This is a genomic window from Streptomyces sp. NPDC048516 (assembly GCF_043199875.1).
In the GTDB taxonomy this organism is placed as follows: Bacteria; Actinomycetota; Actinomycetes; order Streptomycetales; family Streptomycetaceae; genus Streptomyces.
This window is the reverse complement of record NZ_JBICWS010000022.1, coordinates 45,118-101,593: the sequence shown is the minus strand read 5'-3', so window position 1 is coordinate 101,593 and position 56,476 is coordinate 45,118. Positions and strand designations below refer to the sequence as shown.

The following is a 56,476-nucleotide window of genomic DNA, read 5'->3' as shown; positions in this document are numbered from 1 at the left end:
CTGCAGGGGGGACCCTGTGGGAGAGTAGGACGCCGCCGAACAATCATTGTGGGAAAGCCCCGCACCTTATGGTGCGGGGCTTTTCTGCGTTCCGGTGCCGTTTGCTCTCTGGATGACCTTGCAGCTTGCAGCTTGCACCGGAGGTTCGGCCTGCGCGCGGCCTTGAGATGCCCGACCTCCTTGCTTGTCAGCGCCAACCCGACGGAAAGGACGGCGTGCCATGGCAGCCGTACGAGAGGGCCGGGTCCCGCCGGTGGCGAAGGTGTACGTCGACACCATCAAGGCCGGCATGACCGACACCCACGCGGTCGCGATCATGGATGCTGTGGGCGATCCCTGGTGTGCTGATCCAGCTGCTGGGCGGCTCCAAGCGAAATGGGCGTACTGGTGGCGACCGGTCTGCTGTTGCGGCCCCGAAGACGGGCTGGCTGGTGTTGGCCGCGTCGGCAATGCGCTTCGACTACACCGCGTGGCGTCAAGAGGGCATCTCTCTACCGCTTCGGGGAGAGGCGTGCCGCCAGGTTCAGCCGGTCGGTGTGGTTACGCATGTACCTGTAGTGGCCGTCAAAGGGGTGTGTCCGAGGGTGAGACCGGCCTGAGCCACGATGCCGGAGGGTTCGTCCCGTTGGCCGTCATGCCGGGCGTGATCTCCGACCGGACACCCAGAAGCGGAGGAGCGCCTCGTAGCCGTCACGCAGGTACGGGCCGGGCTGCTCTCCTCGGGCCGGAGAGCGGATGCGACGGGATCGGTGGTGGCGAACTCCTGGTGGCGTGTCACCGAATGCGCAGTCCGGTACGCCGAGCAGCGCGCCGACCGCTGACCGGCGAGACGGCAGTCAGTGCGCACTACCAGGATTGCCGTGATCACTCCGCTAGGCCCGCATATCGGGCAGGCTCTCGGTGACGGCCCGCGCGTAGTCAGCGAGGAGCTGCGTCAAACGGTCGTGCTGAGCGGAGAGTTGGTCGTACTCGTCGATCTCCGCCGGTGTCCAGCGTGCCCCGGTGTCTTCCAACTCCGACAGGCGCAGTCTGGCCATGGCTGCACTGACGACTGCCCGGGACGTGTTCAGCAGGCGGTCCGCGACTTCGCCCGGGGCGCGGACGAGAAGGGCGTCGAGTTCGCTGCCGGGGCTGGGAAGCGCCGGAATGCCGAGCTCAAGCCAGCAGTCTCCCCAGAGACGACGGCGCCGCGCCTCCGGATCGACGTCGTCCACCACCTCGATAGCGCCTGTGTCATTCCGCCGAATGGACAGGCCGGAACGGGCTGCCAGGTTAGTGGTCATGGCGGCGAGGTCGTCGCCGTTGTCGGGGACCGCGCCCGACTGGGGTGCGCCCAGGAAGGAGCCGAGCTCCAGCAGCGTCCGCGTCTGCTCATCCACGTCAGGCAGGACCGCCAGGTCGTCATCGGGCATCAGAGTGTCCGGGGCGGCGGCGCCCAGGCGTGCGTATGGCATGGGTGTTCCGTGGACCGCAGATTTCCATGCCGTCACGGCTGCGTCCACCCACCAGCAGACGAATTCATGCGCGGCGTCGCGGTGTGCCTTCGCGCACCGGATGGCCAGCCCCAGACGGACAGAGCGGAGGGCGTAGTCCGCGTCGTACCGCGATCCCTGGCCTTCGGCGTTGCTGCTGGATGCCGGCTTCGTTGAGCTCGTTCAACTCCTCCATGCGTTGCTGCTCGGTTTGCGACTCCTGGAGGAGGACGGCCGAGCAACGTGCCAGCGCGGCCAAGGCTTCGTCGATCTCAGGCGCGGTCATGGCCTCTACTGGGGCCGACCTGGGGGTGGGGAACGAGGGGCGGCCACTCACGTCGGACTCCTGGAGGGTGAGGAAGTGAAGGATGAGGGGGCTCGTAGGGGCCCTCTCAATTTGCAGATATCAGCGGACGGTAGTCGTAGGTGCGACAGGGCGTGACCGAAACGGCGCAAGAGGACGTACGCCCTCATGTCTGGCGCGTGTCCGTGCCCTCTCGCCCGCTACGGCGGCGGCATGACAGGAGACACCGGAAGCGGCGGTCCTGAGGCCCTGTGGCCACCGACGTGGCTGTCTGTGCTGCCAGGTACCCTCGGAGACATCGTCAACGCGGCCCGACGGGCTTCCGCTCCACCCGGTGGAGTCTTGAAGGACACGCCCCCACCCGCACGAGTCACTTCGTGCTGCCTGGGGGAAGTACTTGCTGTTCCGCGCGTCCGCGAAAACGGTCGCCGTCAAGGCGCTCGACGGTTCGCTGTTCCCGCACCCCACCGACCAGTTCGTCCACATGCACGGCTACCGGCCCACGACCTCGGAGGTGCGTTCCTGGGAGCGCAGCATCCCCATTCTGGCCGCCGCGCTCAACGACGCGGGCCTGGGGGACGTGGAGGTCATGCTGGAGTACGCACTCCCGCTGAACAGTAAACGCGCCGACGTCGTGCTTGCCGGAGTGCATCCGGTGACGGGGGAGCCGTCGTACGTCGTAGTGGAGCTGAAGCAGTGGAGCCAGGCCGTACCTGACGAGGACGACCCGGTTCTGTGCCGTATCGACGCGTACGCACATCCGGTCCTCAACCCCATAGAGCAGGTTCGGCGCTACTGCGAGTACCTCGTGAACTTCAATGGGGCGGTGGCCGGGCATCCCGGCCGGGTCAGCGGAGTGGCGTTCCTCCACAATGCCACTCATGCCGGCGTCAGCGGTCTGCGCACGATAGAGCTCGACGACCGTGGCCAGCTGTTCACCGGCGATCGGCGCGGAGATTTCCTCGATCACCTCCGCGCCAGGCTCAGCGACAAACACCCGGGCGCCCTCGCCGCCGACGAACTGCAGGCGGCCAAGACCGTCCCCTCGAGACAATTGATGGCAGTAGCGGCCCAAGAAGTGCGTGACCGCCAGCAGTTCGTCCTTCTCGACGAACAACAGGTCGCGTACCGATGCGTGCTCAACGCTGTGCGCAAGGCAAAGGAGTCCGACCACAAGGAGATCGTGGTGGTCACCGGGGGGCCCGGCACCGGCAAGAGCGTCATCGCGCTTTCCTTGCTCGGCGAGCTGTACCGGCAGGGTGTCCCGGCCCTGCACGCCACCGGCTCCCAGTCGTTCACCAAGACGATGCGGAAGGTCGCGGGTACCCGCAAGCGAGAGGTGCAGGAGCTGTTCAAGTACTTCAACAGCTTCATGACCACAGAGGAGAACAGCCTCGATGTCCTGATCTGCGACGAGGCCCACCGCATCCGTGAGACCTCCGCCAACCGCTACACGCCTGCGGCACACCGCACCGGCAGGCGGCAGATCGACGAACTCATCGACGTTGCCCTTGTCCCTGTCTTTCTTCTGGACGAGCACCAGGTGGTGCGACCGGGCGAGATGGGTACCTTGGACGAAATCAAGACGGCTGCGGCAGACAAGGGCTTGGGCTGCCGTGTCGTTCCGCTGGAGAGCCAGTTCCGTTGCGGCGGCAGCGATGCCTATCTGCGCTGGGTAGTACGGCTACTCGACCTGCAGCCCGGCGGCCCGGCGCCGTGGAAGCCAGACGATCGCATGCGGCTGCTGGTCGCCGACAGTCCGCAGGAGATGGAAGCGTTCCTTGACGCCCGGCGGGCCGAGAACAACAGCGCCCGTATGTCAGCCGGCTACTGCTGGCGTTGGTCCCCGGAGCCCAGGCCCGGCGCACCACTTCCGGCTGACGTCGTCATCGGAAACTGGGCCCGTCCCTGGAATCTGCGAGGCGACCGCTCCGTATCCGGCGCGCCCCCGTCCGCCCTGTGGGCCACCGATCCGGCGGGCTTCGGGCAGATCGGCTGCGTTTACACCGCCCAGGGCTTCGAGTACGACTGGTCCGGCGTCATCATCGGCCCCGATCTGGTCTGGCGCGGTGACCGATGGGTCACGGACCGCACGGCGTCCAGGGACCCGGTCTTCAAGAAGTCCACCCCGGAGGCCGATGTGGACCGACTCATCCGCAATACCTACAAGGTGCTGCTGACCCGAGGCATGATCGGCACGATCGTTTATTCAACGGATCCGGAGACCCGGGAGAAGCTGCGGGAACTGGTGGGTGGCTGACTGGGACCGGAATACGCCACGGGCTGAACGCACGGCGGGAAGCCCGGCAGGAGGAGGGCCGGAACGGGCCCTCTCGTTCGGCATCGCAGCATGTCGACCCTCCACTCGGGGCCGTCGGGATCCGCATTCCCTCTGCGGGTGTTCCATGGGTTTCGCTTGCCATCAGGCGTCGCCGCCTTCACGCAACGGTAGAAGGACCCTTAGGGCCACCGTCCGGACAAGCCTCATGCCACTGACGGCGTGATCCGGCCACGATGCCCGCGGTCATGGCCGACAACGCCGCTGAGTTTCCCGGTAAGCGGTCGTATCCCTAAGATCTTCGGTACCGGTTGCGGCCCGACGGGCTTCCCACGAGGACATGCCCCCACCCGCACGAGTCACTCGTGCCCAGGGGGAACCACCTCGTGTCCATGCTGCTGCTGAAGTTGGCGGCTGAAGATCTGCTTACGTTGAATGCAAGGCGTCGTATGGTGCCGCACCTCGCCGCCCGATGGCGCCACTTCCGAGGTGCTGACGCCTCGCTGACGGAGCGTTCCGCGTGGGCGGAAAGCCTGGTGAGCCTCGCCAGTGACCTGGTCGCCGCTGGTCGAGGCAACGTGGAAATGATCGTCGAGTGCGCTGCCACACTCGACGAGGCCGAACGGGCGGGTGACCCCCGACTCATCGATGTCGTTCTCGTGGGCCATCATCCCCAGGAGCGTCGGCTGTCCGTGCAACTGGTCGAGTTGAAGCGTTGGTCGATGGTGACCAGGGTGGAACAGGCCACCGCGGAGCTGGTCCACGTACCGGGGATGGGCAGGAAGAAACACCCTGCCGTTCAACTGCGGGAATATTACGAGGCTTTCACGAGTGACAGCGGGCCGCTGAACGGGCTCGATTTCGAATGCGGCGGATTCGCTTACCTCCACAACGCCACCGATGAGTCCGTGCGGGCCCTGCTCGACGTGGATGCGCCGACCGGCGCCTATGCGCACGTGTATACGAACGACCGGCGCGAAGCGCTGCTGTCCGATCTCCGGAGGAACTTCGCTGATGAAGGGGGCGCCTCCGCGGCCGAGATACTCCTACGGAGCATGGGTCTGCGCAACACGCCCTTGCTCGATGCCATGATTCGGTCCCGTGGAGATGACACCGTCTTCACGCTGCGCGGTCGGCAGAAGAAGGTCGCTGACCAGATCCTGGACACCGCTTGTCAGGCCCTCCCGGACCCCCAGCGTCCCGCCCTTGTCCCGGACGACCGGCGCGTGGTCTTCTTGGTGACCGGTGGCGCCGGCACCGGCAAAAGCGCCATCGGCCTGCAGATCAAAGCGGAGTTGGAGGCCCAGGGCCGGACGGTCAAATATGCCAGCGGTAGCAGGGCGTTCAACGGCGCGATCCAGGAACACGTCGGTTACGGCGACCGGCAGTTCAGGGAGAGCTTCACCTACTTCAGCAGCTTCGTCACCCCGCCTGACCCACCGCTGGACGTGCTGATCTGCGATGAAGCGCACCGTCTGCGGGACCGCTCGACCAACCGTTTCTGGAAGCCCGAACAGCAAGGCAGACAACCACAGGTGGACGAGCTTCTCGACGCGTCCCGTCTGACGGTGTTCTTTCTGGACGAGTGCCAGTCCGTGCGGCCGAACGAGGTGGGCACCGTCGGCCTGATCGAGGACGCGGCGGAGCGACACGACGCCCGGCTCGTGCGATACGGCCTCCAGGAACAGTTCCGGTGCGGCGGCAGCGACGCTTACATCCGCTGGGTGCGCGCCGTCCTCGGGGTGTCGGACGGCGAGCCGGAGCAATGGACACCGGACGGCCTGATGCACGTCGAGGTGGCGGACACCCCGGAGGAACTCGAACGCATCATCCGCGCCGAAGCCCTGGCCGGCGCTTCCGCACGCATGGTTGCGGGCTACTGCTGGCCCTGGACGAAGCCGCTCGGCAAGGAGAGGCGGTTGGAGGCCGACGTCCGCATCGGTGACTGGCACAGGGCGTGGAACGCGGACAGCGACACGTTCTGCCAGAACGACGCACCACCGTCGAAAATCTGGTCCGTGCACGAGAACGGCCTCGACCAGATCGGCTGCGTCTACACGGCACAGGGACTTGAGTGGGACTGGTGCGGTGTGATCATGGGTGAGGACATGGTGCGCCGTGACGACCGATGGGTGTTCCGCCGGGGCAAGGAGTGCAAGGGTATGGAACCGGGCGTCAAGCGCGTTGCCGTACCCGGCTCGTTCGACCCGAAGGTGAGAGCCGGCAGTGTCGATGACGAGGAGTTCGCCCGGCTCGTCCGCCACGCCTATCACGTGCTCATGACGCGGGCCAGCCGTGCGACCGTGCTCTGCTCCACGGATGAGGAGACGCGGGCCTACCTGAAGGAACTCGTCGGTGAGCTTCAGGTCCACGGGCTGCGCCCCACCTGGAAGAACCTGCCGCCCGAGGCACGCCTACCGCACCTGCCGCGGCCCCGGAGAGGAAAGCGACCCCGCAGGGATCGGAGCAAGCCGGCTACACAGGAGCCGGATCTGCGGCTGTTCTGACGGACCCCGCCAAAAATGCGGAGTGGCGGGCTCTCCGGGCCCGCCACATGCCTGTGTCAGAAGACCAGGCTCGCTGCCGCGGTCAGGGCCGCCACCACGAAATTGGCGATGACACTGACAGCGACGTCGACCAGGATCTCGCGAACCCGGTGACGACGTGCAGGCTTGTACTCAACGGGGTTCATGTGTAACCACTCCTTGGCATGAGCTGGAAGTGGTAGGGATCGCCCTACCGGGCATCCGCACTCACACCACGTGCAGCACGCGGTGGAAACCACTCGTCAGTCACAGCCGAGGATCGGACCGAACACCGCCGACATACCCTCCGGGAAGGTGCGCAGCATGAACAACATTAGTGCAGATGTGTGTTGAGCGTGACGGATTCCTGGCTGTCGTCCGGCAGTGGTCACGTCGCCTGAGGGAGCCACCGAGTCGCCTGCTCGCGCATTGCCCTGGCAGGGTCGGGATATCGTGTCGGCGTTCCGGGGCGAAGCGTGCGTCAGGAGGCCGGTCCGATGTCTACCGGCAGGTACAGGGGCCCGAGCCATAGGAACGTGCCGCGCAGGATCAGCGCCTCACCAGGTGCTCAAGCGCGTATTCGTATGACCGCGGTTCGTTGATCAGGCCTGAGAAGTGTGTGACTGCAGCATGCTGTCGTCTCCTCTTCCGGGCCTTGCGTCGTCATGGTCACCGCACACCGCCCGCCACGTGCTTGGCGCGCCCGCACGTCGCAGAGCTTGTTCTCCGGCGCCAGGCTCGCTGAGACCGGCCGTTCGGGCGTCGCTCACCGTGTGCGCTTCATGGAAGTTGAGCCGACAGCAGGTCCGCGGTCCGGCGTTCGCGGGTCAGTCTTCGGGTGCCGACGAGGCACAGGCAGATGGCGGCCGTGGGGACGAGGGCCAGCAGCATGGGGGTGACTGGGCCCAGGCCTCCCCTCCCGTCCAGGGTTTCGCCGAGGATCAGGAAGAGGACCATGTTGTTTCCGGCGTGGGCCAGACTCGCGGCCCAGACGCTGCCGCTGCGCTGGTACAGCCACATGAGAATGATCTCCTGGAGCTGGAAGGACAGGATCCACACCGCCAGGCCGTACGCCAGGTTCGTGAACTTGACGTAGCCGATGAAGGCCAGCGGGAAGTGCCAGATTGCCCATATGAGCCCCGTGGCGATGGTGGACGGCACCGTACGGCCGCCGAAAAGGCGCGGTCTGAGGTAGCTGGTCCAGCCGAATTCCTCACCCGAGTAGAGGGGGGTGAGGAACACGGACGCCATCATGAGGCCCAGGACAGCCGCCAGTTCTTTCGTTCCGGGTAAGCCGCCCGGGCCGGACAGATCCGGGTCCCACAGGCCGAGCGCCGCGGCGAGAGCAAGGGTGGCCGCAGCGATCAGCGGCGGGCCCAGCCAGGCCAGGACGTAGTAGCGCCAGGCCGTCTTGAGGCGGAGTTTCAGTCCGGCGTCGGCGAAGCCTTCTTTTGTGATCCAGCGGCGGACCACCACTGCGGCGATTCCGGGCATACAGAAGCCGGGTATTTGCAGGAGGGGATGGAGCGGGGACAGGCCCAGGCCCGCTCGTGCGAACAGCAGCCAGAGCCAGGTTCCGGCGAAGGAGATGAGGAGGAAGAGCGTCACGCCTTTAGGGGCGATGGGTTTCGCATGGCTGGCGAGCACGAATGCCTGCCTTTCTCTTCGGGGGTTTCCGGTACCCGCGTTCGGGGCACGGTCCCCGTGGTCGAGTTGGTTGAGTTCTTCTCTCCGCCGCTGTTTCTTCTGTGGCTTCCCCACTCTCACATCGGGCGGCAGGGATTCGCATCGCTGTCGAGAGTGAATGCTTATTCCCTCTTTTACGGCTGAGTTCTGGCCCTTTCGGGGGAGGCGACCGGGGGTGGCGCCGGGGTACGGTCCGGCCGTGCAGAAAATAATTCGCCCGCTTTCATGCGGGACCGGGTTCCGGGACTGGGTGTATGCGGCCCTCGGCGCAGCGTTGAGTCTGCCGCCGCTGACGGCGGCGCTGCTGTTTGCGCCGCCAAGGTGGCCGGCGGGGCTCCGTGTGCTGGGCTTCGTGTGTGCGTTCGCCGTGGTGACCGTGGCCATGGGCGCTCCTCTGTCGGCCAGGCGCGCGAGTGTGTGGCTGGCCAACGGGCTGCTGGGGGCCGGTCTGCCCGCGCCGGTGGACACGACGGGGCCGCGCTGGGTCAACCGGCTGCGCACCGCGGTGTGGTTGGTGCCGCACATGCTGCTCGGTGGGGTGGTGACGGCGGTCTCGTGCCTGGCCGTCTTCGGAGCCGTTGCGTTTCCCTCGGTCTGGCTCGGCGGTGGGGAGCGCATGACCGTCTTCGGGCTGTCCCTGTGGATCGGGGAGGGCTGGCGGGGGATGTGGGCGTTGCTGCCGGCCGTGGGATGCCTGGCGCTTGCGGCCGGGGTCACACTCGGCGGTGCGGTGCTGCTTCGACGGCTCGCGTCGGTGCTCCTCGGCCACCGGCCCGGCGAGCGGCTGGCCGCCGCCGAGGAGCGGATGAACCTGTTGGCGCAACGGAACCGACTGGCACAGGAGTTGCACGATTCGATCGGGCACACCCTGACGGCGTCCACGATCCAGGCGGCGGTGGCGGTGGAACTGATGGACAGTGACCCGGCGGGTGCCAGGCGCGCCCTGAACAGCATTGAGGAGACATCGCGGGCCGCCATGGACGATCTCGATCACGTACTCGGGATGCTGCGGGAGGAACGGTCGTCCACAGTGCCCCGGCCGACCCTCGCGGATCTCGATCCGCTGGTGGAGCGAGTACGTGGAGCCGGCGCGGAATTGGCAGTGGAGGTTCAAGGCGACCTGGCCAGGGTGCCGGCCACGGTGTCGCGGGAGGCGTACCGGGTCGTCCAGGAGGGGCTGACCAATGCCCTGCGGCACGGGGGGAAAGCCGGGATCCGGCTGCGGACGACGGTGCGGGGCAGGTGGCTGGAGCTGGAGCTGACCAATCCGGTCGGTACCAGGACACCTGCCCGGCAGCGGACCGGGGGCCAGGGGGTGCAGGGCATCGAGGACCGGGTGCGGCTGCTGCGGGGGACGACGCACGCCGGGGTCGTGGAGAGCGATTGCAGCGGCGGCGGGGACTGCAGCGGCGGCGGGGGCGGTCGGGACATGGGGGAGACAAGGTGGCGGCTCTTGGTTCGGATACCGCTACGGTCGGCGTCATGAACGCCTCCACAGCACCGGGCCCGGACGCCGACCCGCCCGTGACCGTGCTCGTCGTGGACGACGACGAGCTGACCCGCACCGGTCTGCGGACGCTGCTGTCGGCCAAGCCCGACCTGGACGTTGTGGGCGAGGCTGACGACGGCGCCGAGGTGGTTGCCGCGGTGAGCCGGCTGCGACCGGACGTGGTGCTGATGGATGTGCGCATGCCGCGGGTGGACGGGATCGAAGCCACCCGACGGCTGCGGGCGCTGCCCGACCCACCGAAGGTCGTGGTGATCACCACGTTCGAGAATGACGAGTACGTCTGGGACGCCCTGCGGGCCGGAGCCAGCGGGTTCATCCGCAAGCGGGCCCCGTCACAGCAGATTGCGCACGCCATCCGGTTGGTGGCGGCCGGCGACTCGGTGCTGTTCCCGGACGCGGTCCGCCGGATGGCCGCGGCCCGGCCCGTTCGGCGAGACACCTCCGTGACAACTGTGCTCACGAGCCGTGAGACAGAGACGCTGCGTCTCATGGCACGAGGGCTGTCCAACCAGGACATCGCCGCCCGGATGGTGGTGAGCCTGGAGACCGTAAAGACCCATGTGGGCAATGTGCTGGCCAAGTTGGGCGTCGGCAATCGCACGCAGGCGGTCGTCCTGGCCTTTGAAACGGGAATGGCTGATCCGGGGGGTGCGGACTGACCTGATCAGCCCGTCAGGCCGGTCACGCCCCGATGGCCCGCAACAGCAGCTCGTCCCCAGCTCGTCCCCGCTCCCCCCTTGACTGTTCCTCTCCCAGTTTCTCCTTGGCTGCTTCCCTGTCAGCGGCGTTTTCTCGGCAAGGGGGCATCCCGGTCGTGTCCTCGAGGTCCTTGTCGTACGGGGCAAGGGCTCGTCAGGGCGACTCGTACCGCGAAGGCCGCGCGTCGTCCGGGATTTTGGATTATCTGGGCCGTTGTCGCGCGGTGGCGGAGGGCCGACGACCGGCCGGCCGGCGCGCCGGCGCGGGGGTCGTGGTCGTGGTCGCCACGGGGTCTGTTGCAGGAGCGGCTGATCCGCTGACGCCCGAGGAGCCGAGCGGCCAGGTGCTGGGTCCGCGCACCTCCGGTGATGCTCACCGTGCAGGGCCTGGAGCGGCGAAGGCCGGCTCGGTGGCCGAGCTGATGTCACCGGGCACCGGCAGGATGGTGACCACAGCGACCACCTCGCCGTGACCGCTTCGCCGGCTGCGACCCCGCTGCCGGGGCCCGGGTGGTGAGGCGGCGTAGGCGTCGGTGCCGGACCTACCGGGAAGCACGCTCTTCTCTGCCGCAGGCAGCGGAGCCGAGCGGTGACCATGGGCGTCAGGGCAGCGTGCCGTCTCGGCCGAACGGGGAGACGGGAGGCGGAAGATGACGCAGCGACCATTGCGGAAAGCTTCTGCGGGGGAAGTTGATCTCGTCCGGCACGTCTCTGGGGTCGGCACCTAAGCTTTTGCGTATGTCTCTCTCCTCTGGCCGGCCCTCCACGCGGTGGCTGCGCATCTACCGGCCGGTGGCCGCACCCCGGCTGCGGCTCGTCTGCTTCCCGCACGCCGGTGGCTCGGCCAGTTTCTACCGCTCCTGGCCGCAGCAGTTCCCGGCTGACTGGGAAGTGAGTGCGGTGTGCTATCCGGGCCGTGAGGAGCGCATCGCCGAACCCGGCATGCCGAGCATTGCGGAGCTCGCCGGTCGGGTGGCCGATGAGCTGGCACCTCATATGACGCCCCGCACGGTATTTTTCGGTCACAGCATGGGCGCCTCCGTGGCGCACGAGGTCGCTGCACTGCTTGCCGGGCGCGGAGCGGGCCCGGCGGCGCTCCTCGTCTCCAGCCGGGCCGCTCCCCATCTCCTGCGACGCATCAGTGACGGGGACCTCACCGATGAGGAGTTGCTTGCCACGGTCGGTCGGCACGGCGGACCGGGGGCGGAGCTCTTGCGGGACGCTGAGATGCGTGAGCTGTTCATGCCGCCGATCCGGGCGGATTACCGGCTGGTCGAAGGATATGTGGCGGAGCCCAAGGCTCCTGCCGTGGACATTCCCGTGGTCGCCTACTTCGGGACGGAAGACCTCGGGCCGAGACCCGACGAAGTCCGGGCGTGGGCAGAGCTGACCTCGGCCCGTTGCGATGCGCGCGCGTTTCCCGGGGGGCACTTCTACCTCGTCCCCCACGAAGCCGAGCTGGTCCGCGACATTCGTGAGCGGATCGACGCCCTCGGGTGAGGCACGGTGTGACGTCGGTGCAGTCTGCTTACGCCGGCGGAGGGCCGCAGCACGACGTTAGGTGACGCGACGCGGCGCGATGTGACGTGGTGTGACGTGACGCGATGTGATGTGACGTGGCGATCTGACAGATGCCTGCAACGGGTGTTCATGACGGGCCGTTGAGGTGATGTCGGGGAACGGGGGAGCCGTTGCGCGCGGCCTCGGAGGGATCGTCGCCCTCGACTGGGGCCGGTGGGCGCCCTCGTCTCGCGTCCGCCCATCGGCGGGGCGTCGCGAGCGGCAGCTTCCGGGCGGGCATCGGGAACTTTGAACGGGACGAAGGGGCGGCGAAGGGGTGCGACCAAGGGCGGTGCACTTCCGACCCCGCGCGGGGGCCATCCATTTACCGAGAGACGGCCGGTTCGCGCCCTTCCTCTGCCGGTCAATGACGCCGGACGGGTGGCGGGCCGTTTCCCCCGCTGTTTTGGATGCGGGTCTCGGGGCAGCCGAGCACTGTCGGGATGACCGACATGCTGAAAGGAGCCCGTCACCGTTCCCCTTGTCAGGGGAAGAAACGGAGACGGAGTAAAGCCTGCTATCGCGTCGCTTCGCGTCGAAGGGATTTCGCATGAGTTCCACTGTCTGGGGATACCTTCCCGACTCCGGGTACCGAGCGGGCACGACTCTGGTGGGATACAGCGTCGAAGCCATTGACGGGAGTATCGGCAAGGTCGACAAGCATTCCGATGAGGTGGATTCCGCGCACCTCGTCGTCGACACCGGTCCCTGGATCCTCGGGAAGCGCATCGTGCTGCCGGCCGGCACGGTGACCGGCATCGACCAGGAAGAGGAGAAGGTCTACGTCGGCCGCACCAGGCAAGAGATCAAAGACGCGCCCGCCTTTGAAGGGGATGAGCACGCGAGCAGCCCTGACTACCTTCATCAGGTGGGGGTTTATTTCGGTGGATTTCCTCTTGTATGAGGCGTACTCGGAGCCGAATGGGCCGGCCACCGGCGGGTTGGCCGGTCCGCCACCGGCTCCCCTCCGGAGCGTTCCCCCACGCCGCGTCGCGAGGGGGGCATAAATCCTCGGATACGGGGCAGCCGTCGGAGAACCCTCTCGTCGAAGTAGCCTTCTACGCGGCCCTCGGGTGGGGCGGCAGTGGAACTCCACGGCGTGGAGATGGATCAGGCGGGAGGTGAGAGGTGTGACAGGTGCGCAGCAGGCCCCGGTGAACAAAGCGGCGGAGGCCCGCGACCATGTTCAGGAGCTACTGAGCGCTCACCGTCCGGCCATCGACGAAATTTCCATGATTGACGCCCTGCTGGTCACCTCGGAATTGGTCACCAATGCCCAGCGTCATGGAGACGGACTGTCCGGTTTCTCCGCCCGGATCGTGGGCGATCGCCTGGAAGTGACCGTCGCAGATCGCAGTCGTCGGCAACCTGTCACGGCCATCGGGCGCGAAAAATTTGCGGTCGGTGGATATGGATGGCCGATGATTCAGCAACTGACCGCCTGCGTCGTCATCATTCCCACCTCGGACGGTAAGGCCATTACGGTGACCATTCCCCTCACCTTCGCCCCGCCTGGACCGCTGACGTCCTCGCCGGTGTGACACCGCCGCGCATCTCACCCTCGTCGGCTGTGTGTGCTGTGTGCCGTGTCCTGTGACGCGTGCCGCCCCTTGCGTCCTACCCGCCGCGGCGTCGGCAACGGGGCCTGAGAGTATTACCGTCCTGCCGCGCGGGAGAACGCCCCGGTCGGCAGTCCCCGCCTGGCGGGCGGGGCAAGGGATACGGCGTCGCCGGCACGGTGCGGTGCATTGAGGTGGAAGACGTGATGCGGGGAGTACCTGCCAGAGCGGCCGAGGCACGCAACTTTGTGCACGACCTGCTGCACAGGGCAGGCGTCCCGGTCGATGACCTGGCCCTTGTCGATGCCCTCCTGGTGACCACGGAGCTGGTCACCAATGCCCAGCGGCACGGTGGCGGGCTCATCGGGTTCACCGCGCGGATCATCGACGGATATCTGGAGCTGGCGGTCGAAGACCGAAGCGAGCATTGTCCCGCCACTGCCGTCCCTCGTGACCCCGGCACCACGGGCGGGTACGGCTGGCCCCTGGTGCAACGGCTGGCCCGCACCATCGACATCGACGTGACCGCGACCGGCAAGACCATCCGAGTGACTTTGCCCCTCTGACGCCTTCGGCCCGGCCTGGGCGCCGTCCGGCCGTGGTTGCGGTCCGGCCGGGCTCGGTCCCGCGGCGGCCGGTGCCTCCTGTTTGCCGTCCTCTTCGCCAGCTGTGGCAGGGAATGGCGTGGCATGGCATGGCGGTGGGCCGTACGGCGGTCATCCACCCCGGGCCAGGTCATTCATCTGCTCCCGGCAGGTGCTCCCGGCAGGGCCTTCATCCGCACCGGGCAGGATGGGCCCCCGCAGCCGGCAGGGCGATCCCGGTAACCCGCAACCGCCGCGACTCATGAATGAGTTCGGCCGGGGCATACGCGAGTTCAGCAGTACTTGCCTACCGGAGGGAGACGACGATCATGGGTATCGGCGGATGCATCGGGCTGATCGCGGTGGGTGCCATCTTGACGTTCGCAGTGGACTGGCACCTGTCCGGCGTCAATCTCGACCTGGTCGGGCTCATCATGATGGCCGTTGGAGTGATCGGTCTGGCGGCCTATGTGAGCATCCTCAAGCGGCGGCGGGTCCAGCCGCCGGCTCCCGGAGCTCCGGTGGTCGATGTCGAGGAGACACGTACGTACCGGTGAACGACCCATCGGCCCATTGGCGTAAGCGGCGTATACCGGAGTAGGCAGGCCCGGCGGACCGACCGGTGAACGACGGGCGGCGTGTGGAACCGGACCCGGCGTCCCAGAAGCGCCAGGAGTGTCCCAGGACTCCCGGAACTCCCGGAACTCCCAGGACTCCCAGGGTTCCCAGAAAAGGTCTCCAGCCGTGCTCCCGGGTTGCCGCACCTCCGTTCTTTCATGGGTGCCTGCAGTGGCGGTGCGGAGCAGCAGCGGGCGGAGCGCCGTATGGCCGAGAAAGGCAGTTGATGGAAGACCATGGCACGGCCCGCACGGCCCGCACGGCCCGCACGGAAGGCCCAGGCGCAGGCACAGCGTCCGTCCCGCAGAAGGCGAGCCCCCTCCGCGCGGAGTGGCATTCCGGCGGAGCGGTGTTGACGGCACCGTGTTCCCCCACGGCCCGCTCCGGGGGAATCCGTAGGCGGACAGTGGCGGCGGGGGGTGACGCGTGAGTTGCCGTCAAACACCGGAGGACGGGGCCGGGAGCGAGCACTATCTCCCCATCGCCGAGCACGGGATGATCGGCGATCTACGGACAGCCGCGTTGGTCGGGACCGACGGCGGGATCAACTGGTTCTGTGCCCCGCGTTTCGATTCGCCCAGTATTTTCGGCTCGCTGCTCGACGCACGGAACGGTGGCCACTGGCGCATCAGCCCCGTCGGGGAGGTGGCCAAACGGCAGCAGTACTACTTTCCCGACACCAACATACTGATGACGCGGATGCTGACCGAGAACGGCATCGTCGAAATCCAGGACTTCATGCCGATAAGGGCAGAGGGCGACCGGAATCACCGGCAGCGGCTGGTGCGGCGGGTGGTCAGCGTGCGGGGCAGCACGCGTATCCGAGCGGTCATCGCACCCCGGATGAACTACGGCCGGGATCCGCACAAAGTGGAATCCCAGCCGCACGGTGTGCGTTTTACGAGTGAGGCACAGGAGCTCTCGCTCCAGGCCAGTGTCAGCCTCCAAGTCGAGGGTCAGGACGCGGTCAGTGAATTCGGTCTGACAGCAGGCCAGTCGGTGCTCTTTGTCCTGGAGCCCACCGAGCCCACCTGTGCCGAGCCCACCGGTGCTGATTCCAGCTGTATCGAAGCCACTTGCGCCGACCCCACCTACGCCGACCCCGCCTACGCCGACCCCACCTACGCCGACCCCGCCTACGCCGACCCCACCTGTGCCGGGCCCGCCCGCGCTGAACCGACCGTCGACCTGGTCGATGCGCCGGCGGCCGAGGAGCTGTTCCAGTCCACCGTACGGTTCTGGCGCCAGTGGCTGAGTCAGTCCACCTACACCGGCCGCTGGCGCGAAATGGTGCACCGCTCCGCGCTGACGCTCAAGCTCCTGACCCACGAGCCCACCGGCGCCATCGTCGCCGCGCCGACCCTCGGCCTCCCCGAACAGGTCGGTGGTGAACGGAATTGGGACTATCGCTACGTCTGGATACGCGACGCGGCCTTTTCCCTCCACGCCCTGTTGCGGCTGGGCTTCACCCGTGAGGCACAGGCTTTCATCGGCTGGCTCACCGAGTGTTTGCGTAAGCCCCGCGACGGTGATCGCGGCCCGCTGCGGGTGCTCTATTCCATCGATGGAGGTGCCGCGCTGCCCGAGCAGGTCCTCGACCACTGGGAGGGCTACCGCGGTTCTGCTCCCGTCCGTGTGGGGAACGGCGCGGCGGACCAGCTCCAGCTGGACATCTACGGTGAACTGTTCGACTCCATCTATCTGTTCAACAAGCACGGCGACGGCATTTCCCACGAGAGCTGGATGGATCTGTGCAGCATCCTCGACTGGCTCCTGGAGCACTGGGACAGTCCCGATGCGGGAATCTGGGAGACCCGTGCCGGACAGCAGCGTCACACCTATTCACGGGTGATGTGCTGGGTAGCGGTGGAGCGCATGATCAGAATGGCCCGGCAGCGCGGTTTGCCGGGTGATCTGGGGCGCTGGATGTCGGAACGCGACAAGATCTACCACCAGATCATGAACCAAGGCTGGAGCGACCGGGATCAGACCTTTGTCCAACGCCTCAGCGGCGACCCGGAACAGTCGCCCGAGAGCATTCTGGACGCCTCACTCCTGGTGCTGCCGATGGTCAAATTCCTGTCGCCCAAGGATCCGCGATTCCGCTCCACCGTGCACGCGATCGGTAAGAGTCTCGTCACGGACAGCCTGGTATTCCGCTATGACCCGAAAGAGTCTCCCGACGGCCTGCACGGCACCGAGGGGACCTTCTCGATCTGCTCGTTCTGGTGGGTCGAGGCACTCGCTCGCTCCGGTCGGATCGACGAGGCGAGGGTGGCACTGGAGAAGATGTTCACCTACGCCAATCACCTCGGTCTGTACGCGGAGCAGATCGGGATGACGGGCGACCACCTGGGGAATTTCCCCCAGGCATTCACCCACCTCGCGCTGATCAGTGCGGCCACAAGCCTGGACGATTTCATGGGGTGAGCCGCCCGACTCCGCGTGGCCGGTCCTGTACCGGCGGATACTGCCTGGCGACCGAGGCACGGGGCCGGCACGATGAGCGCCCATGAATGATCAAGAGACCGTCGAGGATCACGCTTTACGTTTGGTCACCGAGCGCTTCCCGCACGCTGCGGGCGCCATGCTCGGAGGCTCCGCTGCTCAGGGCCGGGCGACCCCGGCCAGCGATCTGGACGTCGCCATCCTCCTCCCGGACCCGGACACCAGCCGCCGGGAAGTGATCCGCCACGACGGGCGCCTGGCCGAGTTGTTCCTGCACACCGTCGGGGACATTGCGGAGTTCTTCGCATGGGACAGAGCCCGCCGCCGGGGCACGGTCCTGTTCCTCTATGACGAAGGCCTGATTCTGACCGACCCCCATGGCCAGGTGGCCCGTACGCGTGAACGGGCCCGAGCGGTCATCGCGACCGGCCCTTCCCCGCTCACTCCGGCGGAGCGGGAACACGGTCGCTACGTCCTCACCTGCTACCTGGACGACCTTGTCGACGCCGCACCGGCCAACAGGTACGAACAGCTTTCCCTGGCCGACCACGCCCTGCGCGAGGCGGCACACCTTCTCACGGCTCACCACGGTGCATGGACGGGAATCGGCAAGTGGCTTCCCCGCAGACTGCTGAGCGCGGACCCGGCACGAGGCACGGCTCTGTTGGACGGCCATCAGGCCGTCGCCGAACGTGCCGACCCGATGCCCATGGCGACTGCGGTCACGCAGGTCCTCGATCTGATCGGTGGACCGTTGCGGGAGGGGTACACACAGCGCTGGGATATCTGATCCGGCGATGGGGCAGCACAACGGCCTGCCGGCGTGTCATACCGGGAGAGGGGAATTCGCGGATGGCTCTTCCGGTACACCGGCTGCGCCACTCCGCGGGGTGATTATTCGGCCGGCATGCATAAGGACCGCAGCCTCGGGCAATGGGCGTGCTCACACGACCTGAATTCCGGAGGTGAATCATGAACGCGGTTTTCGAGGACGTATCGGACGGGAAACTGAAACTGCAGAGGGTCCATGACGGGCCGTCGCCGCGCGCCGGAGAAACTTCCACCACGCTTCCTCCTGTCGAGGATGCCAGGAGCGTTGCTCCCCATGACGCCAAGGCTTTGTCGCCGCTGTTCTTCGATCGGCTCGGGGAGCTCGATGAAGGCACTGCCGAGTATCAGTACACCCGCAACACGCTCATCGAGATGAACCTGTCTTTGGTGCGCTATGTGGCCTCGCGGTACAGAAGTCACGGTGACCAGATCGAGGACATCGTCCAAGTCGGCACGATTGGTCTGATCAAGGCCATCGACCGGTTCGACCGCTCACGCCGCACGGAGTTCGCGGCCTTCGCCATCCCCCACATCCTCGGGGAGATCAAGCGGTTCTTCCGCGATACCAGCTGGGCCGTCCACGTCCCCCGGCGCCTGCAGGAACTCCGCGCGGATCTGTCCCGGGCAACGGAGCAACTGTCCACGCTCCTGGGCCGGGAACCCACCGTCAAAGAGCTGGCCGAACATCTGCAGCTCACCGAAGAGGAGGTCATCGAGGGCATCACGGCCGCCAACGGCTACTCGGCCATCTCCTTGAACGTGTCCTGCGACAGTGACGCGGGGCCGGACGGCGGCGGTCTCTCCTTCGCCGACGTCCTTGCCGTGACCGACCCCGCCACGGAGAACGTCGAGGACCGGTGCACCCTGGCCGCACTCCTGAAGCTGCTCAGCGACCGCGATCGCCTCATCATCCAGCTGCGCTTCGGCCAGGAGATGACGCAGGCCCAGATCGGAGCCGTACTCGGCGTGTCCCAGATGCACGTCTCGCGTCTGCTCGCCCGCATCATCAAGCAGCTCCGCAGAGGGATGCTCAGCCAGATGTGATGCCGGCCCGGTCCGGTTCGGTCCGGGCCGGCAGCGAAATCGGCGAAAAGGGGGATGACATCCGGAGGTGCCGGAGGTGGCCGGAGGTGCCGGGATGTCCGGATGTGCGGGAGGGGCCACGGCGTGAAAGCCGTGGCCCCTCCCGCGTGGTGTGTACCCGGTCAGTGCTTGAAGGCGTCCTTGGCCTTCTCCTTCGCTCCGCGGAGATCTCCCCGGGATTCCTTTGCGGAGCCCTCAGCAGTGGCGCTCTCGTTACCGACCGCGCGTCCCGCTTCCTTCTTGACCTTTCCGATGGTCTGCTCGGCGATGGCCTTGACCTTTTCGCTGGCACTCATTGTGAGGTCCTTCCGTTGGCGGCACTTGTCGCGTGCCCCCGCAGTGCCCCGTCAAACGACGGGCCCGCGTTGCCCCGTCAAACGACGGGCCCGCACTGTCCCGTCAAACGACGGAGCGGGATGCCAGGGATGCCAGGGATGCCAGGGGTGCCCGGGATGCGGGGGTACTCACGGCTCCTGCGGGTGCGTACGGCACCACGAGCCTCCCGGGCCTGAATGTTGAGCACATCTGCTTCCGGTTAGGAGGCATGGCGGCATGGGATCGGGGTAGGCGGCCGCTGCAGCGTCCGCGGGTGCCGGGCGCGCGGGAAGGCGAGATGACCACCATCGTGAGCGGGACCACGACCGGGCAGCGGGATGCCGACACGGACTCCGTACTGCCGGAGGTGACGCAACCGCAGAAGGTGGCCCCGCGCGACGCAAAGGAGTTGTCGAAGCAGTTCTTCGAGCGGCTCCAGGTCCTCGAGGAGGGGACGCACGAGTACCAGTACGCGCGCAACACCCTCATCGAGATGAACATGTCGATGGTGCGCTATGTCGCCCGCCGCTACCGCAACCGCGGTGACGACATGGAAGACGTCATCCAGGTGGGCACGATCGGTCTGATCAAGGCCATCGACCGGTTCGAGCTCTCGCGTGAGGTGGAGTTCTCCACCTTCGCCGTTCCCTACATCCTGGGGGAGATCAAGCGGTTCTTCCGCGACACCGGCTGGGCGGTCCATGTGCCCCGCCGCCTCCAGGAGCTGCGCAGCGACCTGGCCAAGGCCAAGGAACACCTTGCCGCCACCCTCGACCGCGACCCCACGGTCCGTGAACTGGCCGCCCACCTCGACCTGTCGGAGGAAGAGGTCATCGAGGGCATCGTCGCCGCCAACGGCTACACCGCCGGCTCGCTCGACACCCCCGCCGACCCGGACCCCTCCGAGCAGCGCCGGACCCTCGTCGATGTGCTGGGGGACAACGACCCGGCTCTGGAGGCCGTTGAAGACCTGCATGTGCTGGCTCCGCTGCTCGAAACGCTCGACGCACGCGAACGGCGCCTGATCGAGCTGCGCTTCGGCCAGGAGATGACCCAGTCGCAGATCGGTGCCGAGCTCGGGGTCTCCCAGATGCATGTCTCCCGGCTGCTCACCCGTACGCTGTCCAAGCTCCGCGCCGGGATGTTCACCGAGCGGTGATTCCCGCGCCTGTGCCTGTGCAGCTCCCTGTGCCCGAGCCCTTCCCTGTGCCCTTGCCCGTACCCGCACCCGTGACCGCGGCATGTGGGGCAGGGGCGCGGCAGCCGTAGGGGAGGGGGCGCGCTCGGGGCTCGGCTGCGGCCGTGGTCGCCGGGCGCCGTAGGGGGCGTCCTGGCTGCGGCGAGAGGTGAGGCAACCCGGAGTTGCGTGGTCGGCGTACGGAGGCGCGGTGGTGCGCAGGCGGCTGCCCGAAAGCGGAGTGTGCGGCCGCGCCGGCGCCCTCTCTGGTGGCTCCTCATACCTGAGAGCTACGCGCCAATGGTTCTCGAGCGTGATGCTGTTACCGGCTGCGAAAAGCTATGGTGGTTCTCGATCGGGGCAAGAGCGGGGGAACGGCGGCTATGCGTGCTGCGAGGTGGGGGAGGGAGCCCCTGCGGGAGAACCCTCCATGCCGACCCGGCGAGACCGTGCTCCATGACGATGATCTCGGCTCGATGCCCCTCGGTACCACGTCCTGGCCGATCGGCTTTGCCCCGTGCGGCAGGCCCGGCTTCGGCGTCGTACCGGCTTCGGCGTCGCCCCGGTCTCTCGCCGCAGGCCCCGGGCGGCCCCTGTGTGTCTCATGGCGCGAGAGCGCTGCTCACGGTCTTGCGGCGTGCGGAGCACGTGCCCCCATCGGTCGGCCACAAGGCAGTATGACGCTCCTGCCCCTTGTCTTTGGCACTCCTTGCGTCCTTCCCTCCCCCGGTGCGTCTTCCTGCATCCCCCGCGCCCCTTGCATGCCCCGTATCAGTGTCCGTTCTCATCAGTACGCAATATCCCGGTGGAGGAACAGTGGAAGCCATAACTGTCGAGCACGTCAGCGGTCTGTACGCGAAGTACCAGGACGACCTGCGGGTGGTGCGTGACGCTCAGCGGAAATTCCTCCGGGACCGGGGAAAGTCGATGAAGGCGCAGCTCGACGACTACGAGGCGGAGATGACGTATCTGCTCCTCCGCGACCTGCGCCCCGAGGTCGTGGTGGAGGTCGGAACCTTCTACGGCTGGTCCACGATGTGGATCCTCAGCGCCCTCCGTGACAACGGGATCGGCCATCTGTACTCGTTCGACATCGTCGACAACGTGGTACGCAATGTGCCGGACGAACTCTCCGCGGACCGCTGGACGTTCACGAAGGGCGACATCCAGCAGCATCCGGAGAAGGTCCCCGCCAAGACGGACTACCTCTTCATCGACGCGGACCACGGGTCCCGTTTTGCCCACTGGTACATCGAGAACCTGTTCCCCGCCGTCCCCCCGCGGACGCCCACCAGCGTCCACGACGTGTTCCACGGCCGGCGCCCCAAGCCGTTCAGCGAAGGGTCGGTCATCGTGAAGTGGCTGGCCGAGCAGAACATCGAGTTCTTCACGCCGTCCACGGCGAAGGCGCCGCAGGTAACCGAACAACTTGCCGCCGTCAAGAAGGAATTGGGGCTCGACGAGCCGGTGCGGGACAGCGATCACAATCCGATGATCTTCTTCACGCTGCCGTAGGGGCCTTCGGCGGCATCCCCTGGGTCCGTACGGCACCCCGCGTACGCACCTGTGGTGGCGGCTCCGGTCGCCACCACACCCTGTCCCAGCACTGGTGAACCACAGTGCCTGAGCTTCTTCGGCTGTTCCCCTTCGCCCCTTGCCCTGCGCCCCTCGCTCTTCGTCCTGTTTGTGCCTTGCCGACCGCCCCGGCACCCCGCACTGTCATGGGGCCAGCATTGGATCAAGCCAAGGTCTGACGATGAATGAACCCGGCACCGCGATACGCACCGAACTGGAACGATTCATTCAGACGCGGGAGTTCAGCTGTCTGGGCGCACGCGCCGCCGTGAAGCGCCGAGCACTCACGCACCGGCACTATCGAAGAATGGGCGACGAGGCCTCGGCGGAGGAAAACCACCGCGACCTCGTGGAGTACGTCGACGCAGTCCGTCCGCTGCTGTCCGGTCAGAGCTTCCGTACGTTCGTCGCGACGTTCGACGAGCCCGGATTGGTGGACGAACGCGCCTACGAGGAGGTCATCTGGCGACATCTGCAACTCATGCACGATGTCGACAGCCGGATCTTCGGCCTGGACACGGGTGCCTCCTCCGACCCCGACCGGCCCAACTTCGGATTTCACACGGGCGGGCACGCCTTTTTCGTCGTGGGGATGCACCCCGGCTCGTCCCGGGCGAGCCGGCGCTTCACGACCTCGGCAATCGCCTTCAATTCCCTCACACAGTTCGTGCTCCTCGGCGAGAATTTCTACTCGATGCAGGGCGCGATCCGAAGGCGTGAGGCCAAGAACAACGGCTCCGTCAATCCGAGTTTCACCGAGTACGAATACGAGCAGCCCGCGCGGCACTTCTCGGGCCGGTTCACCGAGGAGGACTGGAAGTGCCCTTACACCTCGCGGCACGAACCGGCTACCGAGGACTTCACCGAGGGGCTGCTCCAGCACGGACGGTGAGTACGCCCGCGTTGGGTTTCTGTCCATAGGCTCCGTCACCTGTCACCTGTCACCCGTCACCCGTCACCTGTCACCTGTCACCCGTCACCCGTCACAAGGCACCCGCCGCCCGTCACCCGGCAGACGACAGTCAGGCGACGGCCGGCTGAACGGTCAGGGTTCCAGGGTGGTGTCGAGCGTGGCCTGGGTGCCGAGTGGGAGGGTCGGCGGGTGCGGACCGTGCCACGGCGATGGCGATGGCGACAGCGACGGAGATAGCGGGCAGCGGGCATGGCGACGGCGATGACGGGCGCGACGGCGGTGACGGCGAGCCGTAGCCCTTGACGAGCAACAGCGCGCGAGGCCCTGGTGGCTCGGCCGCATCGTCCCGGGCGTCCGCCGGGCGGCTCAGTCCGTCTGGTGGGCCGTGCGCGCCGCCGCCTCGAAGTCCTCCAGAGCCGCCCAGAAGGGGCGGTAGGCGGCATCGAAGGCGTCACAACGACCGGTGGCGCCGGACGGCTCGTCCGTGAGGGCCGTGTAGAAGGGGCCCGTCGCCTTCTGGAGGGCGAGCGCCGCCGTGCCGCCGGTCACCGCCGCGATCGCCAGAGTCCACCACGTACTGTCGCCCACCCGGCGCACCCTACCGAGCCCCTGGGGCGCTCCTCTTCCCGGCCGCCCCCTTCCCGTTGTCCCTTTCTTGAGCACCCCCTGGGGCACCCCTCGCTCACGGCCCATCGAGCACCGCTACGACGGGAACTCGCCCGGCGGCACCGCACTCGTGCCGGCGTTTCCGCCGATCACTTTGTTCAGGCTGAACGTCAGCACCGTGTACTGCGTTCCGCCCGCCACCCGCACCGTCCGGAAGGCCGCCCTGTCGTCGAACTTCTCGAAGCGGCACTCGCGGGTGAAGGAGCTCTTCGCCCCGCTCCAGTCCTCACCTGTGGTGAAGTACACCGTGTAAGAACCGTTGTTGACGCCGCGTACGGTCGCCTCGGAACCGCTGCGCACATAGACGGAGAACGCCGCCCGGGCGCCGTGGGTCAGTGTCACCACCGCGTCGGTGCCGGTGCCGTTCTTGACGGTCAGCCGCCCCAGACCGCCCCGGCTGCCGTCGTGGACGAAGGCACCGTTCGCGAGCCGTCGGTGCCGGGCCCGCTCCGTACGCGGCAGACGCAGCGCTGCGTCGTAGCCCAGCGCGGTCAGCGCGCGCCCGGCCAGCTTGACGCTCTGCGGGCTCCGGGCCGTGCCGAGTGCGACGCGCGGTGAGGCAGCACAGCGGCCGCCGCTGCCACGGGCGCTCCGCAAGTCCTGCGCCAAAGCATTCAGGGCGGAAGCGAGTTGACTGTTCCCGGCAAGGGCGTCGTCCGGCGTGGCGGTTGATCGCAGGGCACCGGCGGTGGTGTCCGCCTTGGCTGCTGCCGCGTCCAGGGCCCCGTTCAGCGGCCCGCCGTCGTGCGCACTGTCGACCGCGTGCAGGGCGCTGTCGAGTGGCCCGAGAGCTGCGGCCAGCGCGCGGCGGTAGGCGGCCGGAGCGACGGTCGGTGTCGGGCCGGGGGAGTACGCCGAACCGGCCGCGGAGCTGCTGGGGCCGTCCCCCGATCCCTTGCCTTCCCCGTCCGAAGGCGACGCACAGGCCGCAAGCGGCAGCGAGAGAGCGAGTGCTGCCGCGCTCAGGACGGCGGCCCGGCAGCTGAGGCGCGGCCTCCGTGCGGGCTGCGTCGGGCGGGTGGTGGTGGCGGTCCGGCTCCTGTCGTGCGCCGGTCGAGCGTCCGTGTCCGCCGCCGTCTCGTGCGTCGCGTGCGCAGAGGTGTACCTCACCATGAGTCCCCCGATTCCCCCGGTATCCCCCGACATCCGGCAACTGCCGAAAGAACAGGCTTCTCCGCCCGCAAGTGACTGTCAAGGCCGCTTGCCGGGGCGGCAGTTCCGGGGAAATCCCTCGGAATTCCTGCTTCCGCACCCGTGCGCGGTCACCTGGGCGTATGTAGAGTCCCCTGCCATGGCAGCGCTGAATGATCTTCTCCCGCAGGCGGCCGTACGCCTCGATGTCCGGGTGGCGGACTGGCGGGAAGCGATACGTACGGCGGGTGGGCTGCTGGTGGAGACGGGTGCGACCACCGATGCCTACACCGCGGAGATGATCCGCAATGTCGAGGAGAACGGGCCGTATCTCGTCATCGCGCCGGGCTTCGCGTTCGCCCATGCCCGTCCCTCGCCCGCCGTGCTCCGGACCGGGATGTCCTGGGTCCGCCTGGCGCAACCGGTGGAGTTCGGTCATGAGTCGAATGACCCGGTGCATCTGGTCGTGGGACTCGCCGCCGAGGACTCCGGGGCGCATACGGCGGCGATGGCGGCACTCGCGCAGTTGCTGGCCGACCCGGCGACGGCGCAGGCTCTGCAGGACGCGGCCGGTCCTGACGCGCTGCATGCGGTGCTGGCCGGGCCGGAGGGAGGGCGCGATGGGGCTGGCGATGGTGATGGCGATGGCGATGGCGCATGCGATGACCGGCCGCGGGGCGAGCAGGCCGTTTCCGGGCCGGCCGTGCACGAGGAAGCCGTACGCGAGCAGCCCGGCGCCGCCCCGCGGGCAGTGCACAAGATCCTTACCGTGTGCGGCAATGGCGTGGGCACCAGCCTGTTCCTGAAGAGCACACTGGAGCAGGTACTCGACCGCTGGGGCTGGTCCCGACATGTGACGGTGGAAGCGACCGACACCATCTCGGCCAAGGGCAAGGCATCCGAGGCCGTCGCGATCCTCACCTCCCGGGAGATCGCCAGGACGCTGGGTGAGGTCGGCGTACCGGTAAAGATCGTCAAGGACTTCACCAGTGGTACCGAGGTCGACCGGATCCTCCGCGACACCTATGACGTGTGAGTACGGAGCCTGAGCACGGCAACTGGGCACGCGCAACGGAGTACGCCAACTGGGCACGGAACGGAGTACGCCAACTGGGCACGGCAACGGAGCGCGGCAACTGAGCGTGGCAACGGAGCGCGGCAACTGAGCGTGGCAACGGAGCGTGGCAACGGAGCGCGGCGTCCGGGAACGGCCGCCGGCAGCCGTCGCTTGGCACCCGGTGCTTGAGACCCGATGCCTGAGACCCGATGCCTGACACCCCACGTCTGACACCCCACGTCTGACACCTGACACAACGACGCCCCATCGACGGAAGCCGGGAGGACGGACCACACCCATGGACTGGCTCATATCCCTCGCCACGTTTCTCGTGAACGAGATCCTCAGCCAACCCGCGTATCTGATCGGCCTGATCACGGCGGCCGGTCTGATCGCGCTGAAGAAGACCGCGGGCCAGGTGGCCGGAGGTGCGATCAAGGCAACGCTCGGCTTTCTGCTGATCGGCGCCGGGGCGGGGCTGGTGGTCAGCTCTCTCGGCCCGCTGGGCGGCATGATCCAGGGCGCGACCGGGGCGCATGGGGTGATCCCGACCAACGAGGCGATCGTCGGCATCGCCCAGGCGCAGTTCGGCGCCCGCGTCGCCTGGCTGATGATCCTCGGCTTTGCGGTCGCGCTGATGCTGGCCCGCTTCACCCCACTGCGGTATGTGTTCCTGACCGGGCATCACATGCTGTTCATGGCCACCCTGCTGACCATGGTCCTCGCCACCTCCGGCCGCTCCTCACTGGGCGTGGTGGTCGTAGGGGGACTACTGCTCGGCATTCTGCTGGTCGCGATGCCCGCCTTCGCACACCCCTGGACCAAGCGCATCACCGGTAACAACAGCATCGCCATCGGCCACTTCGGCACCGCCGGCTACATCGTGGCGGGCGCCGCCGGACAACTCGTCGGCAAGCGCAGCCGCAGCACGGAGGACATGAAGCTGCCCGAGGGCTTGCGCTTTCTGCGGGACTCGATGGTCGCCACGGCGCTGTCCATGGTGCTGATCTACGTCATCATGTCGCTGGTCTATCTGGCCCGGGCGGGCCGGGCGACGGCGTTCAAGGCGTTCGCGGCCGACGGCGGCAGCGCGGCCGGCGACCTCGGGAACTACGTGATGCAGTCCGTCATGCAGGGACTGCAGTTCGGGATCGCGGTCGCGGTGATCCTCTTCGGCGTCCGGACGATCCTGGGCGAACTGGTCCCGGCGTTCCAGGGGATCGCCGGCAAGCTCGTACCGGGCGCGGTGCCGTCCCTCGACGCCCCGATCGTCTTCCCGTACGCGCAGAACGCGGTGCTCATCGGCTTTCTCGCCAGCTTCGTCGGCGGACTGGTCAGCCTCGCCCTGCTGACCTGGGTGGGCCATCCGGCGCTCGGTCTCGCGCTGGTCCTGCCGGGGCTCGTACCGCACTTCTTCACCGGGGGAGCGGCCGGTGTCTACGGCAATGCCACCGGTGGCCGGCGCGGTGCGGTCGTGGGTGCCTTCCTGAACGGTGTGCTGATCACGTTCCTGCCCGCGCTGCTGCTCAAGGTGCTCGGTGCGTTCGGCAGGGAGAACACCACGTTCGGCGATGCCGACTTCGGCTGGTTCGGCACTCTGATCGGCAATGCCGCCAAGGCGGGCGCCACCGGCGGCACCATCGTGATGCTGGCTCTGGGCGCGGTGCTCCTGGGGGCGGCGATCCTCTTCCAGAAGCGGGTCGTGGACACCGGCTGGGACCCGGGCGCCCGCCGTGATGCCTTCCTGCGGGGCACGGCATCCGCGTCATCCACGGCATCCACGGCATCCGTGGCACCGATGCCGTCCGCGTCATCCGCGTCATCCGCGTCATCCGCGTCATCCGCGTCATCCGCGTCATCCGCGCCGTCCGGCACGGCGTCGGCCTCGGTTCCGGTCCCGGTCCCGGTCCCTGTGAAGATCGCGCCGCCGGCGGGGGCGCCGACCCCGCCACCGCCACCCGCGGACGGCTGAGCCGGACCGTACCGGCGCAGGCTCCCCGTGCGTACGGCACGACACGGCACCGCAGGACACCTCACGGCACGGCACAGCACGGCACGGCACGGCACGGTTACGACACGGCACCTCACGGCACGGCACGGACCGGCCCGGCTCCCGGCTGGGCCGTTCGATGACCGCTCCGCGCGCGTCCGGGGCCACTGCCTGCCCGCAGAGCTAAAATCCGGAGCATGGCTGCAGGGGAGTTCCCCGACCCGGCGGCCGATGTGCCGGCCGGTGTCCAGCGGCTGATCCGCCGCCGGCGGCCCTTCCTGCCCTGCGCAGGCTCGCCCACCACCTGCACGAGGAGGCGGAGCGCATATGACCTGCGACGACGAAGAAAGGCCGGAGCGGACGTCCGGCCGCGCCGGGCCGGCCGGCGAGCCTCACGCACCAAAGGCTCCGAGACCTCATACGGCCGGGCCCGGTTCGCCTGCGACCGCCTACGGCCCGGAGGAGAGCGCTCCCGGCCCACACACGACCGCACCCAGCGCCGATGCGACCGCCCCCGGCCCGTACGAGACCGCCCCAGGCCCGCATGCGACCGCTCCCAGCACGGATGCGACCGCCCCCGCCGCGGATGCGACCGCCCCCGCCGCGGATGCGACCGCCCCCGCCGCGGATGCGACCGCCCCCGACGCCGTGACCTGCCGGGCCCTGCGCTACGCCTTCGGCGAGACCAAGGCCGTGGACGGGGTCGACCTCTCCGTCCGCCCCGGCGAGGTCTTCGGCCTGCTCGGCCCCAATGGCGCGGGCAAGACCACCGCGATCCGCTGTATCACCACCCTCCTGCCCGTCCCCTCCGGCATGGTGCGGGTCTTCGGGCACGACGCGGCGAAGGAGCGGATGGCGGTGCGCCGGCTGCTGGGGTACGTACCGCAGCAGCTGTCCGCGGATGCCGGGCTGACCGGTCGCGAGAACGTCGCCCTGTTCGCCCGGGTCTTCGATGTCCCGCGCCGTGAGCGCGCCGCACGTGTCACCCAGGCACTGGAGGCCGTCGGACTCACCGATGCGGCGGGCCGGCTCGCCAAGACGTACTCCGGCGGCATGATCCGCCGCCTCGAACTCGCCCAGGCACTGGTCAGTGCACCCCGTTTGCTGATGCTCGACGAGCCGACGATCGGCCTCGACCCGATCGCCCGCACCAGCGTCTGGCAGCACATCAACGCCGTACGGGCCGCCACCGGTATGACCGTCCTGGTGACCACGCACTATATGGACGAGGCCGACCAGTACTGCGACCGCCTCGCCCTGATGCACCGCGGCCGGATCCGCGCCCTCGGCACCCCCGACGAGCTCCGGGCCGCCCTGCGTGACCGCCGCCGCGCGGCCGCGGCTTCGCCCACCGCCCCCACGGCACCGAGTCCTTCGGCCGCCCCCGCACCAGCCGCCGCCTCATCGGACTCGTCCCTCTCCTCTCCCTCCTCTCCCTCCTCTCCCTCCTCTCCCTCCTCTCCCTCCTCTTCCTCTTCTTCCTCCGATTCCTCATCGGCCCCCTCGGGCTCGTCCGATGCCGTACCGACGCTGGAGGACGTCTTCCGGGACGTCGCCGGCAGCGGCCTCGACGAGCAGTCAGGAGACTTCCGAGATGTCCGAAGCACCCGCCGCACCGCACACCGAGTCGGCTGAACCGGCCACCGGCCCCGGCCGCCTGGACCTGCTGCTGGTACCGCCGCGGGCCCGCACCGGCTGGCGGGTGCTGCCCGCCAGGGTCATCGCCATGTGCGTGGTCGAACTGCAAAAGCTGCGCCATGACCGGACGGAGCTCTACACCCGCGCCGTCCAGCCCGCCCTGTGGCTCCTGGTCTTCGGCGAGACCTTCACCCGTATCAAGGCCATCCCGACCGGCGGCACCCCGTACATCGACTATCTGGCGCCCGGCATCATCGCCCAGTCGGCCATGTTCATCGCGATCTTCTACGGCATCATGATCATCTGGGAGCGGGACGCCGGCATCCTCACCAAACTGCTGGTCACGCCCACCCCGCGCTCGGCTCTGATCGCCGGAAAGGCCTTCGCCGCCGGAGTGAAGGCGCTGATCCAGGCGGTCGTGGTGATCGTCATCGCCGCACTGCTCGGTGTGGCCATGACCTGGAACCCGCTACGGCTCCTGGCCGTCGGCGTCGCGGTGGTCCTCGGCTCGGCCTTCTTCTCGTGCCTGTCCATGACGATCGCCGGGATCGTGCTCACCCGCGACCGCCTGATGGGTATCGGCCAGGCCATCACCATGCCGTTGTTCTTCGCCTCCAACGCCCTCTACCCGGTGGCGATCATGCCTGGCTGGCTCCAGACGGTCAGCAGGATCAACCCCCTGAGCTACCAGGTCGATGCCCTCCGCGGCCTGCTCCTGGGAACCCACGCCCATCTGGCTCTGGACTTCACCGTCCTGGTGGCCGCCGCCGTACTGGGCATCGCCGCTGCCTCCTCGCTCCTGGGCCGCCTGGCCCGCTGACACCACATCACCCGCCGGTCACCTCACCCGCCCCGTCACATCCCCTCGCCCGTAGGCGACCGTGCTCCGCGTACCATGCGCTGCACATCGCGTACCGGGCGCCGCACACCGCGCACCGCGCACCGCGCACCGCACATCGCGCACCGCGCACCGCGCACCGCACATCGCGCACCGCGCACCGCGCGCCGGGCGCCGGGCGCCGGGCGCCGCACCGCGCATCGCCAAGAACTCTCCCTGCGGACCCGGCGTTACACTCACGCGGGATGCGTTCCCGCGGTCGTACCGCCGTCCGGACGAACCGGAACGGGAGTGAATCGCCGCCGCCGGTAGCACTGCTTTGCCGGCCCACTGCGTCTTTCCGCCGGGGCAGTACATCGTGTTCCTTTTGCCGAGTCGAAGACGGTGGGTGCGAGGGTGGAAACGACGGAGCGGTTGGAGCGGTCCGAGCGGTCCTGGCGGATCAGAGGAACCTGGTCTTTCCGAATACCCTCGGATCGCCAAGTCTCGGATGCCGGTGCCGCGTTCGGTCGACATCTACCAGGCCCCCGGGCCATGGGGTGGACCGTCACCGCGGCATTTTTTGTGCTGTACACCCTGGTGTCGGTGCTGCGGAATGACCGCATGCTCAATGCCGGCTACGACCTGGGGATATTCGAGCAGGCGATTCGTGCCTATGCACACGGCCAGGCTCCGATTGTGGAACTCAAGGGACCGGGTTTTCACCTCCTCGGAGACCACTTTCACCCCATCCTGGTGCTCATCGCCCCCCTTTACCGGCTCTTCCCCAGCGGCGTGACGCTGCTCGTGGTGCAGGCCGCGCTGATGGCACTCGCCTGTTTTCCCCTCACCCGCTGGGCGCACCGGGCTGTCGGACCGGTCACCGGCCTGGTGGTGGGCTGCGGACTGGGCGCCTCCTGGGGCCTCGTCGCGGGAGTCGCCAAGGACTTCCACGAAATATGCTTCGCGGTTCCGCTCCTCGCATTCGGCGTGACCGCCCTCGGACAGCGGCGCTGGGGGACGGCGGCAGCGTGGGCGCTCCCGCTTCTCTTGGTGAAAGAGGACCTCGGGCTCACGCTCGCCGCCATCGGCGGCTATATCGCATGGCAGGGGCTGCGCGAGTGGCGGCACACTTCCCTGGAACGGTGTGCCCATTCCGAGGAACGGCGCCAGCAATCCAAGGACGGGCGTGACGATCCCGGGGACCGGCGTCACGAACCCGGGGACCGGGCTCACCACCCCGCGGAGCGGCGGCGCTTCCCCCTCCTGCTCGGCGTTGTTGTGGCATTTCTCGGCGTGGCGGGCACAGCGGTGGAAATTCTCGTTCTTCTGCCTGCCATGAATCCCCGCGGTGGCTTCGATTACTGGCACCAGATGCCGGGTGAGGCGGCCTCCTCGTCGGGCAGCTTCGCCGCTCTTGCGTCCGCCGGACTGCACGTGCTCTGGCCGCCGATGAAGTGGCTGCTGCTGTTCATGCTGGCCGCGCCCACCGCATTCCTCGGCCTGCGGTCCCCCCTGACGCTGCTGTGCGTACCCACTCTCGCGTGGCGGCTGCTGGCCGGCAACGAGCACTATTGGCAGCCGAATTTCCATTACAACGCGATCCTGATGCCGCTCATATTCGCCGGTCTCATCGATGTGCTCCACCGGCGGCCGGATATCGTGCCGCCCCGCAGACGCCGTAAGGTCCTTGCCTTCGCCGCCGCCTTCACCGCCGTCACGGCCGCGGTCTATCCGCTCCACGACCTGGTCCTCCCCTCGGCCTGGCGGACCCCGGCACATGTCCGTACGGCAGAGCGGTTGTTGAGCCGCATACCCGACGGGGACACCGTCGCCTCCTCGAACCGCCTGGCACCGATGCTGACCGGACGCACCACCGTCAGCCTGGTCTGCTTCGGCACCGGCCCCGATCCCGCCGCCCCCACCGCCCTCCCGGCGCATCCGCCGCGCTGGGTGGTCTCGGACCGTCACGACCCGACCGTCAAAACCCCCTGCCCGGTGGAACGGACCCACCGCATGCTGCGCCTCTACCGTGCCCATGGCTACGTCCAGGTCGCCGAGGAGGACGGGATCACCCTGCTGCGCAGGCGATAGCGCCGGCGCCGCCTCCCGGGCCCCCTCGGCGACTCCACAAGAATGCGGAGTCGCGGGCCTCATCGCGGGCCAGGCGTGGGGCTGACGGATGGGCCTGGCGGACGGGCCTGGCGGCGGGTCTCAGGGATGTGGCTGACGGCGGAGTTGGCTGACCGCGGAGTGGAAGTGGCTCAGGCGTCCGGAGCGACGAGGCTGCGGAGCAGGGGAGTGGTGATCCGCACGATGTCCTCGACGTCCGCCTCGGCCAGGTCGGGCAGGTGCAGCAGATAGCGCTGGGCGGCGACCCCTATCATGATCGCGCTGAACAGCGCGGCACGCAGCCGCGCGTCGGGGGCATCGATGGTGGCTGCGATGTGATCGGTGACCTGCACGGTCATATGCCGGCGCAGCAACTCTGCCGCTTCGTCGCTCGTCATGCTCGTCCGCAGGAGCACCGCCATGGGGCTGTCCGGATCCGCCGCCCAGGTGTCCAGCATGCCGCGCAGGCGGTTCTCCACCGTCTGGCCGGGGTCGCTGGTGGTGAGTTCGTCATGGGGGATCTGCCAGTGGACGGCCTCACGGAACAGGGCCTGCTTGCTGCCGAAATACTGGATCACGGAGGACTTGTCCACGTCGGCTTCGGTCGCAATGGCGCGGATGGTCGCGCGCTCGTAGCCGACCTCCGCGAACTTCCGTCGTGCGGCCGTCAGGATGCGCCGACGCGTGCGCTCGCCCTTGCGCTCCGGAAGGGCTGCCTCCTCGGCCGGGCCCCCCGAACCGGACGTGCGCCGCGCGGCCTGTCCGGGCGCATTCGTCGCTGCATCGGCGCAGGTCAAAGTAGGTCCCCTTTCCGGTGCCGGTCCTGATGCTACAAGCACCTCCGGGCAGCGCCGGGGCCTTGGAAACGGCGAACCGGGAGCTTCGCAGAGGAACGGCAGATCGGAAAGCTTCGCAGGAGGAACGGCGGATCGGAAGGTTCCGAGGGGAAGGGACGAGCCGGGGGCGCCCGCGCACGGGAAAGGCCCGCCTCGCCACCCTCCCGCTCCGGCCGCTGGAGCCTGTCCCAGCGGCCGGAGCGAGACGGAACGGTCCGGCAAAACCGTCAAAACGTGGTGGTGTACGGGCGAGAGCCGTCCGGCTCAGGCGGCCAGCGCTGCCGCGTCCTCCACCAGCTGGCCGAGGTCCGGCAGCGCGTGGGACCGGCGCTGGAGCCCCTGGGCGCGGGACCGGTAGGAGCGGTCATCGAGAACGTTGCGCAGCGCCGCGGCCAGCGCGTCGCGTGTCACGTCCTGGACATTCATCCGGGTTCCGACGCCCAACTGCTCGAGCCGGGAGGCATTGTGGGACTGCTCCGCGAACAGCGGTACGGCCACCATGGGGACTCCGGCGGCCAGCGCCTCCCGGGTGCCGTTGAAGCCGGCATGCGTGAGGAACAGATCGCTGGACCGGAGCAGCAGTTCCTGCTGGACGAACGACGTCAGATGGACGTTGTCGCGGCGTGGTCCGTCCCACTGCCGCGGGTCGCGGTCGGCTCCCAGGGCCACGACGCCGGTGACCGGCAGCTCCCCAAGGGCCTCGATGATGGTATCCAGCAGCGTGTGGGCGCCGCCGGGAAGCCGGGTAGCGTTCGAGCCGAGGGTGGCGAGGACGAGCGGCCGGTCCGTGTCGAGTTGGGCGATCTCCGGATCGAGGCCGCCCTGTGCCGACCCGGCGGGGACCTGGTAGTAGCGGGCGCCGGGCAGCCGGCTGTCCGTGGGGTAGAAGTCCTCCGGAACGACTCCGGCGCGGAAGGCGCGGAACGGGTGCCAGGCGTCGGTGACCGGCGACAGGCCGAATTTCTCCCGCTGCCGGTTGAGCTCCTCCGTCACGGCGGGGTGGGCATAGGGCGCCATCGGCCCGATGTCCAGGGCGCCGTGTGGGATGCCGAGGATTTCCGCCGCCAGATAGCCGCCGTACTCGGTCGACTCGTGGAGGATCAGGTCCGGTTGCCAGCTCTTCGCCACGTCGAGGAGGTCGGGGACGCTGTCCGTGGCGAGGCGCCCGACGAAGGCCGCGGCGAAGAATTCCGGCGCCAGCTCAACGGTCACGGAGCCGGCCTTCTCCATGCCCGGCGGGGGCGGGAGCGTGCCGTCCCGCAGCGCCTCCCCCATCGACACCATATGGGGCAACGTCAGCGCGGTGAGCCCGCGCTTCTCTATGTGCTGGACCACGTCGGCGCCCGTGGCGACGGCCACCTCATGGCCGGCCTCTTGGGCTCTCTCCGCCACCGGCAGTACCAGGGGGGCGAGGTGCGAATAGATTGCCTGTGCGGTGATGAGGATGCGCATGATGCTCGCTCTCCACGAAGCGGTGCAGGCGCCACGGGGTGGGCCTCGCCGCGGGTTTCACGGCTGACTGCTCAAAAATAAACGCTTGTTGAGAACCTATCACTCGCCGTTCGTGCCCGTTCGGCCCGCCGCCGGCGGGACCCCGCGCGCACCTGGCCCGCAGGTGACTGGGCCGGTACGTCGGCCCGCGGGGTCCGCAGGCCGCGGGCGTGATCACGATGAGCAGGCCAGGCGGGACCCCGCCGAGGCCGGCGGGGTGCTCGGCCGCTCGGGAGCTCGACTACTCAATTGCTCTGCTGGTTAGGGGTTTTCCCTTCCCCCTAGGGCTGTCCGCGGTGCACACAGGTGGCTGAGTTGTCCAGGCACCAGCCGCCGGGCGGGTGGTCCATCGCGTCATAGCCTGGCGTCAGCCCGCTGAGGACAGTCAGTGAGAGCGCGAGGCCGGCGGCAAGCCCCACCCACAGGACGAACTTCTTGGCCTTGCGACGGTCAACGGTCCTGGCGGCAAGCCTCGGAGGCCGGGGCGGCGGCACCTCGGGAGCGTTCGCGTCGTGAGTACGCCCGCCGCTGTGGCGTCCGGTGTAGCGGGGGCTCATACAGTGATCCGCATCTGTCCGGGGCTGCCGTTCCCACCGCCGCCGAGATCCGCGAGGAGCCAACTGCTCCGGCTCGCGGAGCGACACGCGCGGCTGAGGGGCGCGGTGCATCCGAGGGCGATTCCGTGTGACCGGCCGGCGGAGGACCCGGCGGCGAGACCAGGGGGAGCACCGGTCTCAGAGCCAGTCCCGCCGCTTGAAGACGAAGTACAAACTGGTGCACACGATCGCCATGAGGACGATGACGAAGGGGTAGCCGAACACCCAGTGCAACTCCGGCATGCTGTCGAAGTTCATGCCGTAGATGGTCCCCACCAAGGTGGGGGCGAAGAGGATCGCCGCCCATGAGGAGATCTTCTTGATCTCCTCGTTCTGTTCGAAGCCGGCTTCGGCCAGCGCCCGCATCTCGGCGTTCTGCTGCTGGTTCACCAGGGTGGCGTTGACGGCGAGGATATCTTGCAGGGCCTGCCGGAAGCCGTCCACACGGTCCGTGGTGTGCAGTACGTGGTCGGCCACGTCGCGCAGATAGCGGCGCAGCTCCTCGTCGATGGCGTACTTCTCGAAACCCGCGGTCAGGCCCTCCAGCATGCCGTTCAGCGGACGGGTGGCGCGCTGGAACTCGACCACCTCACGGGAGAGTTCGTAGATGCGCCTCGAAACTCGGGGGTCGCCGCCGAAGACCTCGGTCTCGATCTCGTCGATGTCGTTCTGGACGCCGGCGACGACCGGCTCATAGCCGTCGACGACGGCATCGAGGATGGCGTAGAGAACGGCTTCGGGGCCGCGCTTGAGGAGTTCGGGGGTGTCCTCCATGCGTGCGCGTACGGCCGAGAGGTCGGGGGCGCCGCCGTGCCGCACGGTGATCACGAAGTCGCGGCCGACGAAGACGTGCAGCTCGCCGAAGTCGACTTCCTCGGGGTCGTCGAGATAGCGCGCGGCGCGCAGGACGACGAAGAGAGTGCCGCCGTAGCGCTCCAGCTTGGGGCGCTGGTGGGCCTCCAGGGCATCCTCGACGGCGAGGGGGTGGAGGTCGAACTCCGTGGCCAGGGCGAGCAGTTCGTCGCGGCTGGGGCGGTGCAGGCCGATCCAGGCGAGAGTGCCGGAGGTGGCGCGCTGCTGCCGGAAGGCCTCGGCGAGCGTGTCATGGGTGCTGACCCGGTGGCCGTCGCGGTAGAGGACGGCATTGATGACGCTGCCGGCGGCTTCGGCAGGGGGCTGCCCCGCCGTGTCGGAGGCGTCCGTGGCCCGGGCGGGCGAGGGCCCGGCGGGGCGCTTCTTGGCGGGCTTGCGCAGGCCGCGCAGACCACGCGGCCGACGACCGGGAGGTTCGGACCCCACGACAGCACCAACCTCCGTCACACGGGGATGAACGGGCACACAGAATCTCGACGGAGGATATCTGCCGGAGATGTCGGAACAGGTCAGCGGGCATGGTGCAGGATGGAGCGGGGCGTGCCGCGGCGTGTGGCACGTCCGCCGAGGTTTGTGTGTTTATCCCTAGAATTGTGCGATGCAGATACCGCAGACAGCCAACACTCTCCCGGGCGAGGTGATTCGGTGAACGGCCCCGATGCCACCGACGAGCAGTGGGAAGGGCTGGCCGAGGTCGTCCCGCTCCGCGGCAGCAGTGAATGGCCTTCCTGGCCCGACCACCGTGCCCTCCCCGAGGAGGAGCCGGCCGAGGAGGCGCGGCGGTTCATCGTCATTCGCGTCCAGACCTTCGCGGACGCCCGTGAGGTCGCCGAGTACCTGATGGCGCAGATCCCGGTCCTGCTGGACCTCAGCAGCGCCGACGGTGATGTCGCCAAGCGCATCCTGGACTTCTCCAGCGGAGTCGTCTTCGGTCTCGGCAGCGGGATGCACCGCGTGGACACCAATGTCTTCCTGCTGGCGCCGACCGGCACCGAGGTCGCGGAAGAGGTGGCGGGAAGTGTCCCCCGTTCGTAGGAAGAGCTGTTGGGCGTAACGGTTCTCCGGCCGGGCGCTGCATAGCGTCCCTTCATGAATTCCGACAGTGTGCGGCCGGCGGTCACGGAGTTACGGCTGTCCGCCTTCAAGTCCCATCGCGGCGTCACCCTGCCGCTCTCCCCGCTGACCTTGTTGAGCGGGGGGAGCGGCAGTGGCAAGTCCAGTGCGCTGCAGGCGTACGAAATCCTCGCCCGGCTCGGCAGCGGGGAGTCGCTCGCACGGGCGGTGGGAGAGGTGGCCGGCAACCCTGCGGCCTGTGTGCCGGCCGGGGCGCACCCCGACGAACAGGGGCGGCGCGGTTTCCGCATCGGCTGCACGGTCAACGGCCCGGCCGGCCCCGTCAGCCTCGATCTCGCCGTTCAGGCCGAGCCCGAACTGCGGATCGTCGGCGAGCGGTTGACCGGCGGCGGCGAGACGCTGCTGACCACCGCACTCACCGACCCCACCCGTCCGGCCGTCCAGGCTGCCTGGCACACGGCGGGTGCGACTCCCGTGACCCGCGCGCCACTGCCCGACGACCGGCTCGGCACCTCCCTGCTGCCGTTGCGGGTCGCGGGCAAAACGGCGGGGCAGCGGCTGGTGCTGGCCGCGGCGGAGCAGGTCGTGGTCGCACTGCGGTCGGTGTTCGTGTGCGACCCGCGGCCGGAGGTCATGCGGGGCGCTGGGACGCGCGGTACGGGCGGTGCGGGCGTGGTCGGTGAGGGCGACGGACGAAGTGCGGACGGTGGGGGTTCCGGTGCGGGGCGTGCCGGACGTGCCGCCGCGGCGCGTGGGAGCGGTGCGGGAGCCGGGCGAGGGAAAGCGGTGAGCGCGCCGGGGAGGGCGAGGGGGGCCGGCGGGGCGGGCATTGCCGGAGGAGCTGCGGGAGCCTGGGGTACACGGGCGCGCAAGACGAGCGGTGGTGAGGCGGGCGGCTGGGGCCGTGAGGCGGGGGAGCCGCGGGACGAAGGGCGGCTGCGGCCGTCCTGCGACAACCTGCCCATGGTGTTGCAGCGTACGAGCCTGGAGTGTGCGCGGCGGCATGCGGTGCTGGTCGCGGCGGTGCGGGAGGCGTGTGCCGGTCCCGTCGAAGGGCTGCGTGCGGTGCCCTGGCAGCCGGGCGGGACGGGAGACGGGGCCGCCGGCCCTCCTGCGGCGGCGGGGCGCGGTGGCTCCGCGGGGCCGCACGGCGTACAGGGGGCCGGCGGCGTGGCGGGTGTGCGGGCCGTACTGGACCGGGGTGAACTGGGGGAGCTGCCCGTCGAGCAGCTCGGCGATGGTGAGCTGCGGTTTCTCGCGCTGGCACTGGTGCTGCTCACCGGGCCGGACGTACTGGCCATGGATCCGGTCGGGGAGGTCCCGTCGGCCCGTCAGCAGATGACGGTCATGGCGGACGGGATGGATCGCTGTATGGACCCCAGGCAGGCCCGCGAGCTGGTGTCACTGGCCGTGCGGATGACCGAGCGCGGACATGTGCGGTTGCTGGGGACGGTGCGGGATCCCTCGGTCGCCGACGGGCTGCCCGGTGTACAGGTGCTACACCTAGAGGCATGAGTGAGGATCTTCATGCGCTGCAGCGACGACTGGCCGAGTTCGCGGCCGCGCGGGACTGGCAGCAGTACCACACGCCCAAGAACCTGGCCGCTGCGCTGAGCGTCGAGGCTGCGGAACTCGTCGAGATCTTCCAGTGGTTGACGCCGGAGGAGTCGGCGAAGGTGATGTCGGACCCGCGGAAGTCCGGCCGGGTCGAGGACGAGGTCGCGGACGTCCTGGCGTATCTGCTGCAGTTCTGCGAGGCGCTGGGGATCGACGCCCTGGCGGCGCTCGCCGCAAAGATCGAGCGCAATGAGTCGCGGTTCCCGGCGGTCCGCTCGGCGCGGCCCGATCGCCCGCGGGAGGGGGAGGAGTAGCGGGCCGAGCGGGGAGGGCGAGCCGAGCCGGGAGGGTCGGGCGGCCAGGGGCGGGCGGCCAAGAGTGGGCGGGAACTGGCGGGCGGGGGCGGCGGTTCCCGCCCGTCGGTGTTCCTGGCTTCTTCCGGGGCTGGTGCCGGCCTGGCCCCGGGTGGTCCTGGCCCCGGTCCTGGTTTCGGCCCGGACGCGGTCCAGGTGTCCGGCCGGCGCCGCTCCTCCCGCTGCCCGCTCCCGCCGCCTCCTTCAGACGCTGACGTTCACCGCGGCGCCCCTCTTCGGACGTTTCGCGTGACTTGTGCAGGGCGTGTGGGAAGTGGGGGTGCTGTGGCACGCGGGGAGGGAGTGGAGTCGAGGCCACCCTTCATTACTCTATGGAGTCATGGATCTTTCCACATCGCCTCGCTTGTCCACAGATTTGCGAATTCCCCTGGCTTTTTTGGGTGTTCACCCTCACTCTGGGTAGTGGAAAGAGTGCAAGGTGCACGCGAATGATGGGGAGAGGAGGGAGCGGATGGACGCGGTGCGGATCATCGCGGCAAGCCGGCGCGGTCTGGCCGAGGCGAACACGGTGCAGACAGTGATCGTCGAGGCATGGCAGGCGCAGGCCTTGGCGGAGGCGATCGGCAGTCATCTCGCGATATTCGGGCCGTACGAAGTGCGGTCCAGAGCCCGAGGGCTGGGCGACGCGGGCGGGCGGTTCAGCGGGGGACTGCTGTGCCCGGCATCGGTCACCGGTGGGTTGCGGGCGGCTCAGCTGTCCGAGGTGCGGGACGTCAAGGAGGCATTGACCGGCCTGTGCCGACTGCTGCGGGAAGTGTGCGAAGCGCTGGTGGGCGTGGTGTTGCTCGCTGATGAGGAGGGGATGTACTGGACGTGCGTGGAGGCGATGGACACGGTCGACGAAGCGAGAGACCGCGTGGCCGGGATACTGGAGAAGCTGGAGGTGCGCGACCGGAATCCTGCCTGAAGCAGAAGTAGACCACCGTCACTGCCCGCACCGCTCCACTGCCATTCGCCTTCGCCTTCCACTGCCGGTCGCCGTTCGCCCCCGTGCCCGCCGGTGCCACTCGTCTTGCCGCCCCTCGTCTTCTCGCCTTCGGCGGTGCCGAAATAGGACGGGCTCACCTGATCTGGCTTGCCCGGCCAGTGCAACAAACGGCCGGCGCATCAAACGGCCGGCGCAACAATCGGCCCGTGCAACAACCGGCCCGTGCATCAACCGACCGGTGCATCAACCGACCGGTGCATCAACCGACCGGTGCATCGATACGCCTCCGACGGTTGGTTCGCCGTCCGGAGCGCAGGATGGAGGTATGGAGCTACGCATTTTCACCGAGCCCCAGCAAGGGGCTTCCTACGACAGTCTTCTGAAGGTCGCCAAAGCGACTGAGGACCTTGCCTTCGACGCGTTTTTCCGTTCGGATCATTATCTCCGGATGGGCAATGTCGACGGGCTGCCCGGACCGACGGACGCCTGGATCACCCTGGCGGGACTGGCCCGTGAAACCAAGCGCATCCGTCTCGGGACGCTCATGACGGCGGGCACCTTCCGGCTTCCGGGCGTGCTGGCCATCCAGGTGGCGCAGGTCGATCAGATGTCCGGCGGCCGGGTGGAACTCGGCCTCGGTGCCGGCTGGTTCGAGGAGGAGCACAAGGCTTACGGCATTCCGTTCCCCAAGGAGAAGTTCGCGCGGCTGGAAGAGCAGCTGGCGATTGTCACCGGCCTGTGGGCCACCGAGGCAGGAAAGGAGTTCAACTACGACGGGGCCTATTACCGGCTGGAGAATTCGCCCGCGCTGCCCAAGCCCGTCCAGGGCAAGGTGCCGGTGCTGGTCGGCGGACACGGTGCCACGCGGACACCGCGGCTGGCGGCACAGTTCGCCGATGAGTTCAACATCCCCTTCGCCTCGCTCGAAGACAGCGAGCGCCAGTTCGGACGGGTGCGGGCGGCCGCTGAAGCCGCCGGGCGCAAGGGCGATGAGCTGGTGTACTCCAATGCGCTCGTGGCCTGTGTCGGCAGGAGCGATGCCGAGGTGGCACGACGGGCCGCGGCCATCGGGCGGAACGTCGATGAACTGAAGGCCAACGGCCTGGCGGGCTCACCTGCCGAGGTCGTCGACAAGATCGGGCGCTACGCCGCCATCGGGGCGTCCCGTGTCTACCTGCAGATGCTGGACCTGGATGATCTCGACCATCTCGAGCTGATCTCCGCGCAGGTGCAGTCCCAGCTGAGCTGACGGCCGAGCGGGCGTCGGGCGGCGCCGCCGGAAATCCGGTGTGGATCGGGGCGTACTACGGCAATACTCGGACGCGTGTTCCTGACGATTACCACCACCGGCAGCGCCGACCGGCCCGCGACCGACCTCGGATTCCTGCTGCACAAGCATCCTGACAAGGCGCAGCAGTTCTCGACGTCGCACGGCACCGCGCATGTCCTCTACCCCGAGGCCGACGCTCAACGGTGCACGGCCGCACTGCTGTTGGAGGTGGACCCCATCGCCCTGGTGCGCCGGAGCCGGGGGAAGGGCCGCGGCGGCGCTCCGGATTCGGCGCTGGGGCAGTATGTGAACGACCGGCCGTACGCGGCCTCGTCGCTGCTGGCGGTGGCGCTGAGGAGTGTCTTCGCGAGCGCGATGAAGGGGCAGTGCACGGCGCGGCCCGAACTGGTGACGCGCACGATGCCCTTGCGCATCGAGGTGCCGGTGCTGCCCGCCCGGGGCGGTGCGGCGCTGGTGCGCAAGCTGTTCGAGCCGTTGGGCTGGACGGTGCGGGCCGAGACCCTGCCGCTGGACGAGACGTTCCCGGAGTGGGGTGACTCGCGCTACGTACGGCTCGTCCTGGAAGGGGAGTGCACTCTCGCGGGGGCGCTGCGGCATCTGTATGTGCTGCTCCCGGTGCTGGACGACGCCAAGCACTACTGGGTCGCGCCGGATGAGGTCGACAAGCTGTTGCGGGCCGGAGAGGGCTGGCTGGAGGACCACCCGGAGCAGCGGGTGATCGTCGGACGCTACCTCGCGCGCCGCTGGTCGCTCACGCGTCAGGCCATGGAGCGGCTGGAGCTGGAGCGGCTGGCCGAGTCGGACGACGTGGCCGCCGAGGTGATCGACAACGCCGTGGACGAGGAGGCGGACACGGAGGAGAAGCCGGTGCCGCTCGCCGTGCGGCGGCGGGAAGCGATCCTCACGGTGCTGCGCTCGGCCAAGGCGGCGCGGGTGCTCGATCTGGGCTGCGGGCCGGGTCAGTTGGTCGGTGCGCTGCTCAAGGAAGGGCAGTTCACCGAGATCGTCGGCGTGGATGTGTCGATGCGCGCGTTGCACGAGGCGCGGCGCAGGCTGCGGCTGGATCGTCTGCCCGAACGGCAGTCGGAGCGCGTACGCCTCGTACAGGGGTCGCTGGCGTACACGGACAGCAGGCTGGAGGGCTATGACGCGGCGGTGCTCAGCGAGGTCGTCGAGCATGTCGATCCGGCGAGGCTGCCGGCACTGGAGTATGCGGTGTTCGGGTCGGCCCGGCCGCGGACCGTCGTGGTGACGACGCCGAACGTGGAGTACAACGTGCGCTGGGAGTCGCTGCCGGCCGGCCAGGCCCGGCATGCGGACCATCGCTTCGAGTGGACACGGGAGGAGTTCCGGCAGTGGGCGCGGGAGGTCGCCGCACGGCACGGCTACGAAGTCAGCTTTGCCCCGGTAGGCCCGGACGACCCCGAGGTCGGCCCGCCCACCCAGCTCGCGCACTTCCGTATCCACGGTGAAAGCAGCGGCAACCGTAAAAGCAGCGGCAACCGTAAAAGCAGCGGCAACCGTGAAGACGGCGGCACCTGTGAAGGCGGCACCTGTGAAGACAGCGGCAATCGTGAAGACAGCGGTAACCGTGAACACAGGAGGACATCGACGACCGGGAAGGGGGTCGGGGCATGACGGACGACGGGCGTACGGAGTACGGGGACGAAGAGCAGCACGCGCACGAGGACCGGCAGAGGGACAGGACAACGCGGGAGCGCGGGCCGGAGCCGCCGCCCCGGCCGGAGCCGGAGCCGCAGCCTTGGCCCGCGGCGGAGCCCCGGTTCGAGCCGGGGCCGCGGCCCGAGCCGGCGGGGCGCACGCTTGGCGTGCCCGACCTCTCGCTCGTGGTGCTGGTCGGAGCCACCGGGTCCGGGAAATCGACCTTTGCCGCCCGGCACTTCCGGCCGACCGAAGTTCTCTCCTCCGACTTCTGCCGGGGGCTGGTCAGCGACGACGAGAACGACCAGAGCGCCAGTGGGGATGCGTTCGAGGTGCTGCACTTCATCGCGGCCAAGCGGCTGGCCGCCGGGCGGCTGACGGTCGTGGACGCGACTTCCCTGATGATTGGGCGTGTTCAAGCGTCAGGGGAGGCGTCAGTTGCACGAGTGGAACGTGGTGTGGGTGCCCGATCCGGGGCAGTGGGGATTGCTGCCGTCTGAGGGGGTTCTGGGGGTTCAGGACCTGCCGGCCGAGGTCGCCCGGATCGGTCTGCGGCCGGGTGATCCGGTGTTCGTGGGTCCGGACGGAATGGTGGACCGGGATCTGCTGGATTTCGTTCGGTCCGTCGAATTCCGGGATCTGGAGCGGGAGACCAAGCGGAATTACGCGACGGATATCCGGCCGTTGTTGACTTTCCTGTCCTCGCGTGAGGTTCCGTGGAGGCAGGCGACGCGGCAGGACTTGGCGGATTACCGGCATTGGAGATGCCGGGCTCCGCAGAATCCGCGCCGGATCGGTGGGACGAAGTGGAACCGGGAGGCGGCCGCGTTCACCAAGCTGTTCCGGTGGGCGAAGGTGTCCCCGATGCCGGTGGACATCGTGCGGCGAGGGGACCGGGCGGCGGACTCGGTGAGCTCGCGGGTGTTGTGGCTGACGCCTCGGACCTGGGGTTTGTGGTCGGACATCGGGCTCCGCGGCCACAGCCGTACAGGAATGCCGGCGCCGGGGTGGGAGTCGCGGACGGAGTTGCGCAACACCAGCTTCGTGCAGCTGCTGCTCAGCTCTGGCCTGCGCCGGCAGGAGGGTGGTTCGCTGCTCACCTTCGAACTGCCCAGCCAGCGCTTGCGGTTCGGCCGCTACTGCCATGGCCGCGTCGCCGCGGCGGTCACCCGGTCGAAGCAGAGCCGGGTCTTCTACGTGTCGGTGGACGCGGTCGGCCAGGCCGAGTCATACGTCGAGTCGGAGCGCGCGTGGGCGGTGCAACGCGCCCAGGCGGAAGGCCGCTACGAGCGGCTGCCCATGATGCGGCTGGTCACGAAGGTGACGCGGGGCCTGAGGCCCAAGATCGAGTGGGTCGACGCGAACGGCGCCGTCGGTGAGCAAGACCTCAGCCGCCTGGGATGGCGCGAGCGGCAGTGGCTGTTCCTGGAGGGCCCGGACGGGCCGGAGCCGGCGTGGTTGTGGCTGACCGAGCAGGGCCTGCCGATGGCCCCGGACCGGTGGAACGGAGTGTTCAGAGCGGCGAATCTGCGCTGCGAAGAAGTCCTGCTCACCGTGGGAGAACGGGAGGTCGAACGGAATTTCCGGCTTGCGGAGGTGCGCGGCAAGAGCCCGTACGCCACGCCGCACGCCGCGCGTCATTCGATGGCCCTCTACATGCTGGTCTTGCTGAACCAGCTGGTGGAGACCCGCTATGGGCTCTCGGCCGCGGACCGGCGGGACTTCGCCATGCTCTTCGGCGATCCGTGGTGGCTGGTGAAGACCCTCCTCGGTCATGCGGACGTGGAGGTGACGAAACGGCACTACCTCGCGCCGGTCGCGCACCTGCAACTGGAGTCGATCCTGGCCGCGGCAGAACCTGCCGGCGAGGAGGAACAGCAGGTCGAGGACCTGGACGGTGTGTTCACCCGGCTCGCCCGGGAGTCGGAGGGTATCCAGGACCTCGACGCGGTCCTTGAGGCGGCCCGGTGACCGGGCGGGGACGGCGGGCCGTCCTGCCGCCGGCGGATCACCGCACCGAGCCGCCGCTGGCGCCCGACGGGCTTATGGTGACGGTCGTCAACAAGGCCGGGTTCGAGATGACGTTCGACTTCGCCGAGCTGCCCGTCGCCGCGGCGATGCAGCGGTCGCTGGCCGCGGTCTTCGCGATCCGGTCTGCGGGTTGGAACAGTCACGAGACCGCACGGGCTTCCTGGATCACGGTGAAGATGTTCGCGCGGTTCGTCGCCGAGCTGGAGCATCCCCCGCAGGACCTGGGGGACCTGACGATCGCCATGCTCAAGCGCTGGCGCGCGAGGCATGTCGGCACCAACAGCGGCAAGAACGTGCTGCGTCAGGTTCGGCCGCTGCTGCGGGCCGATCCGCGCCTGGCGGGCGGGCCGGTGGGGGAAGAACTGGCCCGGCGCATCCCGAAGACCGTGCCGATCAAGCAGTCGTACGGGAAGGAGGAGCGGGAGCGGGTCCTGAGGGTGGCCCAGCGGCAGTTTCGGACCGCTCTGCTGCGGATCCGCGAGAACACCATCCTGTTGGAGAGGTGGCGGGCCGGTGACCTGGAGGAAGGCAGCCGAGACTGGCGACTGGGCCAGGTGCTCGATCACCTCGCCCAGACCGGCTACGTCCCGCACGCGGTCATGCCGAGCGGGGAGTTCGTGAAGGACCGTGCGCTGCTGGGCGGCACCAGCCCGGAGAACACGTGGGGCAGGCTCTTCCTGTCACGTTCCGAACTCACCGCGCTGGGCGTGCTGCTGACCGACCGGTTCGGCTGGAACCTGTCCGTCTACGACCGGCTGCCAGCCCCGACCACCGCCCCGTCCGCCGGATCGACGGCCACGGTGACCTATCAGGTTCAGATCGAAAAGCGCAGGCAGGGCGGAGGTCGATGGTTCTCCACGGAGAACATCACCGACTCCGGAGCCGACTCCTCCGGCAGACTGATCACTCAGGCGTTGGAAGCCACCGCACATGGACGGGCCCTGGTTCATCGTCTCGCGCCCGACAACAACCTGTTGATGGTTGCGCGGATGCACTACCCCAAGCGGAGGCACCAACGCACGGAACGACCCCGCCCGGTGGGCCCCTGCGCCTTCGGTATCGGCAACGGTGACGCCCAGCTGTGGTGGACCACGCATGACCTGGGCGGATCTCCGTTCCAGAGGGCGCGCAGGACGACGGTGACGCGGGAAGGCCGTCCCCTTCAGCACAGCCAGGGCGCTCATCAGAGCATCTACGTGCTGCCCGACGAGCATGTTCAGCACGCTTCACGGAGCGTCTTCGAAGCCGGTGCTCGCGAGGCCCTCGAACAGGCCCAGGCCGTGGTCTTCGTCGGCGACATTGCCGATGCCCCGGCCCCCGGCCACGAGCAGACCGTGACCGCGGACTGCGCGGATGAGACGGCCAGCCCCTGGCCCGACGCGAAGGGCGGCTGCGGCGCGGACTTCCTGCTCTGCCTGGCCTGCCCCAACGCCCGGGTCCACCCCGGCCATCACCCCCGGCTCGCCCATTTGCACCAAAAGCTGCACAGCCTTCGGTCCGTCCTGCCCGACCGCACCTGGAACGAGCACTGGAGGGAGCACGTGCTCCGCCTTGAGGACCTGCGCGACAAGGTCGGCCCGGCGGCCTGGAACGCGGCGCTCGCCCGCGTGAACGACGAGGACCGGGCCCTGGTCCACCTCTTGGTGAAGGGAGATCTCACCCCATGACCGCCGTCGGCGCCGCTGCCGAGATCGACACGTACGTGCTGGCCATGCCGGCCCCGGACAGCCCCGTGGTGCTGCCCCAGTGGATCAGTCCGGGCAACTCGCACCCGAACTCTCGCTACCAGGACGCCATCTGGTCCATGGCCCCGCTGATCGACAACCCCGGCACGGGCCTGGTCAAGCTCCACTGGAAGAACTGTCCGGAACCCCTGTGTGACCAGGTGAAACTCGCGGCCTGGACGATGCTCAACGGCCAGCTGAGGCCCACCTACCTCCAAACCCGAGGAGTCCAGGCCCGGTCCCGCTCGGGTGCCCCGGACATGCTCGCCACCTGTCTGGAGTGGATGCGGCTCGCCCGCTGGCTGCACGAGCGTCAGATCACCAGCCTGGGGGCTTGCACCGAGACGGAATGGCGGGCCTACGCGCGTGAGCGTCTGCACCAGGTGTCCCGCGACACCGCGGCGATCATCTGCGTCCGGCTGGCGAACCTGTGGGCGTTCGACCAGCTCAGCGCACGACCATCGGGCATCACCCGGCCTCCGTGGGAGACCGAAGGAGTCGACGACTTCCTCCCCGCAACCGGTACAGCCCCCGGCGGGGAGAACGCGACGGAACCGCTGGACCCACTGGTTCTCGGGCCGCTGTTGATCTGGGCCATCCGGTTTGTCGACGACTTCGCCGACGACATCCTGGCGGCCTGGGCCGAACGCCGCCGTCTGATCGCCGTCACCGCCGCCACGAAGGCTTCGCCGGCCGGATGGGCCGCGCTGGAGGAGTGGTTGCTGCCCATGGCGCGAGCGGGTCACCCGCTGCCGGCCAGCTCGGAGAAACGCGAGATCCAGATGGCCACCACCTACATCGCCGCTCTCACCGGCTCGAACCGCGGCCAGGTATCGAGGTTCGTCCAGCAGCACGGCCTCGCAGAGATCGCCGCAGCACGACCAGGGCCCTGCCCGCTGCGGGTGGCGGTCGCCGGGCAGATCAACGGCAAGCCCTGGCGCGAGCACGTGGACTTCAACGAGGCCGCCGAGCTCATGCGGCACCTGGGTACGGCCGCGACGATCATCCTGCTCTATCTGACCGGGATGCGTCCCCAGGAGGTGCAGGGGCTGCGTTCCGGCTGCTGCCCCGACGCCGAACCCACCGCCGACGGCACAGAGGGACGGCACCTGATCCACAGCCACCACTACAAGAACGTCACAGACGACGACGGCAACCACATCTCCGCAGGCGAAGTCCGCCAAGTGCCCTGGGTCGCGATCACACCGGTAGTCCGCGCCATCCGCGTGCTGGAACGCACAGTCCCCGAGGGCGAACTCCTCCTGAGCGCCGCCCACCACGCATTCCGCTCCAGCCACAGCTACGCGGGCGCGCTGAAGAAGGCCACCTTGACCTTGCGCATCGAGTCCTTCGTGAACTGGGTGAACCGCGAGGCCGAGACGCAGGGCCTCCCCAGCGAGACCATCCCCGACGACCCCCACGGCGCGATCGGACTGAGCCGGTTCAGAAGGTCCCTGGCCTGGCATGTCGCCCGGCGCCCCGGAGGACTGATCGCGCTCGCCATTCAGTACGGGCACATGCGCACCGTCCTCGACGCCCGCACCTCCAGCGGCTACGGCGCCCGCGGCCGCCGAGGCATCCACGCCATTCTCGACGTCGAAACGGCCCTCGCCGCCGCCGACACCGCAGCCCGACTGCGCGACCGCGTCGCCGCCGGAGAGAACGTCTCAGGGCCCGCCGCCCGCCGGGCCCTGACCGCCGCCGCCCACACCCCTCGTTTCGAGGGCCGCATCGTCCTCCGCACCTTCGCCAGGAAAGCCAGCGCCTTCCTCGCCCGTGACGGCATCGTGCTCTACGACAACCCCGATGCGTTCCTGATCTGCGCCTTCAAGCACGACAACGCGCTTTGCGAACCAGAACCCGGCGCGACCGCCCCACGTCAGTACGACTGCCGACCCAATTGCGGCAACACCGTCCGCACTGACACCCACGCCCGACAACTCCGCGAACGCGCCGGCGAACTTGACCAGTTCGCCGCCCACGCCCCCGGACCAGTCAGCAAGCGCCTGCGGGCCAACGCCAACCGACTCCGCGAGACGGCCGCCGCCCACGACGCCACCGCACACTCCGCCGAGGCCCTCACATGAACCAGCAGCACCGGGACGAACGCGCCCGCATCCGCGAGGCTATGGACCGGCTCCTGACCGGACAAGCCACCGCCTCCAACGGCAGCCTCACGATCGTCGCCCTCGCCGCCGAGGCCGACGTCCACCGCATGGCTCTCCTCAAACGCCACGTCGACCTGAAGAACGAGTTTTACGAACGCGTTCGCGCCGAAACCCGCCAAGTCCCGGAGACCGAGAAACGACTCCGGGAAACCGTCACCAAGCTGAAGAAGACCATTGCCAATCAGAGAACCGAGATCGAAGAGCTCCGCCGACAGGTGACCAGGCTCGCCCTCGCCAGCGCTGTGCTCACTCAAGAGGACGACAGGCAAGCAGGACACGCACTTGAACCGGACAACGTCGTTCTGTTCCGCCCGCCGAAGGCATGAACCCGTCCAGCTCCCAGGGCTGTCATTGTGCGTGACTGCGGGAACTGCTTCGAAGTGACAGCGGGGGTGAGCGGCGCGGGGCCTTGATGTCGTGGACCGTGCCGAGCAGTGCAGGCGGTGCCCACACCATCGTCCGGCGGGATCGGTAATGATCTGCACGTTCATGCCGTGCTTCTCATGGTTCCCAGAGTGGAAGGGCCGGTCGGCCGCGATTCGGTCGATCGGCAGCAGAGTGCCGTCCAGGGTCACGAAGGCCTTGGTGGACGCCGTGCAGACCGCGGTCCGCAGCTCGGAAGCCAGCGCGGCGGGGACCGCACCCGCAGCAACCGCTTCAAGCGCTGAACACTTCGCGAAGAACCCGCTGCAGGCGGTCGCGAGCCCACAGGTCGGCAACGACAACGACGAAAGGCGGATCAGCGCGCCGGCTCAGACCTGCCTCGCGCCTGGTCGCGGCTGGCGACCACCAGGTATCCATCGCTCTCGGGGTCGAAGGTGGTGGACTGCACCGTGAGCCCGACACTGCGCAACTGCGCCACGAGGTCCTCGTACCGGTAGGGCCAGATGGACAATCGCTCCGAGCTGGCTCGCACTGCCCCATCCGGCTCGATCTGGGCCACCACGATCTCGAGGAAGTGTTCCTGCTCCCAGCGCTGCTCGATCTGCCAGTAGTAGCTGACGATCGCATCGCGGTCGTTGCGGCGAATGAGTCGATCACGGACCTCTACCCGTGAGCCGGCGGAGCGCACGAGCTCCCAGTTGCGTGAGTGGAGCACAAGACGTCCGCCCGGATTCAGCAGTCGCGACATCACTTCCAGTGCGGTCAGGCGCCCGGCTGCGCCCTCGGCGTGCCCGAGCGAGTTGCCGACGCAGAACACCAGATCGAACGTGGAGTCCTCCAGGTGGTCGGGCAGCTCGTCCCAGCTCGCGCGGAGGGCTCGAAGCGAAACACCCTGCTCGTCGGCGGCCTTCTCGGTCCGGCGAACCATCCCACTGCTGGCATCTGCGGCGACCACGTCAAGGCCAAGACTCGCGAGACCGACGGCGAGCTGGCCGGTTCCACACGCGCAGTCGAGGACGCGCGCGTTGGGCGGCAGAGAGCCCACGACATCGCTGTAATAAACCGCGGCTGCATTGGCGGGGGTCAACCTGTCGTCCCCGATCAGCCACTCGTATACGTCAGAAAGCGCCCCATAACCAGCCACCGCGATAACCTCCATCACTCGACGACACGCGGGCTAGACCGCGCCTGCGATTCGGACCTTGCGCCTCGCACTGTGCCGGGCCGTATCAGCGAAGCATTGAGCAGGACCCAACCACTTCCGGCTGCTCAGACTCCACCGGATTTCGTGGGAAACCGCGGCACGCCGCACCGACGCAGGTCCCTACTCCACCGGCGCCCCATCGGCCCACGATGGGGACTGCGGCCGGTCAGCGCGCGTTCACTGCGGAGCACTTTAGGCACAGCCATCCAAACCGATTGCCGAAACCCCGCGTCCGGATGAAGAGCCGTCAGCGACCTGCCGTGAGCACCCGCGTTCACGGCCCCGCCGGGATTCGCTCGACGTGAACATTAGAACTTGACAGGGAACGCGACCAATGTGCAGTCCGAGGCGCGCGCCCAGCTGGTGCGGCTGGCCCGGGAGCATGACGTACTCCCGGTGGCGATCGTCCTGGACGTACCCGAGCAGGTCTGCGCCGCACGCAACGCCGCGCGCGCCGACCGGGCCGGGCTGCCCCGCCGGGTCATCCAGCGTCACCAGCGTGAACTCCGCCGTTCGCTGCGGCACTTGGAGCGCGAGGGCTTCCGCAGGGTGCACCTCCTGCGCGGGCCGGAGGAGGTGGAGTCGGCCGAGGTCGTCACGGAGCGGCGGTTCAACGACCTGCGGCATCTCACCGGCCCGTTCGACATCATCGGGGACATCCACGGCTGCCGTTCCGAGCTGGAGACCCTGCTCGGCAGGCTGGGCTATGCGCTGGTGCGCGACGGACACGGCCGGGCCGTGGATGCGGTACACCCCGAGGGCCGTACCGCGGTCTTCGTCGGCGACCTCGTGGACCGTGGGCCGGACAGCCCCGGGGTGCTGCGTCTGGTGATGGGCATGGTGGGAGCCGGGCATGCCCTGTGTGTGCCGGGCAACCACGAGAACAAGCTCGGCCGCTACCTCAAGGGCCGCAAGGTCCAGCCCACCCATGGGCTCGCCGGGACCATCGAGCAGCTGGAGAAGGAGGACCCCGCCTTCCGCACCGAGGTCGGGGAGTTCATCCGCGGTCTGGTCAGCCACTACGTCCTGGACGGCGGCAGCCTCGTGGTCTGCCACGCCGGGCTGCCGGAGAAGTACCACGGCCGGACGTCCGGCCGGGTGCGCTCCTTCGCGCTGTACGGCGACACCACCGGCGAGACCGATGAGTTCGGCCTGCCGGTGCGCTACCCGTGGGCCGAGGACTACCGCGGCCGTGCCGCCGTCGTCTACGGCCACACCCCCACCCCGCGCGCCAACTGGCTCAACAACACCCTCTGCCTGGACACCGGCTGTGTCTTCGGCGGCGCGATGACCGCGCTGCGCTGGCCGGAGCGCGATCTGGTGGACGTCCCTGCCGAGCGGGTCTGGTACGAGCCGACGAAACCGCTCGCCACGGAGGCGCCCGGCGGGGCGGACGGCCGTCCGCTCGACCTGAACGATGTGGCGGGGCGGCGGATCGTGGAGACCCGGTACATGGGCCGGCTCGCGGTCAGAGAGGAGAACGCCGCGGCCGCGCTGGAGGTGATGAGCCGCTTCGCGATCGACCCGCGGCTGCTGCCGTACCTCCCGCCGACCATGGCGCCGTGTGCGACCTCGGCGGAGGACGGGTACCTGGAGCACCCCGCGGAGGCGTTCGCCGGGTACCGCGCGGACGGGGTGCGGGAAGTGGTGTGCGAGGAGAAGCACATGGGCTCCCGTGCCGTGGTCCTGGTATGCCGTGACGAGACGGTGGCCGCGGCGTTCCCCCATGGCCCCGACGGCACGGGAGGTACCCCCCTCGGGGTGCCGAAGGGGGTGCCGGGCGCCCTGTACACCCGCACCGGCCGGCCGTTCTTCGACGATCCGGAGATGACCGGACGCATCCTGCGGCGGGTCCGGGACTGTGTCGAAGAGGCCGGTCTGTGGGCGGAGCTGGAGACCGACTGGCTGCTGCTGGACGCCGAGTTGATGCCGTGGTCGCTGAAGGCCACCGGTCTGGTGCGCAAGCAGTACGCGGCCGTGGGCGCGGCGTCCGGAGCGGCGTTCCCGGGCGTGCTCGGTGCGCTGGAGGCGGCGGCCGCCCGCGGGGTGGAGGTGTCTGCGCTGCTCGACCGGCAGCGGGACCGGGCCGTGGACGCTGCGGCCTTCACCCAGGCGTACCGGCGCTACTGCTGGCGCGTCGGGGTGGAACCGGTGGCTCCGCAGGGCGCCGCCGACGGGTCGGACCGGGGCGCGGGGCCCGGTGCGCCGGACGGTGTGCGGCTCGCGCCGTTCCAGATTCTCGCGGCGCGGGGCCGCAGCCTCGCCGGGCTGGCACACACCGACCAGCTGGCGCTGATCGACCGGCTCATCGCGGCGGAGGCCGTGGTGACGGCCCGGGACGACGGCGCGGCGGCCGACGGCACCCCGCAGCGGCCGGGCCTGCTCGCCGCGACCCGGCGGATCATCGTCGACACCGAGGACGAGTCGTCGGTCGCGGCCGGCACCGCCTGGTGGCTGCGGCTCACCGCCGACGGTGGTGAGGGCATGGTGGTCAAGCCGGCTCAGGCGCTGATACGGCAGGGTGACGGACGGCTCGTCCAGCCGGGCGTCAAGTGCCGTGGCCGCGAATACCTGCGGATCATCTACGGGCCGGAGTACACCCGCCCGGAGAACCTCGCGCGCCTGCGCATCCGTCATCTGGGCCACAAGCGTTCGCTGGCCCTGCGCGAGTACGCACTGGGCCTGGAGGCGCTCGACCGGCTGGCGGACGGCGAACCGCTGTGGCGGGTGCACGAGGCGGTCTTCGCGGTGCTCGCGCTGGAGTCGGAGCCGGTGGACCCACGGTTGTAGAAGGGCCGAAGCGGCGTACGGGTCACGGGGGAGGAGCGCCCCCGGCCCGTCACGCCGCCCGCCCCCGGGCGACCCGACATCCGCCGACTCCCTCCGCCGAGCCGTCCGAGCGGCCAAGATGGGTGGATGGGATTCCAAGTCGACTCCGAGGCCGGGCGGCTGCGCCGGGTCATCCTGCACCGCCCCGATCTGGAGCTGAAGCGGCTCACGCCCTCGAACAAGGACGCCTTGCTCTTCGACGACGTGCTGTGGGTGCGCAGGGCGCGGGCCGAGCACGACGGGTTCGCGGACGTGCTGCGCGACCGGGGGGTGGAGGTGCACCTCTTCGGGGATCTGCTCGCCGAGAGCCTGCAGATCCCCGTGGCGCGGAAGCTGGTCCTCGACCGGGTCTTCGACGAGAAGGAGTACGGGCCGCTGGCCACGGGGCATCTGCGGGCGGCCTTCGAGGAACTGCCGGTGCCGGAGCTGGTGGGAGCGCTGGTCGGCGGCATGACCAAGCGCGAGTTCCTGGAGCGGCATGCCGAGCCGACCTCGGTCCGCTTCCATGTGATGGATCTCGACGACTTCCTGCTGGGCCCGTTGCCCAACCACCTCTTCACCCGCGATACCTCGGCCTGGATCTACGACGGGGTCTCGATCAACTCGATGCGCTGGCCGGCCCGGCAGCGGGAGACCGTGCACTACGAGGCGATCTACCGCCACCACCCGCTCTTCCGTGACCAGGACTTCCATGTCTGGTCGGAGGGGCAGGCGGACTTCCCCTCGACCATCGAGGGCGGCGACGTCCTGGTGATGGGCAGTGGCGCGGTGCTGATCGGAATGAGTGAACGCACCACTCCGCAGGCCGTGGAGCTGCTGGCGCGGGGGCTGTTCGCGGCGGGTTCGGCGCGCACGATCGTGGCGCTCGACATGCCCAAGCGCCGGGCCTTCATGCATCTCGACACCGTCATGACCATGATCGACGGGGATACCTTCACCCAGTACGAGGGGCTGGGGATGCTTCGCTCGTACACCATCGAGCCGGGCTCGGGCGACCAGGACCTCAAGGTCACCGATCATCCGCCGGAGCATATGCACCGTGCCATAGCGGCCGCGCTGGGCCTGTCCGACATCCGGGTGCTGACCGCGACCCAGGATGTGCACTCGGCGGAGCGTGAGCAGTGGGACGACGGCTGCAATGTGCTGGCGGTGGAGCCGGGCGTGGTGGTGGCGTACGAGCGCAATGTCACCACGAACACCTTTCTCCGCAAGCGTGGCATCGAGGTGATCACGATTCCGGGGAGCGAGCTGGGGCGCGGACGCGGAGGGCCGCGCTGTATGAGCTGTCCGGTGGCGCGGGACGCGGTGCCGGGGGCAGCCTGAGCGTGAACCCGGATGAGTCCGGCAAGGCATGACCCCGGAGCCGTCCGGGGAGTGTCACCCGGTACCCCTTCCATGGGTGTCCCGTCGATGGATGACCTTCCACGGGCGCCCTTCCACGGGGCGTGACCCTGCTCCATGGGAGAGGCGTCGGGTGTACGGGGCGACGGCCTCGTATAGAGATGCAAGGGCGCGTATATAATTCCAGAGTCTGAGTCCGTTCCCACGCCGCGAACCAGGAGCCCACCCATGGCGATAGACCTCACCGGCCGCCACTTCCTCAAGGAGCTGGACTTCAGCGCCGAGGAATTCTGCCGACTGATCGACCTGGCGGCCGAGCTGAAAGCAGCCAAGCGCGCTGGCACCGAGGTCCCTCGTCTCCAGGGCCGGAACATCGCCCTGATCTTCGAGAAGACCTCCACCCGGACCCGCTGCGCCTTCGAGGTCGCGGCCGCGGACCAGGGCGCCTCGACCACCTACCTGGACCCCGCCGGCTCGCAGATCGGGCACAAGGAGTCGGTGAAGGACACCGCCCGGGTCCTCGGCCGGATGTTCGACGGTATCGAATTCCGCGGGAGCCGCCACTCCGACGTCGAGGAGCTGGCGGCACACGCCGGAGTGCCGGTCTTCAACGGGCTGACCGACGACTGGCACCCGACCCAGATGCTCGCCGACGTGCTGACCATGGTCGAGCACGGCCGGGGCCGCCCCCTGTCCGAGACCGCCTTCGCCTACCTCGGCGACGCACGCAACAACATGGGCAACTCCTACCTCGTCACGGGGGCCCTGCTCGGAATGGACGTACGGATCGTCGCACCCCGGCAGCTCTGGCCCGACGAGACGGTGATCGCCGGCGCACAGGGGCTCGCCGAGGCCAGTGGCGCCCGCATCACGCTCACCGAGGACGTTGCCGAGGGCGTGCGCGGCGCGGACTTCGTGACGACCGACGTCTGGGTCTCCATGGGGGAGCCGAAGGAGGTGTGGGACGAGCGGATCGCGCTGCTCGCCCCGTATGCGGTCACGATGGAGGTGCTGCGCGCGACCGGCAAGCCGGAGGTGAAGTTCCTGCACTGTCTGCCCGCGTACCACGACCTCGGCACCGCGGTGGGCCGGGAGATCCACGCCCGGCACGGGCTGTCGTCGCTGGAGGTCACCGACGAGGTCTTCGAGTCCGCGCACTCGGTCGTCTTCGACGAGGCGGAGAACCGGTTGCACACGATCAAGGCGGTGCTGGTCGCGACGCTCGGCCGGTAGAGCCGGGTTACTGGGCTACCCGGCTACCCGGCTACCGGTCTGTCGGCCTGCCGGGCTATCGGGCGGGGGCGGTGTCAGCCGCGGTGTGAGCGCCGCAGCTCGGGCAGGGTGAACCAGACGGCTTTGCCGCGGGGCGTGGGGCGGCAGCCGGAGGCGGAGCTGAGGAACCGGATCAGCAGCAGTCCACGGCCGCGGTCATGGTCCTCACCCGCATCCGCACTCGTGCCCGCATCCGCGCTCGTGCCCGCATCCGCGCTCGTGCCCGCATCCGCGCTCGTGCCCGCATCCGCGCTCGTGCCCGCATCCGCGCTCGTGCCCGCATCCGCGCTCGTG

The 56,476-nt window shown here is 68.7% G+C and carries 44 protein-coding genes and 3 pseudogenes; 34 read left to right on the top strand and 13 right to left on the bottom strand.

Annotated elements, in window-relative coordinates:
* Positions 1-872 precede the first annotated feature (872 nt).
* Complete coding sequence (locus tag ACGFR7_RS32030; protein WP_393325909.1) at positions 873-1,412, bottom strand: hypothetical protein; 540 nt, start codon at positions 1,410-1,412, stop codon at positions 873-875.
* Positions 1,413-2,173: 761 nt separating this feature from the next.
* Here ACGFR7_RS32030 and ACGFR7_RS32025 point away from each other — a divergent pair.
* A complete protein-coding gene (locus ACGFR7_RS32025) occupies positions 2,174-4,036 on the top strand; it encodes a DNA/RNA helicase domain-containing protein (RefSeq protein WP_393325907.1) in 1,863 nt (620 codons plus the stop codon).
* A 410-nt stretch (positions 4,037-4,446) separates the two neighbouring features.
* A complete protein-coding gene (locus tag ACGFR7_RS32020) occupies positions 4,447-6,561 on the top strand; it encodes a DNA/RNA helicase domain-containing protein (protein ID WP_393325922.1) in 2,115 nt (704 codons plus the stop codon).
* Between the two features lie 56 nt (positions 6,562-6,617).
* On the opposite strand, the gene ACGFR7_RS32015 is transcribed toward ACGFR7_RS32020, so the two are convergent.
* Both ACGFR7_RS32015 and ACGFR7_RS32010 read right to left on the bottom strand, forming a co-directional pair.
* Entirely contained in the window at positions 6,618-6,746 is a 129-nt protein-coding gene (locus ACGFR7_RS32015; protein WP_393325905.1) for a DUF6408 family protein, read from the bottom strand.
* 613 nt (positions 6,747-7,359) lie between these two features.
* Complete coding sequence (locus tag ACGFR7_RS32010; RefSeq protein ID WP_393325903.1) at positions 7,360-8,187, bottom strand: CPBP family intramembrane glutamic endopeptidase; 828 nt, start codon at positions 8,185-8,187, stop codon at positions 7,360-7,362.
* Between the two features lie 430 nt (positions 8,188-8,617).
* On the opposite strand from ACGFR7_RS32010, the gene ACGFR7_RS32005 reads away from it, so the two are divergent.
* From ACGFR7_RS32005 to ACGFR7_RS31960, 10 genes are all read left to right on the top strand, one after another.
* Positions 8,618-9,751 carry a sensor histidine kinase gene (locus tag ACGFR7_RS32005; protein ID WP_393325901.1) on the top strand — a complete coding sequence of 378 codons (1,134 nt, stop codon included), beginning with the start codon at positions 8,618-8,620 and terminating at the stop codon, positions 9,749-9,751.
* Complete coding sequence (locus ACGFR7_RS32000) at positions 9,748-10,434, top strand: response regulator (protein ID WP_393325899.1); 687 nt, start codon at positions 9,748-9,750, stop codon at positions 10,432-10,434. Before ACGFR7_RS32005 ends, ACGFR7_RS32000 begins: the two co-directional genes overlap by 4 nt.
* A gap of 777 nt (positions 10,435-11,211) precedes the next feature.
* Positions 11,212-11,973 (top strand): thioesterase II family protein, encoded by a 762-nt coding sequence (locus ACGFR7_RS31995; protein WP_393325897.1) that lies wholly within the window; start codon positions 11,212-11,214, stop codon positions 11,971-11,973.
* Between the two features lie 610 nt (positions 11,974-12,583).
* A complete protein-coding gene (locus ACGFR7_RS31990; RefSeq protein ID WP_393325895.1) occupies positions 12,584-12,937 on the top strand; it encodes a PRC-barrel domain containing protein in 354 nt (117 codons plus the stop codon).
* Positions 12,938-13,163: 226 nt separating this feature from the next.
* Positions 13,164-13,574 (top strand): ATP-binding protein, encoded by a 411-nt coding sequence (locus ACGFR7_RS31985; protein ID WP_393325893.1) that lies wholly within the window; start codon positions 13,164-13,166, stop codon positions 13,572-13,574.
* 224 nt (positions 13,575-13,798) lie between these two features.
* Positions 13,799-14,158, top strand: a complete 360-nt coding sequence (locus tag ACGFR7_RS31980; RefSeq protein ID WP_393325891.1) for an ATP-binding protein — start codon at positions 13,799-13,801, stop codon at positions 14,156-14,158.
* 347 nt (positions 14,159-14,505) lie between these two features.
* The gene (locus tag ACGFR7_RS31975) at positions 14,506-14,733 is read left to right on the top strand and encodes a DUF6458 family protein (RefSeq protein WP_350254857.1); all 228 of its coding nucleotides are present in this window, start codon (positions 14,506-14,508) and stop codon (positions 14,731-14,733) included.
* Between the two features lie 487 nt (positions 14,734-15,220).
* On the top strand, positions 15,221-17,224 hold the full coding sequence (locus ACGFR7_RS31970; RefSeq protein WP_393325889.1) for a glycoside hydrolase family 15 protein: 2,004 nt from the start codon (positions 15,221-15,223) through the stop codon (positions 17,222-17,224).
* An 82-nt stretch (positions 17,225-17,306) separates the two neighbouring features.
* A complete protein-coding gene (locus tag ACGFR7_RS31965) occupies positions 17,307-18,032 on the top strand; it encodes a nucleotidyltransferase domain-containing protein (protein ID WP_393325887.1) in 726 nt (241 codons plus the stop codon).
* 182 nt (positions 18,033-18,214) lie between these two features.
* Positions 18,215-19,117, top strand: a complete 903-nt coding sequence (locus ACGFR7_RS31960) for a SigB/SigF/SigG family RNA polymerase sigma factor (protein ID WP_393325885.1) — start codon at positions 18,215-18,217, stop codon at positions 19,115-19,117.
* 161 nt (positions 19,118-19,278) lie between these two features.
* Here ACGFR7_RS31960 and ACGFR7_RS31955 read toward each other — a convergent pair whose 3' ends face one another.
* Complete coding sequence (locus tag ACGFR7_RS31955; RefSeq protein WP_393325883.1) at positions 19,279-19,452, bottom strand: CsbD family protein; 174 nt, start codon at positions 19,450-19,452, stop codon at positions 19,279-19,281.
* A gap of 317 nt (positions 19,453-19,769) precedes the next feature.
* Here ACGFR7_RS31955 and ACGFR7_RS31950 point away from each other — a divergent pair, with 317 nt between their 5' ends.
* The 3 genes from ACGFR7_RS31950 (at position 19,770) to gntA (ending at position 23,115) form a co-directional block, all read left to right on the top strand.
* Positions 19,770-20,630 carry an RNA polymerase sigma factor SigF gene (locus ACGFR7_RS31950; protein ID WP_393325881.1) on the top strand — a complete coding sequence of 287 codons (861 nt, stop codon included), beginning with the start codon at positions 19,770-19,772 and terminating at the stop codon, positions 20,628-20,630.
* A gap of 834 nt (positions 20,631-21,464) precedes the next feature.
* On the top strand, positions 21,465-22,163 hold the full coding sequence (locus tag ACGFR7_RS31945) for a class I SAM-dependent methyltransferase (protein WP_393325879.1): 699 nt from the start codon (positions 21,465-21,467) through the stop codon (positions 22,161-22,163).
* 241 nt (positions 22,164-22,404) lie between these two features.
* Positions 22,405-23,115: a guanitoxin biosynthesis heme-dependent pre-guanitoxin N-hydroxylase GntA gene (gene gntA, locus ACGFR7_RS31940; RefSeq protein WP_393325877.1), complete on the top strand. Its 711-nt coding sequence runs from the start codon at positions 22,405-22,407 to the stop codon at positions 23,113-23,115.
* Positions 23,116-23,502: 387 nt separating this feature from the next.
* On the opposite strand, the gene ACGFR7_RS31935 is transcribed toward gntA, so the two are convergent.
* Both ACGFR7_RS31935 and ACGFR7_RS31930 read right to left on the bottom strand, forming a co-directional pair.
* Positions 23,503-23,724, bottom strand: coding sequence for a hypothetical protein (locus tag ACGFR7_RS31935; RefSeq protein ID WP_393325875.1), 222 nt, complete (start codon positions 23,722-23,724; stop codon positions 23,503-23,505).
* 114 nt (positions 23,725-23,838) lie between these two features.
* Entirely contained in the window at positions 23,839-24,915 is a 1,077-nt protein-coding gene (locus tag ACGFR7_RS31930) for a hypothetical protein (RefSeq protein WP_393325873.1), read from the bottom strand.
* 178 nt (positions 24,916-25,093) lie between these two features.
* Here ACGFR7_RS31930 and ACGFR7_RS31925 point away from each other — a divergent pair, with 178 nt between their 5' ends.
* From ACGFR7_RS31925 to ACGFR7_RS31905, 5 genes are all read left to right on the top strand, one after another.
* On the top strand, positions 25,094-25,969 hold the full coding sequence (locus ACGFR7_RS31925) for a PTS sugar transporter subunit IIA (RefSeq protein WP_393325871.1): 876 nt from the start codon (positions 25,094-25,096) through the stop codon (positions 25,967-25,969).
* Positions 25,970-26,288: 319 nt separating this feature from the next.
* On the top strand, positions 26,289-27,962 hold the full coding sequence (locus ACGFR7_RS31920) for a PTS ascorbate transporter subunit IIC (RefSeq protein ID WP_393325869.1): 1,674 nt from the start codon (positions 26,289-26,291) through the stop codon (positions 27,960-27,962).
* 666 nt (positions 27,963-28,628) lie between these two features.
* Positions 28,629-29,615, top strand: a complete 987-nt coding sequence (locus ACGFR7_RS31915; protein WP_393325919.1) for an ATP-binding cassette domain-containing protein — start codon at positions 28,629-28,631, stop codon at positions 29,613-29,615.
* Positions 29,575-30,438, top strand: a complete 864-nt coding sequence (locus ACGFR7_RS31910; RefSeq protein ID WP_393325867.1) for an ABC transporter permease — start codon at positions 29,575-29,577, stop codon at positions 30,436-30,438. Before ACGFR7_RS31915 ends, ACGFR7_RS31910 begins: the two co-directional genes overlap by 41 nt.
* A 552-nt stretch (positions 30,439-30,990) precedes the next feature.
* On the top strand, positions 30,991-32,529 hold the full coding sequence (locus tag ACGFR7_RS31905; protein ID WP_393325865.1) for a DUF2079 domain-containing protein: 1,539 nt from the start codon (positions 30,991-30,993) through the stop codon (positions 32,527-32,529).
* A 170-nt stretch (positions 32,530-32,699) separates the two neighbouring features.
* Here ACGFR7_RS31905 and ACGFR7_RS31900 read toward each other — a convergent pair whose 3' ends face one another.
* The 4 genes from ACGFR7_RS31900 to ACGFR7_RS31885 form a co-directional block, all read right to left on the bottom strand.
* Positions 32,700-33,344, bottom strand: coding sequence for a TetR family transcriptional regulator (locus ACGFR7_RS31900; RefSeq protein WP_393325863.1), 645 nt, complete (start codon positions 33,342-33,344; stop codon positions 32,700-32,702).
* A gap of 303 nt (positions 33,345-33,647) precedes the next feature.
* Positions 33,648-34,835 carry a glycosyltransferase gene (locus ACGFR7_RS31895; RefSeq protein ID WP_393325861.1) on the bottom strand — a complete coding sequence of 396 codons (1,188 nt, stop codon included), beginning with the start codon at positions 34,833-34,835 and terminating at the stop codon, positions 33,648-33,650.
* Positions 34,836-35,155: 320 nt separating this feature from the next.
* Positions 35,156-35,431 (bottom strand): hypothetical protein, encoded by a 276-nt coding sequence (locus tag ACGFR7_RS31890; protein WP_393325860.1) that lies wholly within the window; start codon positions 35,429-35,431, stop codon positions 35,156-35,158.
* 177 nt (positions 35,432-35,608) lie between these two features.
* The gene (locus tag ACGFR7_RS31885) at positions 35,609-36,769 is read right to left on the bottom strand and encodes a magnesium and cobalt transport protein CorA (RefSeq protein WP_393325858.1); all 1,161 of its coding nucleotides are present in this window, start codon (positions 36,767-36,769) and stop codon (positions 35,609-35,611) included.
* A gap of 219 nt (positions 36,770-36,988) precedes the next feature.
* Between ACGFR7_RS31885 and ACGFR7_RS31880 the strand changes: the two genes are divergently transcribed.
* From ACGFR7_RS31880 to ACGFR7_RS31830, 11 genes and pseudogenes are all read left to right on the top strand, one after another.
* Positions 36,989-37,378, top strand: a complete 390-nt coding sequence (locus ACGFR7_RS31880) for a cell division protein SepF (protein ID WP_393325856.1) — start codon at positions 36,989-36,991, stop codon at positions 37,376-37,378.
* A gap of 54 nt (positions 37,379-37,432) precedes the next feature.
* Entirely contained in the window at positions 37,433-38,932 is a 1,500-nt protein-coding gene (locus ACGFR7_RS31875) for a biotin transporter BioY (protein ID WP_393325854.1), read from the top strand.
* Entirely contained in the window at positions 38,929-39,288 is a 360-nt protein-coding gene (locus ACGFR7_RS31870; protein WP_393325852.1) for a nucleotide pyrophosphohydrolase, read from the top strand. Before ACGFR7_RS31875 ends, ACGFR7_RS31870 begins: the two co-directional genes overlap by 4 nt.
* Before the next feature lie 511 nt (positions 39,289-39,799).
* A complete protein-coding gene (locus ACGFR7_RS31865) occupies positions 39,800-40,255 on the top strand; it encodes a DUF6099 family protein (RefSeq protein WP_393325851.1) in 456 nt (151 codons plus the stop codon).
* A 346-nt stretch (positions 40,256-40,601) separates the two neighbouring features.
* Positions 40,602-41,525 carry an LLM class F420-dependent oxidoreductase gene (locus ACGFR7_RS31860; protein ID WP_393325917.1) on the top strand — a complete coding sequence of 308 codons (924 nt, stop codon included), beginning with the start codon at positions 40,602-40,604 and terminating at the stop codon, positions 41,523-41,525.
* A 75-nt stretch (positions 41,526-41,600) separates the two neighbouring features.
* The gene (locus tag ACGFR7_RS31855) at positions 41,601-43,205 is read left to right on the top strand and encodes a 3' terminal RNA ribose 2'-O-methyltransferase Hen1 (RefSeq protein ID WP_393325849.1); all 1,605 of its coding nucleotides are present in this window, start codon (positions 41,601-41,603) and stop codon (positions 43,203-43,205) included.
* Positions 43,206-43,396: 191 nt separating this feature from the next.
* Positions 43,397-43,684, top strand: a pseudogene (locus ACGFR7_RS31850) (AAA family ATPase); the annotation flags it as partial.
* Complete coding sequence (locus ACGFR7_RS31845) at positions 43,668-45,200, top strand: site-specific integrase (RefSeq protein ID WP_393325847.1); 1,533 nt, start codon at positions 43,668-43,670, stop codon at positions 45,198-45,200. The pseudogene ACGFR7_RS31850 and the gene ACGFR7_RS31845, both read left to right, overlap by 17 nt.
* Positions 45,197-46,927 carry a hypothetical protein gene (locus tag ACGFR7_RS31840; RefSeq protein ID WP_393325845.1) on the top strand — a complete coding sequence of 577 codons (1,731 nt, stop codon included), beginning with the start codon at positions 45,197-45,199 and terminating at the stop codon, positions 46,925-46,927. The genes ACGFR7_RS31845 and ACGFR7_RS31840 overlap by 4 nt, the downstream gene beginning before the upstream one ends.
* Positions 46,924-49,071 carry an integrase gene (locus ACGFR7_RS31835; RefSeq protein ID WP_393325843.1) on the top strand — a complete coding sequence of 716 codons (2,148 nt, stop codon included), beginning with the start codon at positions 46,924-46,926 and terminating at the stop codon, positions 49,069-49,071. The genes ACGFR7_RS31840 and ACGFR7_RS31835 overlap by 4 nt, the downstream gene beginning before the upstream one ends.
* Entirely contained in the window at positions 49,068-49,478 is a 411-nt protein-coding gene (locus ACGFR7_RS31830) for a hypothetical protein (RefSeq protein WP_393325841.1), read from the top strand. The genes ACGFR7_RS31835 and ACGFR7_RS31830 overlap by 4 nt, the downstream gene beginning before the upstream one ends.
* Before the next feature lie 73 nt (positions 49,479-49,551).
* Here the strand turns inward: ACGFR7_RS31830 and ACGFR7_RS31825 are convergent.
* Positions 49,552-49,790, bottom strand: a pseudogene (locus ACGFR7_RS31825) (transposase family protein); the annotation flags it as partial.
* Between the two features lie 101 nt (positions 49,791-49,891).
* Complete coding sequence (locus ACGFR7_RS31820; RefSeq protein WP_393325839.1) at positions 49,892-50,695, bottom strand: class I SAM-dependent methyltransferase; 804 nt, start codon at positions 50,693-50,695, stop codon at positions 49,892-49,894.
* A gap of 360 nt (positions 50,696-51,055) precedes the next feature.
* Here ACGFR7_RS31820 and ACGFR7_RS31815 point away from each other — a divergent pair, with 360 nt between their 5' ends.
* From ACGFR7_RS31815 to argF, 3 genes are all read left to right on the top strand, one after another.
* The gene (locus ACGFR7_RS31815; protein ID WP_393325837.1) at positions 51,056-53,530 is read left to right on the top strand and encodes a polynucleotide kinase-phosphatase; all 2,475 of its coding nucleotides are present in this window, start codon (positions 51,056-51,058) and stop codon (positions 53,528-53,530) included.
* Positions 53,531-53,656: 126 nt separating this feature from the next.
* A complete protein-coding gene (locus ACGFR7_RS31810; RefSeq protein ID WP_350254934.1) occupies positions 53,657-54,892 on the top strand; it encodes an arginine deiminase in 1,236 nt (411 codons plus the stop codon).
* 246 nt (positions 54,893-55,138) lie between these two features.
* Positions 55,139-56,143: an ornithine carbamoyltransferase gene (gene argF / locus ACGFR7_RS31805; protein WP_393325835.1), complete on the top strand. Its 1,005-nt coding sequence runs from the start codon at positions 55,139-55,141 to the stop codon at positions 56,141-56,143.
* Positions 56,144-56,217: 74 nt separating this feature from the next.
* Here the strand turns inward: argF and ACGFR7_RS31800 are convergent.
* Positions 56,218-56,476 (bottom strand): annotated as a pseudogene (locus ACGFR7_RS31800) (hypothetical protein); the annotation flags it as partial.

Excerpts from the sequence above, each read along its gene's own strand:
- ACGFR7_RS32030 (WP_393325909.1), bottom strand. The coding sequence starts at position 1,412 with ATGCCCGATGACGACCTGGCGGTCCTGCCTGACGTGGATGAGCAGACG.
- ACGFR7_RS32020 (WP_393325922.1), top strand. The coding sequence starts at position 4,447 with ATGCTGCTGCTGAAGTTGGCGGCTGAAGATCTGCTTACGTTGAATGCA.
- ACGFR7_RS32015 (WP_393325905.1), bottom strand. The coding sequence starts at position 6,746 with ATGAACCCCGTTGAGTACAAGCCTGCACGTCGTCACCGGGTTCGCGAG.
- ACGFR7_RS32000 (WP_393325899.1), top strand. The coding sequence starts at position 9,748 with ATGAACGCCTCCACAGCACCGGGCCCGGACGCCGACCCGCCCGTGACC.
- ACGFR7_RS31995 (WP_393325897.1), top strand. The coding sequence starts at position 11,212 with ATGTCTCTCTCCTCTGGCCGGCCCTCCACGCGGTGGCTGCGCATCTAC.
- ACGFR7_RS31990 (WP_393325895.1), top strand. The coding sequence starts at position 12,584 with ATGAGTTCCACTGTCTGGGGATACCTTCCCGACTCCGGGTACCGAGCG.
- ACGFR7_RS31980 (WP_393325891.1), top strand. The coding sequence starts at position 13,799 with ATGCGGGGAGTACCTGCCAGAGCGGCCGAGGCACGCAACTTTGTGCAC.
- ACGFR7_RS31975 (WP_350254857.1), top strand. The coding sequence starts at position 14,506 with ATGGGTATCGGCGGATGCATCGGGCTGATCGCGGTGGGTGCCATCTTG.
- ACGFR7_RS31965 (WP_393325887.1), top strand. The coding sequence starts at position 17,307 with ATGAATGATCAAGAGACCGTCGAGGATCACGCTTTACGTTTGGTCACC.
- ACGFR7_RS31960 (WP_393325885.1), top strand. The coding sequence starts at position 18,215 with ATGAACGCGGTTTTCGAGGACGTATCGGACGGGAAACTGAAACTGCAG.
- ACGFR7_RS31955 (WP_393325883.1), bottom strand. The coding sequence starts at position 19,452 with ATGAGTGCCAGCGAAAAGGTCAAGGCCATCGCCGAGCAGACCATCGGA.
- ACGFR7_RS31950 (WP_393325881.1), top strand. The coding sequence starts at position 19,770 with ATGACCACCATCGTGAGCGGGACCACGACCGGGCAGCGGGATGCCGAC.
- gntA (WP_393325877.1), top strand. The coding sequence starts at position 22,405 with ATGAATGAACCCGGCACCGCGATACGCACCGAACTGGAACGATTCATT.
- ACGFR7_RS31930 (WP_393325873.1), bottom strand. The coding sequence starts at position 24,915 with ATGGTGAGGTACACCTCTGCGCACGCGACGCACGAGACGGCGGCGGAC.
- ACGFR7_RS31925 (WP_393325871.1), top strand. The coding sequence starts at position 25,094 with ATGGCAGCGCTGAATGATCTTCTCCCGCAGGCGGCCGTACGCCTCGAT.
- ACGFR7_RS31920 (WP_393325869.1), top strand. The coding sequence starts at position 26,289 with ATGGACTGGCTCATATCCCTCGCCACGTTTCTCGTGAACGAGATCCTC.
- ACGFR7_RS31910 (WP_393325867.1), top strand. The coding sequence starts at position 29,575 with ATGTCCGAAGCACCCGCCGCACCGCACACCGAGTCGGCTGAACCGGCC.
- ACGFR7_RS31905 (WP_393325865.1), top strand. The coding sequence starts at position 30,991 with ATGGGGTGGACCGTCACCGCGGCATTTTTTGTGCTGTACACCCTGGTG.
- ACGFR7_RS31895 (WP_393325861.1), bottom strand. The coding sequence starts at position 34,835 with ATGCGCATCCTCATCACCGCACAGGCAATCTATTCGCACCTCGCCCCC.
- ACGFR7_RS31890 (WP_393325860.1), bottom strand. The coding sequence starts at position 35,431 with ATGAGCCCCCGCTACACCGGACGCCACAGCGGCGGGCGTACTCACGAC.
- ACGFR7_RS31875 (WP_393325854.1), top strand. The coding sequence starts at position 37,433 with ATGAATTCCGACAGTGTGCGGCCGGCGGTCACGGAGTTACGGCTGTCC.
- ACGFR7_RS31870 (WP_393325852.1), top strand. The coding sequence starts at position 38,929 with ATGAGTGAGGATCTTCATGCGCTGCAGCGACGACTGGCCGAGTTCGCG.
- ACGFR7_RS31865 (WP_393325851.1), top strand. The coding sequence starts at position 39,800 with ATGGACGCGGTGCGGATCATCGCGGCAAGCCGGCGCGGTCTGGCCGAG.
- ACGFR7_RS31860 (WP_393325917.1), top strand. The coding sequence starts at position 40,602 with ATGGAGCTACGCATTTTCACCGAGCCCCAGCAAGGGGCTTCCTACGAC.
- ACGFR7_RS31835 (WP_393325843.1), top strand. The coding sequence starts at position 46,924 with ATGACCGCCGTCGGCGCCGCTGCCGAGATCGACACGTACGTGCTGGCC.
- ACGFR7_RS31830 (WP_393325841.1), top strand. The coding sequence starts at position 49,068 with ATGAACCAGCAGCACCGGGACGAACGCGCCCGCATCCGCGAGGCTATG.
- ACGFR7_RS31820 (WP_393325839.1), bottom strand. The coding sequence starts at position 50,695 with ATGGAGGTTATCGCGGTGGCTGGTTATGGGGCGCTTTCTGACGTATAC.
- ACGFR7_RS31810 (WP_350254934.1), top strand. The coding sequence starts at position 53,657 with ATGGGATTCCAAGTCGACTCCGAGGCCGGGCGGCTGCGCCGGGTCATC.
- argF (WP_393325835.1), top strand. The coding sequence starts at position 55,139 with ATGGCGATAGACCTCACCGGCCGCCACTTCCTCAAGGAGCTGGACTTC.